Source organism: Rothia sp. 27098_8_161, from assembly GCF_041432905.1.
In the GTDB taxonomy this organism is placed as follows: domain Bacteria; phylum Actinomycetota; class Actinomycetes; order Actinomycetales; family Micrococcaceae; genus Rothia.
Map to the genome: position 1 here is coordinate 1 of NZ_JAPWAL010000009.1, position 57,671 is coordinate 57,671.

Genomic DNA, 57,671 nt, shown 5'->3' on the forward strand with positions numbered 1-57,671 from the left:
CTTCGCACACACCCGGGTGCATCCGCACAAACTGCGGGCACGAAAAAACCGGCTGAGCACCCCGTGTGGGGTCTCAAGCCGGTTCATCAACTATGAAATACGCTCGGTCGATATGCACCGAATCATTCCGCGTATTCTTTATGCCTCATCCTCGTAGGACGCGTACTTTTCTGCGTATGCCGAGTAGTCGTCCTCGTCGTCATAGCGACGGCGGGACGAATCGGAGGACTTCGTTTTCTTCGCGCTGCTGAGCTCGCGCTCGAGTGCGCTGTAGTCGGTCTCGGGGCTGAAGTACTTCATCTCCCGAGCCTGCCTTGTTGCTTTAGCCTTCTGACGGCCGCGCCCCATGGCGTGACCCCCTCTTTCATCCTGTCCGAGGCGAACAGCACGTGCAGCGCATCGCTCTCGGATCGTTCAACAGTCTTTACTACACTATAGAGTACCCTGTTTCAGCCCTGAATGTCTCGCTCAGCGGCACCTATTTTGCGTATCAGAGCACTTCTTCGCACCGGAACAACCGTTTTATTTTGCACCCGCGGCTTTTTACCCCAGACGCCGCAGAGCCCCGCACCGGGCGTATCGCTACAACCAATGCGGGGCGAGTGCCTATCCTACCGGCTCACTCACAAAACCGGGTTCAGAGAAGGTACCGTGCCGGTCATGACATCCAGCACGGGGATTGAGGGGCACTCCTGCCGTTTAGTTTGCGGTGAAGGAGCCCAGCAAGGTGGCGTTAGAAGCCAGGGTGGTGCTGGAGACATCCACGCTATCGGTGGTGGTGTACACGGTGTAGCTCTCGCCCTTAGTGATCTTGGAGCTGGAGACCACGATCAGTGCGGTGCTGGAGTTAGTCACCTTGTAGTTCGCCACCACGTTACCGGAGGAGTCGGTCACCTGTACGGTGGTGCCGGCGCTCAGGTTCGATACATTGCTAATCTTCAGGTAGCCGCTGGTGGAGTTGGTCGAGGGCGCCTCGAACATGTCACCGGAGTTAGCCGCGGTCACGGTCGCGCCGTTGAGCAGCAGGTCGCCATTGGTATCCAGGGAGGTGTTACCACCGGTGAAGGGGCCGTCGACAATCACGGTACCACCGGAGAGGTTTGCCGTACCGTTGGAGTCGATGCCGTCGCCCTTCGCGTTCACGGTGACCGTACCGCCGGAGATGTTGATGGTTGCATCAACCACCTCGAAGGTGCCGCCACCCATGCCGCCGCCTGCGCCACCGCCAGCCGGGGGCTGACCACCCTGTGCCGCATTACCCTGTCCCGTATTTCCCTGTGCAGCCTGGTTACGCTGGGCGGTCTGCGTGGTGGAGGTCGAAGCCGACTCGGTGCTGGTCGAGGTGGTACTGTACGAGGCATTGATACCGTCATCGGAGCTGGTCACGTTCACGGTGCCGTCCAGGATGTTGATGTACTGCCCCTCAATACCCTCGTTCGCCTGGTTAATGTTCAGGGTCCCACCAGAGATTTCAAGCACGCGCTCAGCCTTGAAACCATCATCATCTGCAGAGATGTTCACGGTACCACCGCTCAGGCGTACCCAGCCACGGTTGCCATCGGTATTATTGGTTGCCTTGATGCCGTCCTGACTTGCGGTTACGGTGACGGTACCGTCCAGGATATCGACGTAATCCTTACCCTTGATGCCGGTGTTTGCCGCGTTCACTTCCAGGGTACCGGAGGCAATGACCAGGCCGTCAGAGGTGTGGATACCCTCTTCATACTTACCTTCAACCTTCAGGGTGCCTTCGCCCGCCAGGGTCAGGTCACTCTTGGAGTAGATAGCTGCGTCGGGGCTACCGCTGGCGGTATCCGCGTAGGAGGAGCCGTCAGAGACGGTGTTGGTGGTACCCGAGGCGGTGTAGATAACGACCTCGTCCGCCTCAACCACATTGATAGCTGCACCAGTGGAATTGGTAATCGTCGCATTCTTCAGGACCAGGCGGACCATGTCGCTGTCGGCTGCCTCAACCTTGATCTGGCCCTCGTAGGTACCGATGAGCTTGTAGTTGCCCGCCTTGGTGATGGTGATGACGCCGTCGCTTACGGTCACGCCGTCGATCGCAGTCGGGTTAGAAAGATTGATAGTAACTTCGCTGGAGGAATCCCAGGTGACGTCCTTTGCAGAGTAGTGAGTGTCCTCGGCGAGCTTCTCGCCGCTCTTCACGTCGGTAGAGAAGGAGTCCGCCACCTTCGAGGTGGTGTCCGAAGTGCTCGAAGCGGAGTTAGTGGTCGCGCTCGCTGCACTAGCGGTCGGTGCCAAGTTTGCCGAGCAGCCGCTCAACGCCAGGGCGGCCAGGAGAGTCAAGGAGGTTGCGCTCTTAATCATATTGCTCTTTTTCACGGGTTTTCCTTTGTGTTTGGGTGACTACTCATGTAGAGCCAGCGCCACAGGGGTAAGACGTATGTGAAATGTGAATATGTGTGAGAGCGGTTATTGCCTGTATGGGGTGATAAAACCGGTGTTGTGTTTGGTTCGGGGTTAGATACGCGGTTTAGAGGATTGGTGGCTGGAGGTGCGGGTAAGGTAGGTGCGCTACCCTACCCGCACCTCCCACATTGCCGTTTTAGCGAGGTTGCCGTTTTATGCGGCTGCGAAACCCTCGGTCAGCAGCTTCTGGTAATCCTCTTCGGTCATGTCATCCACGTTGAGGCGGGTACCGTTGACCGGTTCCAGGTGCATCCAATTCTTGATGGTTTCTTCCCACTTGTTGCTTACCAGCTGCGGGTTTAGCACCGCCATACCGGTTGCAAACTTGGAAATCTTCGTGGGGGTGATGCCCGCATCCCAAAGGTGCTGGTCTGCCACAGAGGGCTCCACGCCGGACTTGGTTTCAATGATGACCGCGTTCGGCAGGCCGTAGGTGGTGCCGACCAGGTTACCGTGGTAGTTGCGGTAGTTCACGCCCGCCATGAGGATGTTCTCAGACAGAGGTGTCCAGCTCAGGGCGTTATCTACCGTCATACGGGAGGCGACGGGGTTCTTCTCACTCTGCGGCAGGAAGACCGTGGTACGGCGGTAGCCGGTGGTCAGAACCGCCTCCAGCTTGTGCACGGGGCCCGCAAGGATATCGCCGAGCGCTGCGGTGATGTACTCGTGGCCTTCGGCGGTGAGCGTATCGCGGTTCTCGAAGGTATACGGGATACGCTTCTTGACGGTCATATCCTGCTCACCGTCTGTCTTGACCTCTAAGAAGGTCAGTTCCGAGTCCAGGTAGCTACGGGTACGAATCTTGAAGGTGTCCGGGCGGCTGTACGCTGCCGAATGGTAGCTCTGCATCTGCGGAGTGTCGAAGTAGACCGATTCGTAGGCGAAGTCGCGCTGGTCATCGATTTCCATGACGGAGGCTCCTGCGTCAAGCGTGGAGAGTACCTTGGCTGCGGTTTCTGCCTCGACAATGTACTTGCGGTCCACACGGGTCTGCATGGCTGCCTGCTCGTTCATGGCTTCGAGGCTAATGCTCGTCCACTCTGCGGGGATGATATTTGCGGCTGCGTTAGTCATGGGTCTTCGTCCTTCTAGGGTGCCATCCCTGCATGATGCGTTGTGCGCTGGGGGCGGCGTGTCGTGGGTATCGGAGATGTTTGTGCGGTCGGAGTGAATCAGAGACTGTTATAGCGGCTGGTCTTACTTGCCTACCGGGGTACGCTGGAGCGGAATCATCCGAGTGTCCAGCGTGGCGTGTGCCTCGGCGGTGGGAACCTGAGGTGCTGCCGGGTAAACCGCGGGAGTCTGCGATGCTACCACCTGAGCTACGACAGGCTGAGCCCCAATCGGTACTGCGTTAGCCGGTGCCGCCTCCACTGCCGCAGGGGTGCCGCCCTCGGTGGTTTCCTTAGGCTGGTAGGTGACGGTGGCGCGGGTCAGGTTGTTCACCATGTCCAGCTCGGTGATTTTCACCGAGGTGACGGTGTAACCCAGGCGAGCGCTCAGGTATGCTTTGAGCTCTTCCTCGTCGCTAATCGCACGATCGGCGGTGACAGTCTGAGTCTGGTCGGTAGAGATCGGGGTGCTACGCGAGTCGAGAATCGCAATCAGGGCGACCAGGGTAGCCATGAGACCGAAGGCGATGTACGCCGGGCTGATGTTCACACCGGCGATCATGCCGACCGAGAGGGCTACGAAGTAGTAACCCACCTCGCGCTGGCTCAGGGCGGTGGAACGCAATCGGATAATCGACAAGACACCGAAGAGACCCATGCCCATAGCGGATGCATTCGAGCCGGCAGATACCAGCGCCACCGAGACGGTGAAGATGCCGGCGTTGATGACCGCGTAAGAAATCATTAGTTCGCGGTTGCGGTGCCGCGCCATGTAGAGGGTGCAGAGGGCTGCGATGGCTATGGCATCGGCAATCGCCATGGTCAAAATAGTCATTGGACGCTCCAGACGTCGTGTCGTGATGTTTGCGGCGCTTTTTGCTGTCTGTTCTTCAGCTCCAAGCTGTGCGTTCTTTGTAGTATCTAGATTCCCGTGCAAGTCTGTGTTTACCCTGTGCTCACCTTAACTTATAGATAAGTGTTATATGTCTCTAATAAATACCCTTATCGTGGCGCTATTCAATCGTAATTTTTCTCTTTTCTCGCGCCCTTGATGGAGCATCCCACAGCTTCAAAAAGCACAAAAAATGGGCTCCCTCCGATATGGAGGGAGCCCATAAAAGTAGCTAAAAACTTAGCGACTAGGCGCTATTAAGCCTTCTTGCGAATGCGGGTTGCCACGATGGTCGCGCCACCAGCACCCAGAGCAATCAGACCCAGACCAGCAGCGGTCATCGCGTCGGATACACCGGTCTTAGCCAGGGAAGAAGAGCTCTTAGAGGATGCGTTGGAGGAACCGGAGCCCAGGTTGTCGTTCGAGCCGGAGCTCAGCGAAACGCTGTCAGACTTCTTGGAGTTCTCGTAGTCAACGGGCTGCTCGCAACCAACGCCGTCGCCGTCAGCGTCAAACTTCTCGCGGAAGTCCGGGTGACCCTTGCGAATCGGTGCTTCGCCTGCAGCCTCAACGTCGGCGCAGTTCTGGAAGCGGAAGCTCTCGGAAGGCTGGGGAGCCGGAGCCATGTTCTCGTCAGCGGGCTTGGAGGAATCCTCGACGGGTGCGGAGGTCTCTTCAGCAGGCTTGGGAGCCTCGGTGGTCGGGTCCTGAGTGGGAGCCGGGGTCGAGTCCTCAGAGGGAGCCGGGGTCGAGTCCTCAGAGGGAGCCGGGGTCGAGTCCTCAGAGGGAGCCGGGGTCGGATTCTCGGAAGGAGCCGGAGCGGGCTGCTCTGCAACCTTAATGGTCACGGTAGCTGCCTTACCGCCGCGGGGAACGTCGCCGTCCTTCAGGGAGCCGGACAGCAGGTAAATGTCGACAGAAACGCTACCGTGCAGCTCTGCCTGCCAGGGAATGGTAACGGAGAAGTTACCATTGCTATCAGCGTGGATTTCCAGGTAGTCCTGGCCGTTAATCTTAATGGCGCCCTTGTTCAGCTTTAGTGCCAGAACGGAACCGGAGGTGCCGTCAGCGGTCTTGAAGCCTTCGCCACCAATGTTTAGATCCTGACCCTCAACCCATACGTTGGGGGCGATGAACTGTGCAGAGTCTGCGTAGGTGTGGACGACCTGAGGCTTGCCTTCAACAGCGAAGGTTGCGGGGACGGAAGTAGCAACGAGGCCACAGCCGATGAGTGCGGTGGCGCCGATGCGTGCGATGTTGTTTCGAATGCTCATGCCCCCATTCTAACGAGCGAAGCTTAGGATACCGGCCCCCAAGAAGCCAATTTGTCATGACCTAACTCACAAAACATATTTTTTGAAGGTTTCTTAAAGGCATGGTTGAACTATATAAGCCTTTTACACCGTCGTACACCCCTAAAGTCTCAACCTAACATTGAAGAGAATAACAAGTACATACCCCACCCCATCAGCACAACCCAATAGCAAAAACCACCCCGTTAAACGCGAAAATCCCTTCCACCCAAACACTCAAGCATTCGGGGGGGGAAGGGACCCTCACACACCACCGGGCAGCGGCAATAGTTTTAGGAGTTCTTGCGGTTACGGACAGCAGACACGCCAGCAACACCCAGACCCAGAGCTACCAGGCCCATACCAGCAATGGTAAAGGCGTTGGAAGCACCGGTATTAGCAAGGGAAGAGCGCTGAGCGCGGCTAGAAGTGTAGTTAGTCGAAGCGGAGGAAGAACCCAAGTTGTCCAGACCGCCAGAGTTGCGGGAAGAAGAACCCGAAGAAATATTGGAGGAGGAACCGCCGTCAGTGACCTCACTGTTAATAACCTCGCAGCCCAGACCGTTGTTATCAGTATCGAACTGCTTGCGGAAGTCCGGGTGGCTCGAAGAGATAGGAGCCAGACCAGTAGCCGCCACCTCAGAGCAGTTCGCGAAGCGAGTGCTCTCAGCCGAAGCGGTCACCTGTTCAGTAGCGGAAGTGGAATCACCCGACTGATCCTTTGCATCATTCGCAACGGATGCGTTCTTATCAGCAGCAGCCGAGGCAGAAGCCGACTCAGTAGCCGAGGCAGAAGCCGACTCAGTAGCCGAAGCAGAAGCAGATGCCCAAGCGAAGGGGGTAGCCACCACAGAAGCGGAAGCCGATGCGGTAGCCGAGGGGCTCGCTGAAGCAGTCGCAGAAGCCTTCCCATCCACGCGGTCCTTGATCTCTGCATCCACGGAGGCAATGACCTCATCAGCACCAGAAGCCGAGGCGGTAGCAGATGCGGAAGGCGCCACAGAAGCGGAGGGGGTATCCACCACGGAAGCGGTTGCCGAAGCAGAAGCGCTCGCAGACGCGGTAGCGGAGGGGGTTGCTTCCTGAACGGAACGAGCCTCAATCTTCACGGTGGCTGCCTTGCCGCCGCGAGCGGTGTCGTTATCCTTCAAGGATCCGGAGAGCAGGTAGACGTCCACGGAGATACGCTCATCCAGGTCGTCCTGCCAGGGAATGGAGACGGAGAAGTTGCCCTTCTCATCAGCCTGAACTTCCAGGTAGTCCTTGCCGTCAATCTTGACGGTACCCTTGTTCAGCTTGATAGCGATGGTGGAGCCGGAGGTACCGTCCTGGGTCAGGAAGCCTTCGCCGGTAATCTTCAGGGCTTCGCCCTTGTACCAGACCTCAGAAATATGGGAGGCCGCCTTGTCGGCGTAGACGTAGGTGACGGACTCTTCACCGTTCTGAGCGAAAGTTGCGGGGATTGCGGTGACTACCAGACCGCAACCGATCAGGGCGGTGGCACCGAAGCGAGTGATAGTGTGTCGAATGTCCATCCCATCATTTTATCCCCGCGTGGTGGGTTTAGCCGCTTGTCTAGAGGCTATGTGCAATTACTTGCAACACAAAATAGCATTTTCATGCACTTAACCTTGGGTCGTTGCACGTGCAGTAATATTCGCTGGAGAAACAGCATTCACTATAGAAACAGCGCTGCCTAAACCTCGGCAACCTTAAACATCAACGGCGTCGAGCATGAGTTCCAGCGCCTCGCCCACGCCGGTACGCCACAGGTAGGTAGCCTTCGCATCTGCACGACCGGGGCCGCCGTTAACGACAGCGACCGGCTTGCCGGCGCTCAGAGCCTCCAGCACAATCTTGTAGCTGCTCATGACCGCCACCGAGGAGCCCACCACCAGCAACGCCGAACATTCAGCGAGCATGGCATCCTTGCGTACCTTACGTTCGGCGGGCACAGACTCACCAAAGTACACCACATCCGGCTTGAGGCGGGTCGAACTGCAGCCGAGGCAGGGCACCATCTGAAAATCGCGGATATAGAGGTCGTCCAGCTCCACATCACCGTCAGGGTTCACGCGTAGCTCTTCATCTTCAAGGCGCGCTAGGTAGCCGGGGTTCGCCGCGTCCAGGCGTGTATCCAGGCTTTCGCGACTCTCGTCCTGCCCGCAGTCCAGGCACACAATACGGGAGAGGTCGCCGTGCAATGCCAGCAGGCGAGAGCTTCCAGCACGGGCGTGCAGCCCATCCACGTTCTGCGTAATCACACCGCTCACAGCACCCAGCTGTTCCAGCTCGGCGAGCGCATAGTGAGCGCGGTTCGGTTCGGCGCGGCGCATACGGCGCCAGCCCACGTAGGAGCGCGCCCAGTAGCGTTGGCGGGCGGCGTCATCGTAGCGGAATTCCTGGTAGGTCATGGGGCGGTGGTCGTGCAGGGAGCCGCCGGGTCCGCGGTAGTCGGGGATGCCGGATTCGGTGCTCACTCCCGCGCCGGTGAGCACGAGAACCTTGCCCGCCTTGAGTAGCTCGGCAATACCCGCAGATACGTATTCTTCGTCGTGCGGGGTCGCGTTCTCAGAGACAACGCGCTGAATCGAGCGGATTGCGGCACGGTGCACGGAGGCAATTTCTTCGCGTTGCTCACCGGCGGCGGCGAAGTTCTGGTGGTCAGTCCAGCGGTCCATTCTTCTCCTCAATGCTCTGTGTATTAGTGCGGTTCAGCGCGGTTCTAGTGCGTTAAACGGCTGTGGGGCACCCCCTTTGAGGGTACCCCACAGCCTATTTTTTATGGTTTCGAATGTGCAAAACTCAGCCACAGGCTAAGTCCACCCAGCCGGTTGAGCTTAGTTCTCAGCCTTCTGCTCACGCTCGGAGGTCACCGACAAGCCGTCGCTGGCAACGTCCGGGTTCACATCCACAGTCACAGTGTCACCGTCGTGAATAGCGCCGGAGAGGATGCCGCGAGCCAGGCGGTCGCCAATCTCGCGCTGTACCAGGCGGCGCAGCGGGCGGGCACCGAACGCCGGGTCGTAGCCGGTCTTACCCAGCCACTCCAGGGCGGCGGGGGTGACGTTCAGGCTCAGGCGGCGGTCCTCCAGACGCTTAGCCATGCTCTTGATCTGCAGGCCTACGATCTGACCCAGGTTCTCAGCCGACAGCGGCTGGAACATGATGATGTCGTCCAGTCGGTTGAGGAACTCGGGGCGGAATGCTTGGTGCACAACCTCCAGCGCCTTCTCGGAGCGCTCTTCGAAGGGCAGGTCTTGGTTGACCAGGTACTGAGAACCGAGGTTCGAGGTCAGAATGAGGATGACGTTGCGGAAGTCCACGGTGCGGCCCTGGCCATCGGTCAGGCGGCCGTCATCGAGCACCTGCAGCAGGATATCGAAGACCTCGGGGTGTGCCTTTTCAACCTCGTCGAGCAGGACCACCGAGTAGGGGCGACGGCGTACAGCCTCGGTCAGCTGACCGCCCTCTTCGTGGCCAACGTATCCGGGAGGGGCGCCGACCAAGCGAGAAACAGTGTGCTTCTCAGAGTATTCACTCATGTCGATGCGTACCAGGGCACGCTCGTCATCGAACTGAAACTCAGCCAGTGCCTTAGCCAGCTCAGTCTTACCGACACCGGTCGGGCCAAGGAACAGGAAGGAACCAATCGGGCGATCCGGGTCGGAGATGCCAGCACGGGCGCGGCGGACAGCGTCAGAGACAGCTACCACTGCGTCTTCCTGACCAATCAGGCGGGTACCGATGCGCTTCTCCATTTCGAGCAGCTTCTCAGATTCGCCCTGCATCATGCGACCTGCAGGAATACCGGTCCAGGAGGAGATAACCTCAGCGATATCGTCTGCGGTGACCTCTTCGGAGACCATGGATTCGTTCTTAGCGCGGTCCTCGGCACGCTGTGCTTCCTCCAGTTCGGCTTGCTTTGCGGGAATCTCGCCGTAGAGCAGGCGGGATGCCTCAGCAAGGTTACCTTCACGCTGTGCCACCTCGGCGCGGGAGCGCAGCTCGTCAATCTCAGTCTTGAGGTCACCCACGCGGTTCAGGTTCGTCTTCTCGGCTTCCCAACGGGCGTTGAGGGAGTCGAGTTGTTCTTTCTTGTCTGCCATGTCCTTGCGCAACGCTTCCAGACGCTCCACGGATGCGGGATCGGTTTCGCCGGCAAGCGCGAGTTCCTCCATGGTGAGGCGGTCCACGGCGCGGCGCAACTGGTCGATTTCCTCCGGTGCGGAGTCAATTTCCATGCGCAGGCGGGATGCTGCCTCGTCGATCAGGTCAATTGCCTTGTCCGGCAGCTGACGGGAGGGAATGTAACGGTTGGACAAGGTTGCTGCGGCAACCAGCGCGGAGTCAGCAATCTGCACCTTGTGGTGTGCCTCGTAGCGTTCTTTCAAGCCACGCAGAATACCGATGGTGTCCTCGACGCTGGGCTCGCCCACGTACACCTGCTGGAAGCGGCGCTCCAGTGCGGGGTCCTTCTCGATGTTCTCGCGGTACTCATCCAGGGTAGTGGCACCGATCAGGCGCAGCTCACCACGGGCAAGCATGGGCTTGAGCATGTTGCCTGCATCCATGGAGCCTTCGGATGCGCCAGCACCGACGACGGTGTGAATCTCGTCGATGAAGGTCACGATCTGACCTTCGGACTTCTTGATTTCTTCGAGGACTGCCTTCAGGCGTTCCTCGAATTCACCGCGGTACTTTGCGCCTGCGACCATGGAGCCCAGGTCCAGACTGATGAGGGTCTTGCCGCGCAGAGATTCGGGCACGTCGCCGGAAACCATGCGCTGCGCCAGGCCTTCCACGACGGCGGTCTTACCGACACCGGGCTCACCAATCAAAACGGGGTTGTTCTTGGTGCGGCGGGAGAGCACCTGCACGACGCGGCGAATCTCAGAGTCGCGGCCGATGACTGGGTCTAGCTTGCCTGCGCGGGCAATGGCGGTCAGGTCGGTGCCGTATTTTTCGAGCGCCTGGAAGGTGCCTTCGGGGTCGGGGGTGTCCACGGTGCGGTCTCCTCGGACGTTGGGGATGGTCTGTGCGATGAGCTCTGCGGTAGCGCCGAGCTTGTGCATTGCGGTTGCGGTGCTATCGGTGCCGCTGGCAATGCCCAGCAGAATCATTTCGGTAGAAACGTAGGTATCTCCAAAGCCCTGGGCACGGGTCTGTGCCGCCTGCAGAGCAGAGAGCGCTGCACGGCTAAGGGAAGCATTCTGCACGGAGGCACCGGATGCCTTCGGCAACTTCTTGATTTCAGCGGATGCCGCCTCGGAGATAGCGTCCACATCCAGGCCTGCAGCCTTGAGGACTGCTACGGCGACGCCTTCGCGCTGGTCCATGAGGGCCTTGAGGATGTGCGCAGTTTCAATAGTGGGGTTGCCGGCGGTTTGAGCGTTAGTATTTGCCGCCGAGATGACTTCTTGACTCTTGGTGGTGAACTTGTTGTCCATGGTGTTCCTTTCGTATTTCGAGGGGCTTATCCTATGCGCCACTGCATTATATAACTTGAGTCTACTCCACTCAACTATGTTTCGCAAGCCTCCTGCAAAAAAAATTTTCGTATTTTTCGCCCCACCTCACACCCCCTGACCCCGAACAAAAGCCCCAGTCAAAACTGCATTGTTATGCGGAGCAGACTCTCGCTGGATTTGCTTGGGAGCCGCTCCCAAGTTGTTAGATGATTATGTTCCATTCATTGACTGAAGAAGGAGAGTGTCATGCTTGACGCGTTGACCATGTCTAATGGTCGTTCCATCCCCGCTCAGGGTTTCGGAGTTTTCCAGATTCCAGCCGAGCAGACTGCTGACGCGGTGGCTCAGGCTATTGAAGTCGGCTACCGCCATATCGATACCGCACAGTCTTACTTCAACGAGGAGACCGTAGGTGAGGGTATCCGTCGCAGCGGGATCGACCGCAGTGAACTGTTCGTCACCACGAAGGTCTGGTTGGACAACTATGGTGAGGATGCCACCTATGCCAGTGTGAAGGCTTCTCTGGAGAAGCTGGGGCTTGAATATGTGGATTTGATGCTGTTGCATCAGCCGTTCAATGATGTTTACGGTTCCTGGCGGGCCCTGGAGCAAGCCCAGGCGGATGGGCTGATTCACTCCATCGGGGTCGCTAACTTTACTCCAGCTCGCCTGCACGATCTGGGTTCGTTCAACGCCGTCTATCCGGTGGTTAACCAGATTGAGATTAACCCCTTCCATCAGCAGGTAGAGCGGGTTGCTGAGCTGCAAAAGCTCGGAGTTACCGTTGAAGCGTGGGCACCCTTTGGTGAAGGCCGCTCAGGCTTGTTCGACAATCCAGTGTTGACTGGTATTGGCCAGCAGTACGGTAAGTCAGTGGCACAAGTGGTGTTGCGCTGGCTGTATCAGCGTGGGATTGTGGCACTGTCCAAGTCAGTACACCCGGAGCGGATGCAGCAGAACTTCGCGATTGATGATTTCGCTCTGACTGAGGCGGATATGGCCACTATCGCAGGTTTGGACGCCGGGGCGTCATTGTTCTTTGATCACGAGGCAACCGGCACGGTGGATTACTTCACCAATCTGATTGCTCAGCGACGTAACAACAACTAAGGCACTCATGAGTAGATTGTATTCAACGAAGGAGGCAGCTGAGGTCAGTGGTATCGCGGTTGAAACCGTGCGCTACTACTGCAAAATCGGTCTAGTCCCCCGAGTAGTGCGAGATGAGAACAACTACCGTGTCTTTGACGACCACGACATCGCCTGGCTCAAGGGCCTGCACTGCCTGCGCGAATGCGGCATGGGTATCGAGCAAATGCGCAATTACATGGAACTTTGTCTCCAGGGAGAAGAGAGTATCCCGGAGCGCGAAGTCATGCTGATTGCGCAACGCCAAGTTGTTGAGGACAAAATCGCACTACTTAAGGAGATGCTGGGGTTTATTGATTCGAAGATGGAGTTCTATGCCGGAGTGCGTTCCGGCGAGATTGAATACCAATCGAATCTGTTGCCCCCAGCGTCATCTGAGACTGCCTGATTAGCCTTCTTCAGAACACTAACCGCAGGTAGGCGGGATGATTCCTAGCATACCTGGATTTCGTGAGCCCAAAAACGACCCCACATTCTACGCAAAGGAAGAACGTTCTTATGTCAATAAACGACAGTGTTCGGTTCACACCCCAGGAAAAGCCGGTCCTCATTCTGATTCTATTAACGTATTTCATGATCCTGCTGGATTCTTCCATTGTCTTTACTTCCGTACCGGTGATGAAGGCAGATCTTGGTCTTAGTGCTACCGAAATGTCCTGGGTGCAAGATGCTTACACTCTGGCCTTTGGCGGGGCACTCTTACTGGGCGCACAATTGGGTGAAGTGTGGGGCCGTACCCGTGTTTTCTTGGGCGGTTTGATCGTCTTCGCGGTGGCTTCCCTGATCGTGGGAATGGCCTCAACCGCTCATATCCTAATCGCTGCACGTGCCCTGCAGGGCCTTGGCGCTGCTGTAGTTGCGCCCACGTCCCTGACGCTCATTACGGCCGTCTTTCATGACACGGTCAAACGGACCCGAGCCACAGCTGCCTACGGCACAATGGCCGGTCTGGGATCCTCTGGCGGCATGCTGATCGGCGGATTAATCACTACTTTCTTATCTTGGCGGTTCGGGTTCTGGATTAATGTCCCCATCGCGGTGGTAGTACTCGTGCTTGCCGTGCGGTTTTTACCTGCTTTACCTTCACGGCCGGGCCGGTTCGACGTGCTGGGTGCGGTCCTGCTGACCGGTTCCATGTTTCTAATCACCCTAGCCCTAGTGGAACGCAGTGTTCTGCCAGGAATAATTGGGGCGATCGTTCTTGTCATGGCAGTCGCATGGGAGCGTAAAGCTTCTGCGCCAATTCTTCCCGAGCACCTGTGGCGCCACCGGGTTCGTGGCCTGACACTAATTGCCCGGCTCCTGTTTGCCGCGTCCCTTTTCGGCATGTACTTCATGACCACCCAATACTTTGAGCTCACCCTGGGATACTCTGCCCTGACCGCCGGTTTGCTCATGCTCGTCAATTGCGTCCCGCAAGGTGCCATCGGGATTATGGTCAGTTCCCTTGTCACTCGTTTCGGGCTCCGGCGCCTCCTCCTAACTGGACTTGCGAGCACTGCCGCGGGGCTCGGCTTGATCGCCTGGGGCATGCACGGCTCCCTCCCAATTCTCCTACTTGGCATGATCCTCACTGGACTTGGGCAGGGTGCATCCTTTGGCCCAATCACCTCCGTGGGAATCTGGCACAGCAGCCCCAGCGAGGCGGGAGCTGCTTCCGGCATCGTCAACACCGGCCACCAAATGGGTGCTACCACGGGAGTTGCCGGACTTACCAGTCTTCTCGCGTTTAGTCCGCACTATTCGACGCCATTGGCTGTTTCGGCCATCCTCATGGTCGTAGCACTGCTCGTCATGCTCGCCGCAACACGCAAGCTCGAGAACTAATATGGCTCTTCCGAGTTGAGTGTGGGTGACCGGGTGTTGCGGGTAAAGGTCGAGGTCCTTATAAAAGTAAAATGTTTGGAAGAAGGTGTCACACAGGCACAGATGGCGCAGATGGTTGGCACCTCCGCACCGTATATTAGTAGGCCGATAAACAAGAAAGAGGGCATCATCAATAAGGTCTTTGTTGATATGCTCGATAAGCTACGCTACGACTTGTCTATGCGAAGAAGAAAGGGGCTCCTGAAAAATGAGCAAAGAAAGACTCACCGCATTTACGGATGCGATATTGGCGATCATCATGACAATATTGGTGCTGGAACTTGAGAAACCAGCGACAGCTGACTGGGCATCGTTTTGGGCACTCAGGGCGCATTTCTTCTCCTATGCGATTTCCTTCTTCTGGCTTGGCGCCATGTGGGTAAATCTGCATAACCATTGGCACAGGATCGAGAAGATAGACAACAAGGTGATCTGGTGGAGCATCATCATGCTGTTTTTCGCCTCTTTCTTCCCGTATGTGACAGACTTTGTGAGCGACCACTTCACAAGCCTTTTTGCACAGATGCTTTACAGCGCGGTGGTGATTTGTGTTTCACTATCCAACATGGCGCTTGCGCGAGCGGTCGAAAGGGCTAATGGCTCGACGAGCGCATTGGACTATAATAACCGGAAAATCGTTGCGGGTGACCTGAGCATTAAGGCAATCGGAATTATTCTGGCAATCTTTGTTTATCCGCCGATTAACATGTTTGCAGTTATTCTGGCAGGATGTGAGGTGACCTTCCTACCACATATTGTGAATCGAAAAAACAAGAAACCAAGCGAGATCGATGCCGTATGATCCACACCGCCGTGGCTCGCCGCAACACGCAAGCTCAAGAACTAACATGGCTCTTCCGAGTTGAGTGTGGGTGACCACCGGGTGTTGAGCGGGGGTTGCGAGTAGAGCACGAATCCGGCGCACATCGCCGACGACGCCGCCATCTTCGACTTCGTCCTTACGGACGAGGAGGATAGATTGCATCGCCAAGCTCAACGGCACGAAGCGCTACTACGAGCCTTCCCAGGAGAAGCTCGAGCCCTACGCTGCCGCCAAGCTCGACTACGACTCACCGAAGTAAGCCAGCGTTCATGGCAAGTTGAAGGATAGGAACTATCATGATTGCAACTACAAAGAACAATCTATGAGTAAACCATCGATCTTTGCATCGTTCAAGGAAAGGAATGAGAGCATGGACTTTCAGAAGGTATCTTTCAAGAACAAGGAGCTGGACCTCAATCTGGCAGGCATCCTCTATACCCCCGACAACCTCGACGTGTCGAAGTCGTACCCGGCCGTCGTGGTGACCGGCCCAATGCTGTCGATCAAGGAGCAGGCTCAAAGCGTGTACGCGAAGCGCCTCGCCGAGCTCGGGTACGTGACGCTCGTGTTCGACGGGTCTTACTTCGGCGAGAGCGCGGGGACGCCGCGCTACCAGGAGCTTCCCGACGTGAAGGAGACAGACATCGAGGGGGCCGCGGACTTCCTGGCCTCCATTCCCTATGTCGACGAGAACCGCATCGGCGGCCTCGGCATCTGCGGATCCGGCTCTTACATGTCCGTGGCGGGAGTGAAGGCGCCCCGCCTCAAGACCGTCGCGGCGATCGTGCCCGCCATCGCAGACATCTCCAAGTCCGCCATGGCAGGATTCTTCAAGCCCGCGGACGAGGTAGAGGCAGCCAAGGCCGCCTATGAGGCCGGGACCGGCCCCATCGAATACCTGAACTTCATGCCCCGCGCGTTCGACGAGGGCGCGGCGTATTATTACACTTCCCGCGGGAACAAGCGCGGCTGGACGAACCAGGTTGTCGCCTGGAGCCAGCTGGAGCTCGTGAAGTACAACGTCGTCGACATCATGAAGGACATGAAGAAGCCCTATCTCGTCATCACGGGAGAGAACGCATGGAGCCGCGAGGCGTCCACCGAGGTGTTCGATGCCGTGCCCGGAGTCGACAAGGAGATGCACGTCATCCCGGAGGCGGGGCACTTCGACATGTACGACCTGTATCCCTACGTCGATGAGGTGTTCAAGTTCATCGCGCCGTTCTTCGCGAAGAACCTCTAATCGAACTGAGGCATGCGGTTGGGGCGAGCGATAAGGTGCTACTTGTATAACGTGATGGCGCTCCTCTGGCACAACTCATGACTTCTTGCCAACGGCACGTCGACAATTCCGAGCCAGGGCAAGCAGGTCTGTGAATTTATTCAAGTGAAAGGACGAATCATGTCAGACAAGGCATTCACGGAGCGCGAGTTCATTCCCGTGGCGGGCAACCCCTTCGGGCTCGTCTACAGCGGCGCCATTACCGAGAACGTCGAGGGCGAGGTTAACATCCACGCCATCAAGTACCCCTACCGCGACTTCTTTTCGGTGGCCAACGTCTACACCCCGGCTGGCTACGACCCGAACGGGAGCTATCCGGCAGTGGTGGTGGCGCATCCCAACGGCGGCATGAAGGACCAGGTGGCGGGCAACTACGCCCAGAAGCTGGCCGAGAACGGTTATATCGCGCTCGCTTTCGATGCGGCCTACCAGGGCGAGAGCGGAGGCAAGCCGAGGAGCACCGACTGGCCCGAGAACCGCGTGGAGGACATCTTCCGCGCCACCGACATCATCATGCAGTTCCCGGGAGTCGACCGCGAGCGCGTGGCGGCGCTCGGCATCTGCGGAGGCGGAGGATACACCTTCAAGGCAGCGCAGACCGACAAGCGCCTCAAGGCCGTGGCGACGTTGTCGCTGTTCAATTCCGGCGAGGTGCGCCGCGAGGGCTTTCGTGGAAGCCAGGCCGACTCCATCCAGGAGCGTCTGGCCGCCGCAAGCAAGGCTCGCCAGGACGAGGCCGACGGCAAGAACGCCACGCTCACTCCCAACATGTGCGAGACCGCAACACCCGAGCAGGCAGACGCCATGCCATACGACCTCTACCGCGAGGGCTACTACTATTACGGTCGCGACGCGGCGCATGAGGGCAGCACCTTCAGCTACACGGCGTCGAGCCTCATGAAACTCGCCGCATGGGATGCGCGCCAAGGGGCCGAGCTCATCAACGTGCCGCTGCTCATGATGATGGGAAGTCATGCCGATACGGGGTACATGACCATCGACTGCTACGAGGCGGCCGTGAACGCTCCCGTGCGCGAGATCTTCGAGATCCCGGGCGCGACCCACATCCAGACCTATTGGAAGCCGGATTATGTTTCCCAGGCTGTGGGCAAGCTCGTCGAGTTTTTCGGAAGCAACCTCTAAGGAATGAGTGACATGAGCATCCTTTTCATCAACGGCGGCGAGAAGGGCGGGAACACCTCCGCCCTTGGGCAAAGGCTCCTCGCCGGTCATGATTTCGACCAGATAGATCTCGCAGACCACAAGGTCTACGACCACGGGCAGCACTTCGACGACGACGAGTTCGATCAGGTGCTGGCCCGCTTGAAGCAGGCCGACACCATCGTGCTCGGCTCGCCCGTCTACTGGCATGACCTCTCGGGCATGATCCGCAACCTACTCAACCGCTTCTACGGCCCCGTGGCCGGGGGCAGCATGGCGGGGAAGCGGCTCTTCTTCATCTTCCAGGGAGCAGCTCCAACACCCGCGATGCTGGAACGCGCCGAGTCCACCGTGAGCCGCTTCGCCGGGCTCTACGGCATGGAGTATATGGGCATGGCAACCAATGCGAGAGAGGCTGCCGATCTGGCTAGTAAGATCTAGTCAGAGTGTTTTCGTACTCGGCATGCACGTGATAATTTCTCATTTTTTGAAAAGTGTTCCCAGTGCAGAGCTACTGTGACAATTTGTCACAGTTGATTGCGGAGGTCGTTTCGACCTCAATGCTAGGGTTTGTGATGTCAAGATTTACTCCCGGGATTTCTGTAAGTAGAGGTCTGTTTTGCGTGAGTACAAAGCAATGCTGTTCTATTGTTGTACTGGGAAGATAGGAGCGAAAACGGTGGTACGATGCGGACGAGAAGGGACGTATTTGACACCATAAATCCTGTGAATAACAGGAGTAGGAATAGCGGGAACTGGCTTCTGAACTCCCGTTTTGGTGCCGCCGATTACCGCCTGGCGCTGTTTCGGCATCGCTATAGAGCAAAGCCACCAGCAAAATAACGAAAAAGAAAGCCTCCGAACCTTCCGGTTCGGAGGCTTTCTTTTTCGTTCTGCCCGGAAAGAGCTCCTTGCCGGAGTACCATGGGTAGCGAACGGCTTTATCGAGCGTGTGCGTTTTCGTAGGCGTCCTTGATTTCTTCTGTCAGATCGTCGGGAATCAGCGTCTACCAGCCTGTCCCATCCTCGAAATCGCTCGCCTGGGCCGAACCCTACGCAAATGGAAGGACCCGCTCGACGCCTACTTCGACACCGACGGAGCAAGCAACGCACCGCATGGAAGCCATCAACGGACATTATTGAGCTAGGCAGACGCACCGCCAGAGGCTACCGCAACCCCACCAACTACCAACCCCGAATGCTCCTCATCGCAGGAGGCCTAGATGCCTCCACCCACACTCAACTCTGAAGAGCCACTAATATTGCTTGCTTCGTAAGATGTGACGCCGCATTCACCTAGGTTGAGCATTCAAGGTATTCACCCACTGGTTAACAATTTGGCTTGTTTCGGGGGTTACTTCAGGTTCGGCCGCATCCGGGTCAATCGCTACATCTTCGCCACGCACCGCAAGCCCCTGATCCCGAACAAAAGCCCGAGTCAAAACTGCTTTGTTATACTGACCGGACTGGGCACTTGCGAGTTCCCGCAACAATCACAGTCACGAATGGGGACCCACATGAAAATACTGGTTCTAGGCGCAACCGGCCGCACCGGCTATCTCTTTACCCGCAAAGCTCTGAAGGACGGGCACACCGTCACCGCCTACGTACGCAACCCCAACAAGGCCCTAGCGCTTTTGGGGGCGCACCACAATCTCACTATCGTTCCGGGAGCCCTGAACAATGCCGAACAGCTCGCTGCAGCATCCTCCGGGCAGGACGTGATGGTCAGTATCTTGGGTCAGAAAGCCACGGTACGAGAATTTCTCTCCTCCACATTCATGCAGGAGCGTCTGCCTCTCATCATGGAGGTGGTCACGGGCGAAGGCGTAAAGCACTGCGTTCTGATGAGTGCCTACGGTGTGGGCGATACGCTACGGACCGCATCCCTGCCCATGCGTCTGGTGTGCAAGGTCATCATGCGCGGCATTTTTACCGACAAGGTTAAGGCGGACGCCTTAGTCGCCGAATATCAGCCGTATATTTCGCGTGCCCATCCGGGTAGACTGACCGATAAGCCCAGTAAGGGCGGGGTGAAGGTATCTGACATGTCGAGCGTCGAGCGAACTTCGGGTATCCCGACGATTTCCCGTGAGGACGTTGCCGATGCGCTGCTCACTATCGCCAAGAATCCCCAGAACGCGGGCACAGATTTTTTGGTAACCATTGAGGATGCTACTCTACGCTCACCCCAGAAATAAACCGGTAGGCTTAATGGCATGACGACTACAAATACCTTCCCCGCCGCCATTCTCTTCGACCACGACGGAACTCTCGTCGATACCGAACCCGTATGGGCTGCCGCAAAAGTTGCTCTCACCGCAGAATTTGGCGGCGCCTGGACTGAGCAGGACACCCTCGACTGCCTGGGCCTATCCATGCAGTTCACCCTGGACCGCCTACGTAAGCGCGGTGTAAACCTACCGGATGAAGAAATCAACGAGCGACTCGTCACAAAGGTGCACGATGCCCTGGCACACCAGCCGGTCGAGTTCCTGCCCGGTCTTGAGCGTTTCCTCTGGGAGGTTCGCGAGGCGCAGATTCCGGCGGCAGTCGTCACGAATGCAGCCACCTCCGTGGCTCGCCGCACCGCAAATGCGGCACCTGAGGGTACGTTCTCAGCGGTTATTGGTAATGATGAAACCACCCGCCCCAAGCCGGACCCGCAGCCTTATCTTTTGGCGGCCGAGCGCCTGGGTGTTAATCCGACTCAGTGCGTGGCTCTTGAGGATTCGCCTTCGGGTGTGCGCAGCGCGGCCGCGGCGGGTATGTATGTCATTGTTGTGCCGGGTGAACTGGAGGTTCCAGCAGAGCTGGGCACCGTGCACCTCAAACATGAGGAACTGACCCTAGAGGCGGTGCGCGCGCTGGCGTAGCCGCTTGGTTCGCAGATTGGAAGCTCTGCAGAAAACTGAATAGGCTTCACCATAAAGGGTGGGATGCGCGATACGAGATACTGTGCATCCTACCCTTTGCGCATGCCTGGGTGGTGAGCCGTGGGGGGGGTTGAGCAGGGGCTTTTGAGCAGGGGCTTTTGAGCGAGGGCTTGAGGTCGGCGCAACACACAGATGACGATTTATTACGAATTAATCAAAATAACCTTGACAGTAGTTCCTTAAAATGATTTACTCAATAATAATGATTCGGCGGGGTACAAACCCCACCGAAGCACAAGCATCACAGCATCATGAAGGAGACCATCATGGCATTCGCAAACTACACCGCACCCGGCCTGACCATTGAAGAAGGCAAGGGCATTTCCGAGGTTCTCCAGGCACGTCTGCACGACCTGAACGACCTGCACCTGCTGCTGAAGCACGCTCACTGGAACGTGACCGGCCCCGGCTTCATCGCCGTTCACGAAATGATTGACCCCCAGGTCGATACTGTCCGCGATTTTGTCGACGCCATCGCAGAGCGTATGGCAACCCTGGGCGCAACCCCCAACGGCCTGGCTGGCGCACTGGTCGCACAGCGTACCGTTGAAGACTACGCAGTTGGCCGCGCACCCGTCCCCGCTCACCTGCGCGCCCTGAACGACGTCTACACCCGCGTGATTGAAGCTCACCGCAAGGCGATTGCATTCGCAGGCGAGTCCGACCCCGTCACCGAGGATCTGCTGATTGGCCAGACCGCTGAGCTGGAGAAGTTCCAGTGGTTCATCCGCGCATTCCTGGAAAACGGCGAAGGCAGCATCTAAGCTACAACCATCTAAGTCGTAGCGTCTAAACCACAGCCTACTTATGGCGGCAAGGTATATAGGCGCCAGCTTTTAGAGTCACAAAACCGGGCGGGTGCGCTCTCCTTATGGAGGGTGCACCCGCCCGGTTTTTCACATGAAATATACACCGAGTTCACTCATCGTTCCTCGTCCACGTAGTACGGCAAAGTACGTTGAGGCGAACATGTTTATCGGGTTAGGCCGTCCTAGATTTTCTGTTCAGAGTGCTCTAGAGTGGTTCACTGTTCATGACAGAGCACACAGACTTGAAGGCGTAACGGGTTGCTAACCGGCAAACCCGACACGTACCGCATGAGTAGCGGAAAGGGAACTATGAGCACGCACGCCCAGCACGAGCACGTCGAAGAAACCGAAAAGCTTCAGCCGGAAAACGCCACCACTGAAGCTTCGCGAACCACCCGCCATAGCGCCGTCACCTCCCCCTCCCCCGCGCAGATTAAGCGTTGGCGCCGCTACCTTGCCGATGAGGAGTCGGAGGCGCGCATCTACCGCTACCTGGCTCGCCGTACAGAGGGTACCGATCGCGAAATCCTTCTGCAGGTTGCTAAGGCTGAGAAGCGTCACCAGCAGCATTGGCGTGACATGCTCGGTGAGCACGCAAATGTGCACGTGCGCCCGTCCATTCAGTCTCTGGTGTTGCAGTTCCTGGCAAAGAACTTTGGTTCGGTGTTTATTCTGGCGATGGCTCAGCGCGCCGAGTCCCGATCCCCCTACGCTGAGGACCCAGACGCTACCGAGGAAATGGCGGCTGACGAGGCGATTCACGAGGAGATTATTCGCGCCCTGGCGACCAGCGGCAGGGAGAAGCTTTCGGGTAATTTCCGTGCGGCGGTCTTTGGCGCTAATGACGGTTTGGTGTCGAATCTGGCGCTGATTATGGGTATTACCGCCTCGGGCGCATCCAGCTCAATGGTTCTGCTCTCGGGTATTGCGGGCCTGCTGGCGGGTGCACTGTCCATGGCGGCGGGTGAGTTCGTGTCAGTGCGTTCTCAGCGTGAGCTACTGGATGCATCCCAGCCAACCCAGGTAACCCTGCGTGTTGCGCACGATTTGGATTTGGATTCGAACGAGCTGGAGCTTATTTACCGTGCCCGCGGTATGGAGCCGGAGGCGGCGCATCACCGCGCGATGGAGCGTTTCGGCTACCTGGATTGTGATTGCGACCCGTCACTGTCTCATCGCGAGGATGAGGATCGTGAGGAGAACGTGGCTTTGGGCACCGATATTGGTGCCGCCGCTGCGTCATTTGCGTTCTTCGCTTCGGGTGCGTTGATCCCGATTCTGCCCTATATTTTCGGTTTCTCGGGTGTGTTCGCGATGGTGCTGTCTCTGCTGTTTGTGGGTGCGGCTCTGGGCTTCACCGGCGGCGTGGTGGGTCTGCTGTCAGGTGCTTCCCCGCTCAAGCGCGGTATCCGTCAGATTCTAATTGGTTTCGGCGCGGCGTTTGTCACCTACCTGCTGGGTTTGGCATTTGGTACAACGGTTGCCTAGTCGCAACTCCCCCAATAAGCTTTCAACAAGTGTATATAGCCGCTCATGCATGTGTTGCATTCCCCTGCAAGTGCCACAGCCTAAGCGCAAAGAAACCCCGGCGCACCCCCTGCAACTCCAGTATTTTTCGGCGCGCTGTCCCTGTTTAGTTCACTGTTAAAGCACAGATGCCGGTAGCCTCACGGGCTACCGGCATCTGCCGCATTATTTATGCCGTTTACTTCGCTGCGAAGATTTCGCGCATCAGGTTTGCAGCCTCGGAGGGGGTCTTACCGACCTTCACGCCTGCTGCTTCCAGAGCTTCCTTCTTCGCCTGAGCGGTACCGGAGGAACCGGAGACAATAGCGCCTGCGTGGCCCATAGTCTTACCCTCAGGAGCGGTGAAGCCTGCGATGTAACCAACGACGGGCTTGGTCACGTTTGCCTTGATGTACTCTGCAGCACGCTCCTCAGCGTCACCACCAATCTCACCAATCATGACGATTGCTTCGGTCTCGGGGTCAGCTTCGAAAGCTTCCAGCGCGTCGATGTGGGTGGTGCCGATAATCGGGTCGCCACCAATACCGATAGCGGTGGTGAAACCAATATCGGACAGTTCGTACATCAGCTGGTAGGTCAGGGTACCGGACTTGGAGACCAGACCAATCTTACCCTTGCCGGTGATGTTCGCCGGGATAATACCGACCAGGCACTCCTCGGGGGAGATGATGCCGGGGCAGTTGGGGCCGATGATGCGGGTAATCTGCTTGCCGTTCTCGTCCACGGATGCCTTAGCAGCTGCCCAGAACTCTGCGGAGTCCTGAACCGGGACGCCCTCGGTGATAACGACGACGAGGCCGATCTTAGCTTCGATAGCCTCGAGAACTGCTGCCTTGGTGAAGGCCGGGGGAACGAAGACGATGGAGACGTTCGCGCCAGTCTTCTCCATAGCCTCAGCTACGGAACCGTACACGTTCAGCTCGATGTCGGAGCCGTCCTTCGCCTTGTGGGTGACGGTGGTGCCAGCCTTGCGAGCGTTCACGCCGCCCACAATGTTGGTGCCTGCTGCGAGCATGCGTGCGGTGTGCTTGGTACCCTCGCCACCGGTGATGCCCTGAACGATGACCTTGGAGTCCTTGTTCACAAAGATAGACATATTACTTCCTTGAAATCCTTTGCTGGCGATTACGCCTTGTGAGCGAGCTCTGCTGCCTTGTCAGCGCCGGAGTCCATGGTCTCAGCCAGAACAACCAGCGGGTGGTTCGCCTCGGAGAGGATGCGGCGACCCTCAGCAACGTTGTTGCCGTCCAGGCGCACAACCAGGGGCTTGGTTGCTGCGTCGCCCAGAATCTCCAGAGCCTTCACAATGCCGTCTGCCACTGCGTCACATGCGGTGATGCCGCCGAAGACGTTCACGAAAACGCTCTTGACCTGCTCGTCGCCCAGAATGATTTCCAGGCCGGCAGCCATAACCTCAGCGGACGCGCCGCCACCAATATCAAGGAAGTTTGCGGGCTTGACGTTGCCGTGGTTCTCACCAGCATATGCAACAACGTCCAGGGTGGACATAACCAGACCTGCACCGTTACCAACGATGCCGACCTCGCCGTCCAGCTTCACGTAGTTCAGGTCGAACTGCTTTGCCTTAGCTTCCAGCGGGTTCTCAGCGGACTTGTCCACGAGAGCCTCGTGCTCGGGCTGACGGAATTCTGCGTTGTCGTCCAGGGAGACCTTGCCGTCCAGGGCGAGGATGGTGCCCTCGGGGGTCAGAACGAGGGGGTTAACCTCAACCAGGGTTGCGTCTTCCTTGGTGTAGACTTCGCCCAGCTTGACGAGAACGGGAACAACCTTCTCCTGCAGTTCTGCGGAGAAACCTGCTGCCTTAGCAATTTCCTCAGCCTTAGCCTGGTCCAGGCCGACCAGCGGGTCAACCTCGATCTTTGCCAGCGCCTCGGGGCGCTCAGCAGCAAGCTGCTCAATTTCCATACCGCCTTCTACCGAGCACATTGCCAGGTAGGAGCGGTTTGCACGGTCCAGCAGGAGGGAGAAGTAGTATTCTTCGGCGATGTCTGCGCCGTCAGCGACCAGCACGCGGTGAACGGTGTGGCCCTTGATGTCCATGCCGAGAATTGCCTTAGCGTGCTGGTAAGCTTCTTCGGGGGACTTTGCGAGCTTAACGCCGCCAGCCTTACCACGGCCGCCGGTCTTAACCTGAGCCTTAATAACGGTCAGGCCGCCAATTTCCTCAGCTGCTGCCTTTGCTTCTTCAGGGGTGGTCGCAACAATGCCCTTGAGCACGGGTACACCGTGCTTTGCGAAGAGCTCGCGCGCCTGGTATTCGAAAAGGTCCACAGGTGTCCTTCTTCTTCGAAGTGGTGCCGAGCACTGGTGCACTCGGCCTGGTCTCATTAGAGGAGGATCCCCCGTGTAGTCGGTACGGGGCTATAGGGGTCTCTCGCACCCGGCGCACACGCATCATTGACGCGGGGAATTTCTCTCGTCTCTACTCTATCGGATTCGGCGTGAGCTCGCACTCACAGAGCCCCAAATCTGAGATTTTAGCGACTCAGCTCACAAATATTTTGGGTACATTTCACCCAAAGGCTGCGTACCGGGTAACTAACCCAAACTAACGCTCCCCCATCTGCCGCGAAATGCCAGCGAAAATGCGGCGTTTACCGCCCTACTCTGCAAAGCCCCGGCCACCTTCTCAGCAGGCGAACAACACGCCCGGCACAGCACACAAAAGAGGGGCGGGCACCCTCAGGTGCCCTCCCCTCCATCGGCATTGTTAGGTTCGCACGCCTGACGCGTTAGCTCACCTTCTCCAGCGGCGCGTAACGCAGTAGCAAGCGCTTCTCTTCCGAACCGAAGCGAACTTTCGCCACAGTCTTATCGCCGCTACCCTCAACGGCGAGCACGCGACCCTCACCGAACTTGGTGTGGCGCACGGTATCACCGACCGCCAGACTCGGAATTTCCTTGCTCTGGTGCACGCGGGAACGCTTCGTCACCTTCGAGGAGGCAGCCGCCGCCAGCCCGTAGCTTGCCGAGCCGTTAATATCCGCGGTAGACGGCTCAGAGCGGCGTGCGGGGCGAGAATCGTAGGGGTCGTAGGAGCCACGCGAACTACCGGAGCTGTAACCACCGGAACCGTAGCCGGAACGAGAACCACCCGAATAGCCGCCACCATACGAGCTACCGTAGGAGCTGCCGCCGTAGGAACCGCCACCGCGAGCGCCATACGCGCCCATACCGGAGGCACCAAAGCCCGAGAAACCGGCGGTACGCTTCCATTCGATGAGCTCCTCCGGAATTTCCTCCAGGAAGGGTGAAGGCGGGTTAAACTGGCTCTTACCCCACATGGTGCGGGTCTCAGAGCGGGTCAGGTACAGGCGCTCCATGGCGCGGGTCAGACCCACGTATGCCAGGCGGCGCTCCTCGCTCATTTCCTTCTCGTCGGTCAGGGCACGCTGATGCGGGAACAGGCCGTGCTCCATTCCGGTCAGGAACACCACCGGGAACTCCAGACCCTTGGCGGTGTGCAGGGTCATGAGGGTGACCATACCCTGTGCCTTCGCCTCAGCTGCCTCGGCAGCAATCTGCGCGGCGGAAGCGTTCTCACCCTCCACACTGGCGGGGCGGTTCGGGATCGAGTCGGCATCGGCGACCAGAGCCACGTGTTCAAGGAACTGCTCCAGGTCAGCGCCGGGGTTCTCGGTCTCGAACTCGACCATGGCGTCAAGCAGCTCGGAGAGGTTCTCCACGCGCGATTCGTCCTGAATGTCCTTGGAGGCACGCAAAGCTGCAAGGTACCCGGTCTGCTCCAGAACCGCTTCCAGGCAGGTTGCGGCGGGCTCGGTACGGGCAATCTGCGCCAAATCGTCCATGAGACGCACGAATTCGGCGTACTTCTTAATCGCGGCGGGGCCAAGGCCGGGGATTTCGGCTGCCTGGTGTGCGGCGGTGTAGAAGGAGATGCGGTTTGCACTCGCGTACTCCGCCACCACGGACTCAGACTTGGCACCGATACCGCGCTTGGGCTCGTTCAGGATGCGGCGTACGTTCACGTCGTCATCGGGGTTGCTCAGGGCGCGCAGGTACGCCAGGGCGTCCTTGATTTCCTTACGCTCGTAGAAGCGGGTACCACCGACCACGCGGTAGGGCAGGCCGGCACGCATGAGCATGTCCTCGAGGGTTCGGGACTGCGCGTTGGTGCGGTAAAAGATAGCGACGTCACCTGGCTGCACGCCGTGCTCATCGGCAAGGCGGTCAATTTCGCGGGTGATGTAGCGTGCCTCGGCGTGCTCGGATTCGGCGACGTAACCGATGATCTTCGCACCCGCGCCGGAGGCGGTCCACAGCTTCTTGGGGCGACGGTCGGGGTTGCGTTCGATGACCGCGTTCGCCGCGGAGAGGATGTTCTGCGTGGAACGGTAGTTCTGTTCCAGCAGAATCGTGTGGGCGTTCGGGTAGTCCTTCTCAAAGTCCGTGATATTGCGGATATCCGCACCACGGAAGGCGTAGATGGACTGGTCGGAGTCACCCACCACGGTCAGCTCGGCAGGGGGCACGGCGTCCGGGTAGGGGCCGCGGTCAGCCGGTGCCTTCGCATGGGCGCCAACCAGTTCACGCACCAGCTGGTACTGGGCGTGGTTGGTGTCCTGGTACTCATCTACGAGGACGTGGCGGAACTTGCGGCGATAGTAGTTCGCGATTTCGGGGAACTTCTTGAGCAAAAAGACGGTGCGGCCAATCAGGTCGTCAAAGTCGAGGGAATTGGCGGCACGCAGACGTTGCGTGTAGACGGTATAAATCTGCGAGATAGTCTTCTCGTATGGGTTATCGCTAGCCACGCGGGAGGCATACACTTCGGCGCTGACCAGCTCGTTCTTCAGCGCGGAGATGCGGTTGCCCACGGCCTTGGCGGTGAACTTCTTGGTGTCCAGGTTGAGCTCTTTAATGATCAGGCTCAGCAGGCGCTGCGAGTCGGTCGAATCGTAGATGGTGAAGGTGGACTTCAGACCCAGGGCGGCGGCCTCACGGCGCAGCACGCGCACGCAGAAGCTGTGGAAAGTAGAAATCCACATGTGCTTGGCGCGCGGGCCGACCAGCGCCTCAATACGTTCACGCATTTCGGCGGCAGCCTTGTTGGTGAATGTGATAGCGAGGATCTGGCCGGGGGTCGCGCGGTGGGTTGCGAGCAGGTAAGCGATGCGGTGGGTGAGCACGCGGGTCTTGCCGGAGCCGGCGCCCGCGACGATGAGCAGGGGCGAGCCAGAGTGCATCACGGCTTCTTCCTGCCGTTCATTGAGCCCGGCGGTGAGGGAGGCGGGGTCCACAGCGTTGAGGCTGTGGGTGCGTTCGTTATAGGGGTCAGCGGGGTCGAAGTCCTCGCCGTAGCCGCCGACACGGTAGGCGGGCGGCATGAAGTCACCGAGCGGATCTGCGGCGGTGAAGGCTGCGGGTGCGACGGGTACGTCCTGGGCGTGTGCCTCCATCATCGGAGCATCCATGGCAGGGGCGTGGTAGTCATCCTCGGCAGGAGGTACATCGTAGTAGGGGTCGAAGGGCGGCTCATCATCCACTACCGGTGCTGCGGGGATGACGAGTTCGGCGTCGAACAGACCGTCCTGTTCGGTGAAGGGCTGCTTCTGCTGCTCAGACTTGTCCCTCATCATCTACCTCACTGCATAGAATACACGTTCGATATTCCATGCTACCGCATTTGCTCCGCAGCTCCCACCCGTCTGCTTATTCGCCTCTCATCATTCGATCCATGATAAGAAAACCGCCCGCGCCTGCTAACGCAAGCGACGGGCGGTTTCTCGTACCGGCGCGATTGCCGGTTCTGTGTGCCCCCGAGACGATTCGAACGTCCGACACCTTCTTTAGGAGAGAAGTGCTCTATCCCCTGAGCTACGAGGGCGTACCAATCCAGTATAAAACACTCCACCCGCAGGTTGGCACAGTCTACCCAAGCCGTCAGCATCCACCGGTTGTCACGCCGCGCTATTCCCCTGTCCCAACCCGTGTTCGCCACCCGAAGACACCCGCTTCCGGCGGCAGAACCACTCCTACAATGTACAAATGAGCATCTACATTGACCCGCCCACCTGGCCCGCACACGGCACCGTCTTCTCACACCTCATCTCCGATGTCTCACTGACGGAACTGCACAAATTCGCCGCAGCTGGTGACATCAGTGAGCGCGCCTTCGACCGCGACCACTATGATGTTCCAGCACACCTCTACAAGGATCTAGTACGGGCAGGTGCGAAGGAACTCAGTGGCGCGCAGCTGACTCGCACGCTCATTGCGAGCGGTCTGCGGATTCCCCTGAAGGAGCGCCCCGAGAAGATTCGCCCACGTCTGCTTCGCGCCTGGGAGGCAGCATTTACTCCCCGCCTCACGCGCATGGAGGTTCCTGCCGAGCTGCGAGCTCAACTCATGGCGCAGGTGGTGGAACTGGGTGAGAGCATGCTTCATGCGTGGGAACAGCCGCACCGAGCCTACCACCACAGCGGGCACCTTTCACAGATGCTCACCGATCTGGACCGCCTCCACGCACATCGCGCCCAGGCAGGTTCTACCCCCCTGGCATTGATTCTGGCGGCGTGGTTCCACGACGCGGTCTATGAGGGCACACCGGGTGAGGATGAGCGCCGCAGCGAGCAGCTGGCGAGCGCCTCCCTGAAGCCGCTAGTTACCGCGGGTCTACTCACCGAGCACGAGCTGCAGATGGTAAGCCTTCTGGTGCGCGCCACGGCAACCCACAAGCTTCCCAAGTCTGCCGATCTACCGGCGGGCTATGAACCGGCCGATATTGAGCTCTTCCTCGATGCCGATATGGCTATCCTGGCAGCTGATTCGGCACGCTACCGCCGTTACCTGCGCGGAGTGCGTAGCGAGTACTCCCATTTTGACGATGAGGCGTTCCGTACCGGTCGTACGACCTTCCTGCGTTCCATCCTGGGCCGCGAGCGCATCTTCCTCTCCGAACAGGCTCTACAGCTCTGGGAGGAGCCCGCGCAGGCTAATCTGCGTGCTGAGCTCAGCGAGTGGGAGCAGGAGCCGCAGAGGCTTCTGCAAGCTCTGATATCCTAGCCGCATACAGCTGAGAATGCACCCACGTTAAGATGCACTCTCGACGGTATTGTCACGGAATCTCTCGGGTATGCAAATGGCGCCCACCCCATATGGGGTGGGCGCCATTTTGAAGTATGTTGGGCTAGACCCAGCTCTTATGCGCTAAGGCTTAGAGAGCGGTGTAGTAGCCGTCAACGGACATCCAGGAGGTGGGGTGTACCAGGGTACCGTTGGTGGGGTTCAGAGCGGAAATCATCTTGCCGTTGCCCAGGTAGATACCAACGTGGCTGTAGCCGTTCTGGAAGACGATGTCGCCGGGCTGGGGGTTAGCGGTCGGGCGCAGCTCGTTCTTCATTGCGTAGGTGAAAGCGGTCAGCTTGATGCCGTGCTGAGCAAAAACCCAGGAGGTGAAGCCGGAGCAGTCCCATGCACCGAAGGTCTTGCCGCCCCAAACGTATGCGCCACCCAGTCCGCTCATTGCGGTTGCAACGATTGCATCGCGAGATGCGTTACCGGTGGAAGCGGAGGAAGCTGCGGGTGCCGGAGCTGCAGCGGGTGCAACGTAAGCCTGCTGGTTCTCAGCCTGGGGTGCAACATAGGTGGTTGCGGGGGTGTTGTAGCTGGTGTAATCAAACTCGTAGTTGGTGTAGTCGTAGGACAGATCAGCAGCAGCCGGAATCTGTGCGAATGCGTTCGCGGGAACGGTTGCGCCGAGCAGGAGTGCGCCTGCAGCAATGGTTGCACCTGCGGTACGTACGATCTTCTTAGCCATTGGTAATTCCTCCATTGCCTGACGAGGTGAGCTGTCGGACTCGAGCATGGATTCGCTCGGCCACCGAAGTGACTTAGCCCCGAGGCTTCTCGATTGAGAAGCCGTATCCCAGCTTGGGGATTGGGTCCCCCGCTTCTGCCATATTGGGTAGACGTTACATCGAAGCGTTGGCAGAACTCAGCGGAACCGCTTCGGCGGTGCCCTCTTACGATGAGGATTTTGGCACAAATCGAGAATACACAGAAAACTCCCAGTTGTCACCTCATTTGGACTTAAATTTTGAGCTTTCTCCCCCGGTGGAACGGAGCGAGTTTGGGCGGTCAGAACCCCGCTTATTTGCGGGCAATTAATTAATTTAAGGCATTTGACTAGGTATTTCACAAGGATACACATTCGCTTTTAACGCACCACCGCACCTTAAGGACGTGGTTCAAAACTCATAAAAATGAACCTCGTCTCTTAAGGTTTTACCCCCCATTACCCACCCAGAAACCGGCTTGTCCCTCAGTTTCAACTTCAGATTTAAGCGAAAACTACGAAAAATGCACTCAAGCACAGCTGCCAAAGAGTTATGAGAGGAGTATATGCTCGCTCACGCGAGAGTGGTCTGCACCACTGATACACGCCGTTTAATTCACCTTTTGTAGCCCGAATACGCCGCATTCCTCCGCTTTTGCCCATTTCTTCCCGTATATACGGCGTTTTGCGCCAATTATTGAGCTAAATCGTCACTATCTAGACAAAGTCAGTTCTCGGGAAGCAACGGCACAAAAAACGATGGTACCGCCTCCTCAAGTAAGAAGGCGATACCACCGTTTAAAGCGTGAAGCGGGTTAGTAGACTCTCAAAACTGGAGCTTAGAGGCTGCCACCGCGCTTGACCACAATTGCGTTTGCCACGTCCATATCCAGGGAGAGGGTGTCCTCTTCACCATCGGCGTGAACAATCACATCATTGTTCTGGCCAGCAACCACGGACACCGAAGCGCCGTAGACAATACCTGCGTCAGCCAGCAGTTTCAGCAGCTCAACGTCAGTCTGAATGGACTCGGGGAAGCGAGAAACGGTGAAACGATCCTCGGGACCGGAGTCACGTGCAGCCAGGGACATGGGTACGGTGCGCTCGTCATTCTTCTCGCTAGTATGACCCAAATACTCCAGGCCGGGGATAGCGTTACCGTACGGGGAGAACTTGGGGTCCTTGAGCATCTCCAGGATGCGCTTCTCCACCTTGTCACTCATGACATGCTCCCAGCGGCATGCCTCTTCGTGCACGTACTCAAGTTCCAGACCAATAATATCGGAGAGCAGGCGCTCAGCTAGGCGGTGCTTACGCATCACCTCAACAGCCTTGTGGCGACCTTCCTCAGTCAGTTCGAGGTGGCGATCCGGCTCAACTGTGAGCAGGCCGTGCTTCTCCATACGCGCCACAGTCTGGGAAACGGTCGGGCCGGAGTGCTCGAGTCGTTCAGCGATGCGCGCACGCATGGGGACAATGCCCTCTTCCTCCAGTTCGAGGATGGTGCGCAAATACATCTCTGTAGTATCGATGAGGTCTGTCATATATCTCTCCCAGCTATCACCACAACAGTGCTTAGATAGCACTGCCTAAGTCGTTACTTATTCAATAATCTATTATGTACTTTTTCAGCGGCTTTTGCCACGGCTTAAGTCATTGAGTCGCCCAACAATAACCATTGGACGACTCAATACAACACCTTATATATACATTTTGTTATCCCACCCTTTATTAAGAGGAGTGGATCGTAGGCTCTACTCTGCGGACTCAGCCTCGGCAATTTCCTCCGCAGCAGAAGCGTTCTGCGTGGTTTCCTTCTCCGCCGAGTTGTTCTCTACGGGCTCACCGGACTCAGCAGATTCCTCAGTAGTTGCATCAGATTCTGCGTTCTCCTGCGCGGCGTTCTCCTCCAGGTCTTCCGGGCGAACGCGGTCAGCCCACGGAACCCAATCTGGCGCGATGAGCGCATCATCACCGGGCAGCAGGCCTACCTCACAGATCGTTGCCACGCGGGAGCGAGGCGCACGCGAGAGGGTCGCAAACCAGAACCAGCCACGGTAACCGGGCAGGGTGCACTCAAACAGGTGAGTGCTCAAGCGCTCTTCCTCGGCGCGCACATGGTGAACCAGACCGATAGCGTGTGCAGGGGCGATTTCTCGCACACCCTGCAGTGCTACATCCTTAGCGGCGGCAAGAATCTCATCCACCTTAGAGGTGCGGCGCAGCTTGTGCGGAACACCCAGGGAGGGGGCCCCTACCTCTTCATCCAGCGGGGTGAAGGGGTCGGGGGTGGAATCTTCGTCCTGTTCAGTTTCTTCGGCAGCGGATTCCTCGGAAGTAGATTCTTTCGCAGGCGTCCCAGCCACCTCAGGCTCCTCAGCGTTCACGGAGGGCTGAGTCTCAGCAGGTACAGCGCTACCCTCGTCAGTACTCTCAGACGCGGCAGAAGGCACAGCGGACTCTGCGGGCGCGTTAGTAGCGGGTGTAGTTTCGGGGAGCAGTTCAATAACCTGTTCAGACATACCCCTATTAAAGCATCTCGGGTGCACAAACAGTGTGGCCGCTCCCCCAAGCTTCACATACACTGTGAATTTGGGTGAATTTGGGTCTCAAACCGCTAAATCTGGGGATTCGCCCACGAACAGCTATGTGTGAGCTGATACCGTTAAATCCATGAGTAATGAACCCGCACAGGACAAGCACAACACTGCAGAGCAGACCCCTATATCCCTGCCCTATGCCGGAGCCATCCGCTGGCTCGGTGCAGGCGGCGCGATTCTCGCCCTGCTTTGTCTGCTCACCGGAGTTGCCATGCTCGTGATGAAGTGGGTTGGGGCAACGCCGCCCGCCCTCATGAGCCAGATTCCGCTGGTCCTCCTACCCGTCGCTTTTATTGCACTCATGGCTGCACTGTTCTTGTCGGTCATGCGCCGCAACAAGGCATAGAGATTCGAGCCTCAAGCTCACACGCATCATTCACTTATCAAGTACAGCCTGCCATTCAGAGAGAAAGATAGAGTATGTCTGCTGAAGCAAAACTCCTAGTCGTCGATGACGAGTTCAACATTCTTGAATTGCTCGCCACCTCCCTGCGTTTTGCCGGTTTTGAAGTAGTTACCGCCGGTAACGGCCGCGAAGCCCTCGAAAAGGCACACGCCGAAAACCCCGACCTCATTGTCCTGGACGTCATGATGCCCGGCATGGACGGTTTCGAGGTGACCCGCCGCCTACGCGAAAACGGCACCACCACCCCCGTACTCTTCTTGACGGCGAAGGACGCCACCGAAGACAAGGTAACCGGTCTGGGTGTCGGCGGCGACGACTACGTCACCAAGCCCTTCTCTCTCGACGAGGTGATTGCCCGCATCCACGCCATTCTACGCCGTAGCCGCAGTATCCAGGATGAGGATGATGCTGTACTGCGCGTTGATGCCCTCAGCCTGAACGTGGACACCCACGAAGTGTTCCTCGATGACGAAGAGATTGACCTCTCCCCCACCGAGTTCAACCTGCTACACTACCTGATGCTCAACGCCAACCGCGTACTGTCCAAGGCGCAGATTCTCGAACACGTGTGGGAGTACGACTTCAATGGCGACTCCTCCATCGTTGAGTCCTATATTTCCTACCTACGCCGCAAGATTGACAACAACCGTGAAAACCACGAGCCGCTCATCCACACCAAGCGCGGTGTGGGCTATATGATTCGCGGTTCTCGAGGCTAACGTGGCGCTCAAACCCCTCGACCGGATTCCCCAGTCTCTCTCCCTTCGCACCCAGCTGGTGCTCATCACTTCCATGCTCATCGCCCTCTCCATTGCGGTGACGAGCCTGGTTGCGATTTCCGCTCTGCGCGCCCAGATGGTGCATCAGTTGGACGAAGAGATGAAAAGCAGCGCCCCTTCACTCGTGCAGCTGGCGACCGTACGCCCCTCCGGCAATCAGGAACAATCCCTGAGCACCTACCGCCTGTACCTGCTCGATAAGGATGGCAACGTACTGTACTCGCTCAAATCTGAGGACAGCGAACAGTTCAGCGAGCCGGTGCTGCAGGGCTGGACCGAAGAGAAGGTTCGCAAGCAAAACGAGGAGGCGGTCACCGTCAACTCGATGGGCAGCTCCTCCGATTGGCGTGTGCTCGCCGTGCCCATTGTAGCCAACGACACGTCAGGTCTGTCGGAGGAGGCCTCCCTCATCATTGCCATGCCGCTGAAGCAAACGAACCAGGTGGTCGCCCTCGTGGGTGTGCTGACCTTTGCATTTGGTTTGGCAACTCTCGCCTCCGCAATTGCGATGACCTGGGTAATTGTGACCCGCACCTTCGAGCCGCTGGCTCGCGTGGAGCAGACCGCCGCCAAGATTGCTGCCGGTGACCTCTCTCAGCGTATTGAGGACTACAACCCCAGCAATGAGATTGGTAACCTCGCGGTTTCACTGAACACGATGCTCACCCAGATTGAAATGCTCTTCAAAGCCCGCGAGAAGAGCGAAGCCAAAATGCGCCGGTTCGTGGGTGACGCTTCGCATGAGCTACGCACCCCGCTGGTCAGTATTCGAGGCTACTCAGAGCTGTACCGTCAGGGCGCGCTACCGACCGATGAAGCTGTCGCTACCGCGATGAGCCGCATCGAATCGGAGTCCAAGCGTATGGGCCAGCTCGTAGAAGACCTACTGACCCTGGCACGTATTGATGAGCGCCGCGAATCCAAACTGGCGCCCTTCGACCTGTTCAATCTTGCGGTGGACGCTAGTAACGACGCCTACGCTACGGCACCCGATCGTGTAGTGTCCCTGGTGGGCCTGAACGAAGAGGTTGCGCCGACCTCCGCAACCGTGCTCGGTGACGAATCACGTCTGCGTCAGGTGGTGGCGAACCTACTGACCAATGCCATGCGCTACACCCCCAACGGTTCTCCCCTGGAGATTGCGGTGGGCGTGCGCGAAGAGGTTCCCGGTTTCCCACTGTCCGTGATGGAGGTGCGCGACCACGGCCCCGGTATTCACGGCGAGGACCGTGAGCGCGTCTTCGAGCGTTTCTACCGCACCGATACTTCACGTTCGCGTGAGACCGGTGGTACGGGTCTGGGCCTGTCCATTGTGGCTGCGATTATTGAGCAGCATGAGGGCAGGATTCATATTGAAGAGACCGATGGTGGCGGTGCTACCTTCGTGATTTCTTTGCAGTTCTATCCGCCGCCTGTCTCGGACGATCAGCTGATGAAGTAACACTGACGCATAAACCCCCGGATTGTAGACCTTGAGTGTTCTACGATTCGGGGGTTTTGGTGTGCCCTGCAGGTGGGACTATATCGCGGCGAGGCGATAACTCTCGGTGGTGTGAGTGAGGAGAAGATACGAGGCTCAAGAACAGCAGGTCAATCTAGCGTACGTCATGGCGGCGTCATTTTCAGGAGGGTTTTCGATTTTTTCGAGATACTGGAGTGAATCTGGCGGGTTTATCCACAGATTTATCGAAACATCATTTTTCATATCATTTGATACATTTTGAAGGATATATTGATAACAAGCTTCCGGTCAGGAACTCAACTCTTCCAGAGATCCAAAGCCCAAGCACCATCACGGGGCAACCGCCCCACCCATCTCACATATCTCAAAGGAGAAAAACCATGGCACAGTTCAATGTCGATTCCGAAGTCATCGCAGCCAAGAGCGCACAGGCACGATCCTACGTCGCATCCATCACCGCAGACGTCAACGGTATGACCTCATCCCTACACGACCTGCAGAGCTCCTGGACCGGCTCTGCATCCGCTAACTTCCAGGGTGTTCTGGACCAGTGGCACGCAACCCAGCGCCAAGTCGAAGCGTCCATCACCCAGATCAACGAGGCACTTACCCGCGCAGGTATGAACTACGCAGACACCGAGCAGGCTAACGCCTCCATGTTCGTCGGCTAAGAGGTCAGGGCAATAAGCCCAGAAGCCCACCCGCAGGCAGGCGGGTAGATCGGGCGGCTAAAAGGTCCCGACCGCACGGCACACCGCCCGCCAGACTCACTAGAAGTCGGCGAACATTGAGAAAAGCCCCACCGCATCCTCGCAAGTGAGGATGCGGTGGGGCTTTATTGCACGAAAATCTTTGGATCCAAGAGCCCAATCCTTAGGAGCCGAGCGTTAGGAGTTCAGCTTTAGGAGGCGGGGGTCTCCTGGCGGAAACGCAGACGCCACAGGCCGCGCTCAGCGTCGTAATGCCAGATGCTCGAACGGCTCACGCGGCCGCGTGCGGTGGCAACCGCCGCCATGACCAGCACACTAGAAGTATCCAACACCTGCACACCTTGCTTGAGCGGGGCACCCTGCTGGGTGAAGGCGCGTTCGCGGTACTGCAGCACCGAGGAGCGGGACACCGACTTGCCGGTGGCGGTCACCCATACCAGACGCTCGTGCAGCATAGACTCCAGCTGCGCCGCCTCCATAACGGAGCCGCGGCTTTCGAGTAGCTGTTCTGTGGTGGCGGCCTCCTCAGGGTTCAACGCAAGCGCGGCGGGAGCAGGATCAGCGGGCGCGGGTGCAGATGGATGGGTACGCGCAACAGGCTGAGCGGACTCTACGGTCTGTGCGGGTATCGCGGCTGGCTCTATGGCAGGCTCTGCCGCCTGATTTTCTGCGTGTTCTTCCGTCTCACCTAGAAGTTCCGCCGGGTCAACATCATTCGGGTCCAAGCCCGCGAACTCTTCCAGGCCGGTCAGGTCATCCTCTTCTTCCATCTGCGCGCCATTGGATGCCTGCTGAGCGGTCTCCTGTTGGTGCGCCAGTGCCTTTGCATCACGCTCAGCGGCACGCTCTGCCGCGAGCGCCAACTGTTCCTTACGGGCGCGGACCGCTTCCGGATCGGGGGCATTCATCGCGGATGCAGGGCGCAGCAGACCGGACAGGCGCAGGCTCTCCATACCGCGCTGGGCGTTCTCAATCTCGGCTGCGGTGAATTCCTGTACAGGCAGGTGGGCATTCGCAGAAGACTCAGAGGGTGCCGAATCAGAGAGAGCAATGTCAGAAAGTGCAGGTTCCGCAGTCGGAGCATTCACAATCGGGGCTTCAACAGCCGGAACATCAACAGCCGGAGCCTCTACAGGCTTAGCCGCAGTAGCGGGTTCAGCAGAGGCTCCAAAGCCGGGACCGTGCGCGGGCTCGCGGCCCTCCTGGTAGGCGCGGGCAGCACCATTTGCCAGGGAGTCCGCCTTCTCGTTGAGCTCGTGACCCGCATGGCCCTTCACCCAAATAAACTCGTAATCGCGGCCGGTCAGCGCCTGATCTAGCGCCTCCAGAAGCTCGCGGTTGAGTACGGGCTTGCCGTCAGACTTCTTCCAGCCCTTCTTCTTCCAGCCGGGCATCCACTTGGTCAGCGAGTTAATGACGTACTGGCTATCGCAGTACACGCGCAGCTTCGCCTCCGGGCGGGATGCGGTTGCCTCGAACAGGTCCAGAACAGCCTTGAGCTCACCCATGTTGTTGGTGCCGTGCGTCCAGCCGCCGCTCGCCCAGTGGTCGTTATCGATATACCATGCCCAGCCCGCCGGTCCGGGGTTGCCCAGCGCCGAGCCGTCTGCGGCGGCAATAATCTCTTGCGTGCTGTTCACGGTACCTTCTTTCTGCGCCGCTGCTCTATCGTGCGGGCGGCTGTCCGTAATGATGTCTGAGATGACTTTACCGCACCGGCGGCGAGGGTGCGTAGCGCGCAGTTACAGCTGTGGACAACCTCATGCTACCTCGTAGCGCCATTTGCCGTAATGCCGGGCGGGTACACTAAACCTATGAGCTATTCTGCCCCCAAAACACCCAGCGCACAGCACCCGGAGCTCCCTACCGCCCGTCCGAGCGAGCGTGTGCAGATTTTCGCTCTTCTCACCCGCACGATGTACGGTTCCCTGCGTTTTAGCTGGTTGAGCTACCTGGGTCTTGCTGAGCAACAGCATGCGGCGCAGTTGCCGACCTCCACGGCGGCAGTTAGCTATCTGAGCACTCAGGCGCTCATGCGCGCTATGGCGGCGGCTCGTCTGGATGTGCCTTCGAGTGCCGCCTCTGAGATCGAGGTGGATCGTTCCTGTGCCCTGTGCACCAGCGGCAAGAAGCACGGTAAGCCGCGTATTGCGGGCGTGAATTTCAATATGTCGCAGGTGAATCCGCTGGTGGTTGGTGCGTTTAGCCGTAACACCTCGGCAGTACTTGGCGTGGATGTTGAGACCCTGGATGCGCGCCTGTTCTCCGGTTTTGCGCGTCTGGCACTCTCAAATGAAGAACGTGCGTTCTATGAGCGGGTGGCGCAGGAACGCCCAGCACCCGTACTGCATCTGCTTTCTGTGGCGCTGTGGACCGCTAAGGAGGCGGTGCTCAAGGCAACCGGTCACGGCCTGAGCGTGGTGCCCTCCCTGGTTCGAGTGCAGCTCACCGATGAGCTGCTGGATGCGCTCGAGCTTGCCATGAACGAGGAGGTTCCGGGGGATCTTCTGGACAGTGACGTTCCCGAGCCGGCTGCCCTGCGTGTGCTGACCCAGGACAGGTTTGCCACCCAAGCGACCTTTAGCGCCCCCCAGGGCGGCAATCAGGGCGGCAAAGCTATCGAGCGAAACTTTAGCCTGCAGTGGGTTCCCGTGGCACTGCCCGACGCGGAGAACCCCGAGCACACGCAGAAGATGCTCATCGCCCTGGCGGTGGAGAGCCCGACCGAGGGTGAGCCCGCGCAGGTTGAGGCTCAGCTTCTGCCGGTGGCTACTCCCCTGGAACTCAAGCGCCTGCTCACCGATTAGCCACGCTCATTCCCCTAACAATTTATACAACGACTGAACGCGCCCGCCATGCCAGCGAGCGCGTTCAGTCGTTGTATTCTGCTGTTTTCTTCAGCCGTTGTATTCTGCCTCGTCAAGGCGTTCAAGGCAGACCCTACGGGGTATCTTCACCCAGGGTATCCACGCCCAGGGCGCAGCCGAAGCTACCGAGCTTCGTGCCGGTCTCCGTATGTTCCAGCTCCGGATCGGACTCAGCCACAATACCCGCGCCGGCGTACAGCACCACCTCATCTGGGCTGACCTGGGCGCAGCGCAACACCAGCGCCCACTCGCCATTGCCCTCAGCATCCATGTAGCCGACCAGACCGCCAAAGTAGCGGCGATCAAAAGACTCCAGCTCACGAATCATCTGCAGAGCCTTCTGAGTGGGTGCGCCACAAATCGCGGGAGTCGGGTGAATCGCGCGGGCACCGTCCAGGCAGGTCAACCCCTCCTTCAGCACGCCGTCAATGGGGGTTGCCAGGTGCCAAAGCTGAGGGGTCTGCAGCAGCGAGGGCACCTGCGGCACGTTCAGCTCCTCGGCGATGGGTGCCAGGCGTTCGGCAATATCGTTGATGACGTAGGCATGCTCGTCGCGGTCCTTCGGCGAGGCAAACAGGCGGTCACGAATCGCCTCATCCTCGGTGCTACCGGGCTCGGCAATGCGCGGGGCGCTACCGGCAAGCGGGTGGGTCTTGAAGGCGCGACCCTCGGTGCGGAACACCAGCTCCGGGGAGGCGCCCATCAGGTAGCTTCCGCTCATGCCACGCTCGCCCTCGGGCAGGCGCACCGCAAAGTTGAATGCGGAACGCTGCTGGGCGCGCAGGTTGTTATACAGCGCCTCCAGGTTGAGGGCACCGGGTGCGTAGCGGGCACGCAGAATACGAGAAAGCACAATCTTGCTCAGCTCACCCGTCTTCATGCGCTCCACGGCGGTCGCCACGGCGGCACGGAACCGGTCGTTCTGCCGGCCGGTGACAGATACCGGCTCGGCAAGCGCCACAGTCTGCTCGGGGACCGGTACCTGCTGCTCCTCCAAGCGTTCGGGCACGAAGAGGTAGGCGGGCATATCCGGGTCAAAAGGAATCAGGCCCACGACGGCACTACCGGCGCGTTTCGCCTCGTCCAGGGCATTATCGAAGGTGACAGGGGTCATCGCACCGGATGCGCGCAAGATGCGGGTGCCGGTGGCAAAGATAAAGTCGGGAAGGTTCGTCATCGTACTTCTATCAGTGGTGTGTGAGTTCGCGCCGGAAGCACATAGAGTACAGTGCAGGCGCGGGTATATTGCGGTCACATCAGTGCCGCTAGAGGGTCGCACCGCCGTCGGCGACAATCTCCTGCATGGTGATGTGGCGTGATGCCTCAGAAATGAGGAAAGCATTCACCGAGGCAATATCCGTTGGATCAGCAATACGGCGCAGCGGAATGCCCAGGCGGAAGGTCTCCGGGTTGCCGGCAACCGGTAGAGCAGAACGGTCCTCCCCCTCCCAGGCGTCAGTCACCATGGGGGTTCGGGTGGTGCCGGGGCAGACCGAGTTCACACGAATACCGTGCGCGGCAAGTTGCAGACCGAAGCTGGAACTCACGCGTGCCGCCGACGCCTTGGACGCACCGTAGGCGCCAAACTCCGCACGGGGTACACGCGCCGCATTGGAGGCGACCGTCACCAGGGAGCGGCTATTCGCCGGGTCGCTCTCCTGCTGGTCAATCATGATGCGTGCGAATTCGCGCAGGCACAGGAACACGCCGTCGGAGTTGACCGCGTGCAGGCGCTTCCAGGTGTCAAAACTGGTTTCCAGCAGTGGCTGGCTGTGGGCGATACCCGCGGCGAGCACCGCACCGGTGATGGGTTCGTCGAGTGCCGCCACGGCTTCTGCGAGGGTGGTAACGGACTCTTCGCTGGTAACGTCTACGGCACGGTAGCGGAAGATAGCGTCCCCGTAGGTAGCGAAAGAGGCAATGGGTTGCTGTGCAAGGTCCGCCGCAAATACCGAATAACCGTTCTTAATGAGCTGGTGGACAGTTGCCTCACCAATACCGCCGTTTGCACCGGTCACAATAACCCAGCTCATGCGTGCGCCTCCTCAGCGGTCTGTAGGTCGGCGAGTACATCGGCGGTATTCAGCACCCGGGCGCAACGGCCCGAAGCGTACTCGCACGCCATGCGGTGCTCACCTTCCGAGAAGTCAGCGAGCGCATCGGCAACCATAAACGGCTGAATATCACGCATGAACGCTTCCAGCGCGGTGGTCAGGCAGCCAATGTGTGCATACACGCCGCCGATAATGAGCTGGTCGCGACCGGACTCCTTGAGCATGTCCTCGAAGGGGCTGCGCACGAATGCGGAGTAGCGCCACTTGGTCAGCATGGTGTCGCGGCCGGTAGGTGCAAGTGCGTCGAGCACGCGGGCGGACTCGTCATTCTGCAGGCCGTCGCCCCAGAAGTCGATGAGCAGGCGGCGGTCTTCGGGGTTTTGGCGCGGCGGCTGCGCGGTGTAGTAGACGGGGATTCCAGTAGCGTGGGCGGCGTCAATGAGACTGCGCAGATTCCGAATAGCAACGTTGATTTGGGCGTCCGGGTTAGCGTTGCCCTCACCCAGATCAGCTCCTTCGAAGGCTTGCACGAAGTGTACCTGCATGTCGTGCACAAGCAGTACAGCGCGGCTGGGGTCTACAGTCCAGCTCACGCGGTTGCTGTGTTCACGGTCAACGTAGGTGTAGGGCTTGATTTTGGGCAGTGCCATGATTCTCCCGGTTCGTGCCTATGGTTTTCGGTTGTATGCGCGGCGCAGGCGGTGCACTGTGGCGGGCGTAGTAGCGAGTGGGAGTCTCCTCCGATCCCTCTCACATCCCCCAAATCAGTGAGCTTGCGCTTATCTCATAACCATCTTAGGGCATGCTTAGCTACAAGGTATATCTGAGCCTTAACAAAAATGCTTCCCCACCCGCACCCCCGTTGACAGCACAACGGGTGGAACGGGCAGGGAAGCACTCAGACAAGCAGAAACACTATACGAACCGCGAATCCAGACGCGATTCTAGTTCAACTAGTTCACGGGCACCGCGACGGCAAGAACCTCATTCAGGCCCTCAGTGATTGAGGGATGAGTGTAAATCTCATCGCGCAGCTGCGAAGCAGTAATGCCGTGGCGCATCGCCAGAGCCACCAGGTTAATAACCTCCATGGACTCAATGACCAACAGCTGGGCACCCAGAATCTGGTCGCTCTGCGCGTCAATCACAAGCTTCATGATGCCGCGCGGGTTCTCCTGGGTCTTCGCACGCGGCATCGCAGCAATTGCAGCAACCGGCTTCGAAGCGACCTTCACCTTGTGGCCAGCCTCGATTGCCTCACGCTCAGTCAGACCCACGGAGGACAGCGGCGGGTTCATGTAGATGGTTGCAGCCACTGCCTTACGGTCCTTAGTGGAGCGGGAACCGTCACCAACCAGCTGGGAAAGCACCACGCGGTAGTCATCCATGGAGATGTAGGTGAACTGCGGGCCGCCGTTCACGTCACCGAGCGCGAAAATGTTCGGCACGGTGGTTCGCAGGTGTTCATCCACGACGATTGCGCCGCGGTCGTTGGTTTCGATGCTGGTGTTCTCCAGCCCCAGACCCTCGGTGGCGGGTTTGCGGCCGGTCGCGACCATCACGTAGTCCACCTCCAGCTCCTGAGTAGCACCCTCGGAGTCGAGGTAGGTCACGGTCACCGAGTCAGCGCCGTCTTTGAAGGACTGCACACGTACGCCGGTGTGAGCGGTAATATCCTGATCTGCAATAATCTCGCGGGCAACCTGGGCAACGTCCTCATCGTAGCGGCCGAAGAGGGCGGGTACGCCGTCAAGAATGGTCACCTCAGTGCCGTAGGAGGAGAAAATACCGGCGAATTCAACACCGATGGGGCCGCCACCGATAATGCCCAGGCGCTTGGGGCGCGGGGTGAGCTTCTGCAGCTCGGTGGAGGTGAGCACACGCTCAGATTCGCGGATACCCTCAATCGGCGGGATAACCGACACGGCACCGGTGTTGATGATGAAATAGTCGGCGGTAACACGCAGGGTGTCCTCGCCCGCAGTGACCTCAACCTCGGTGTCGGAGATGAAATGTGCGTGACCGTCAATGAGCTTAGCGGTCTCGTTGGAGAGCAGGATCTCGCGGTTCTTGGCGCGCATCATGCCGGTCAGCTTGTCGCGGAAGACCACGGCGGATTCGTAAGCGGCGTCTGCTTCTTCAAGGGTGTGGTCACCGCTGGCGCGGAACTCGTCGGCGCGGTGCACGAGCGCCTTGGTGGGTACGCAACCGATGTTGATGCAGGTGCCGCCGTACATGCCGGTGGACTGTTCGATGAGGGCAACGTTCTTGCCGGTCTTGGCGTATGCGCCGGCGAGGGTCTTGCCGCCCTTGCCGAAGCCGATGACGACCATGTCAAAGTGCAACTGAGCGGGGGTGGTCATGATATTCTCCTGTGAAATTTAGATGATGATGTCTTCACAAAGTTCAACAGGAAGAAATGAGTATTATTCCCGCGCTCCATATTTTTCTCCCCCCTCAACCACCGCTAGGACATAAATAAAGCCCCCATCGCACTGCACAGGACGCACCGCACAGGACGGTAGGGGCTTCACAGGAGGTGGCTAGCTCAGGAAGTTCAGCAGGTCCTCAGCGAACTCATCTGCGTACTGGAAGAGTGCGCCGTGACCGGAACGGCGGTACATCTTCAGCTCGCTCTGCGCAACCTTGCGGTGCATATCGTAGGAGTTGACGCTGGGCACCATCATGTCGGTTTCACCGTTGACGATGAGGGTGGGCTGGGCAATGTATGCCATATCGTCCTGCTGCTGCTTGCCCCAGCGGCGGATAGCCACCAGCTGACGCAGGAATCCGATAACCTTCATCGGGGTACCGCGGTGCGCCTCGGTGCGGGCACCCATACGGTCCAGTACTCGCTGCGCCTCAATACCGCCCTGTGCGTCGTGGGTGTAGAAAATGTAGCGCTTCGGGTTGATCTTCTCGCGGGCTGCACGCGCCATGTAGCCGAAGGTAGTTCCGGTGACGGCATCAATTCCAGCGCCACCGCGCGGGCCGGTGCCAACCAGCACCAGGCGGTTGACGAGGGCGGGGTAGGCGCGTACAACTTCCTGAACGATCATGCCGCCCATGGACAGGCCCAGCAGGTTGACCTTCTGGTAGCCGAGGGCCTGAATAATTTCTGCTGCCTGATGAGCCATACCGGGGATAGTGGTCGCAACAGAACCTTCGCTAGAACCCACGCCGGGCAGATCCATCACGATTACGTGCTGGCGCTCAGCGAGCAGGTCAAGTAGTTTGGGGTCCCAGTCGTCCATAGTGGCGGCGAGGTGCACGAGCATAACCAACGGAATGTCTGAGTTGCCTTCTCCGAGTTCTCGGTAGGCAATCTCCTGGTTATTAACGGTGGTGTAGCGGGTGGGAGTTTCGAGGTAAGACATGATTCTTCTTTTCGTTGAGTGGGGCGCTTAGGAGGCGAAGGAGATAACGGTCTTGCCGTTGGAGCGGTCGTTAGCGACCTTGTCCAGGGCCGCATTGACGTCTTCGAAGGGGAAGACAGTATCGATGGAGGGCTTAATCTGACGCTCAGCGAAGATGTCAGCAACCTGCTGCAGCTGCGCGCCGTTAGATTCGACGAAGATGAAGTGGTAGGTCACGCCGTACTTCTGCGCCTTGCGGTCCATGGTGCGACCTGCCGCACCGAAGAGCAGCTGCTTCCAGAAGGGCATGCCCATGCGCTGTGCGAATGCCTTGTTGGGCATGCCGCGCAGGGAGACGAGCTGACCGCCGGGCGCCATGATGCTCATCTGCTTTTCAGTCTCGTCGCCGCCGAGGGTGTCGAGCACGTAGTCGATACCGCTGAGGGTTTCAGCGTAGTTTTCGGTCTTGTAGTCGATGAAGCGGTCAGCGCCAAGACCCAGCACGCGCTCCTTACCGGAGGCGCTACCGTTAGTGATGACGGTCAGGCCCTTTGCCTTTGCCAGGGGAATTGCCATGGCACCCACGCCGCCGGTACCGCCGGAGATGAAGATGGTCTTGCCGGGCTGGGCACCCATCAGGTCGAATGCCTGCATGACGGTCAGGGCGGTCAGGGGAACGCCTGCCGCTTCTTCGTCGCTGAGGTATTCGGGTACGCGTGCCAGGGCGGCCGCATCCACGGCTACGTATTCTGCGAAAGCGCCGATGCTGTTCAGCGGCAGGCGGGCGAAGACGCGCTCGCCGACCTTGAAGGAGGTGACGCCTTCACCGAGGGCTTCTACGCGGCCGACGATTTCGTTGCCTGCAATCTGAGGCAGTGTGTAGGGGGTGATGAGCTTGACTTCACCGCGGGAAATCATGTTGTCGAGGGGGTTGACGCCTGCGGTGCTGATCTTGACGAGTACCTGCTGTGCGCCGGGGCGGGGTGCGGGTACATCGGTGACGGTGAGGGCGATGTTGTTCTTGTTGTAAGAAACGATCTGTGCTGCCTTCATGGGGTGTCCTTTCGGGTGTGGTGTTATTCGGTAAGTTCTAGTGCCGGGTTTAGCCGTGTTTGAGCCGGTTATGCGGGAGGGGTTTTTCCTGCCGCGGTGTAGAGGTTTGTGATGACGTTGCGCAGGCTTCGCTGCGCAAGGTCTTGAGCCAGCTTAGTTTGGGTTTCCTCGAAGATGGGGTTGACCGCCTGGAGGATGTGGGCGCCGACCGGGCATTCTTCGTTCGCGTTGTGGTGCGTGTGGAAGAGGTTGATGCTGCTGCTTTCCTGGACGGCGAGGTAGATGTCGAGGAGGCTAATGTTCTCTGCCGAGCGGGTGAGCTGGTAGCCGGGTTTGCCGCGCTGGGAGCTGAGGATGTCTGCCTTTTTGAGAAGGGTGATGATTTTGCGAATGTAACTGGCGTTGGTGCCGACGCTACGCGCGAGGTCTTCAGAGCTGAGCGTTTTTTCGCTTTCGCTGATCATCGTTAGGACGTGTAGTGCTACCGAGAATTTGGTGTCCATGTCCCCTCCTGGGTTGTGTGCCGCATACCTTAGTTGTATCCGTATCGGATACAAGTACAACTATGGCAGTAAAAGCTTACATCGTCAAGTTTTATATCTACGACGTGCGCCATAAACACAAAGACGGCTCTCTCCTTCCACAGCCACCCCTCAGAGCCCGCGCGGGCGTAGACTGAAACTACCCGGTTCCTTATGAGAAGCCGTCATCTTCAGGAGGATTCCATGAAAACCCACGAGATTCTGCGCGACGCCGCCAGCCGCCCCGGTATCGAAGCCGCCGTAGCCGTCAAGGGGCTATCCCCCGAGGCGCTCAACGCCCACCCGGGCGGGCACCCGAACTCTATCGCCTGGCTCCTCTGGCACGCCGGACGACAAATGGATATGCAGCTTTCTGCTCTGAATGGTCAGCCGCAGGTCTGGAAGACTCAGGGTTTCAGGGAGCGTTTCAACCTGGGCGAGCTCGGCGACACCATGGGCTACGGCCACACCGCCGAGCAGGCACGCTCCATCGTGGTTGAAAATTCTACGCTGATGGTGGAATACCTTGTGGCAACCGGCGAAGCGCTCGCCGACTACGCACATAGGCTGAGCGAGGCTGATTTGAGCGAGATTATTGACCTTTCGTGGACTCCGCCGGTAACTCGCGGTGTGCGCCTGGTCAGCCTGATTGACGACGCGGCCCAGCACGTAGGCCAGGCAGCCTACGCGGCGGGTATTCTTGCCGCGCAGAATTAAGAGCGGAGAGCTAAACCTCGCCCCAACAGCAGGCACGAAAAGGCGGTGGTGCCTCGGACACAACCATCCGAGACGCCACCGCCTACACGTCTATAAGCCGCTACTGCTTCTGTAGCAGCACCATTACCTCATAGTGGTCCGTATGCGGGAACATATCCAACACACGGCCCTGCACCGGCGCATACGAGGGCATACACTCCAGATCCTTCGCCAAAGTCACCGCGTTACAGCTCGAATACACCACACGGTCAATACCCGAACCCTCAACCCAAGCGCACAAGCTCTCACCAATACCGCGACGCGGCGGGTTCACCACCAGCATCTGCGGCACCGTGCCCGAAGACACCGCGAACTCCGGCGCATCCTGAGCCGAAAAACTCACGCCCTCCAGACCGTACTCAGCCACCGTGCGCTGCGCCGAAGCAACCGCCTCCGCACTAATCTCAATACCCGTCACCGAGCCGCCATCCATCACCGAAGCGGCATGTAGGGCAAAACCGCCCACACCACAGTACAGGTCCCACAGCGAGCGCGGAGCAACCTCACGCACCCACTCGCGGCCCTGCGCATACATCGCCTCAGCAACCTTCGTGTTTGTCTGGAAGAAGCTCTGCGGGCGCAGATGCAGAGTCAGGTCATTCACCTGCATTGGCAGAGTCTGACGCTCCGAAAGAATAATCTCCTCATCACCCTCAACACGCGCCACCGGTTCACGCAGCAGGTTCACCGACAGCACCGCCAAGTTCGGCAGCTGCTCCTGCAGCCAGTCCATCTGGCGGCGAATCGGCACCATCAGCTTCTTTGAACGCAGCACGAAACGCACCATCAGCTCACCCACAGCCGAAGCAGTCACCAGAATATTCTTCAGCTCACCACGACGGTTCGGAATGTCATAGGGGGTCAGGTCCGCACGCTGAATCAGCTCACGCAGCACCGGAATAGCCGCCTGAATCGGCTCCATATAGAGCGGGCATTCTCCAAGATCAGTGGAGGTGCCCGTACGGTAATCCACGATGCCCAGGGTCGGGTTCTTCGCCGAACCACCCACCACGAGCTTCGCCTTGTTGCGGAAGCCCGCCTCCGCGCTGGTCACCGGGTCCAGCCACTGCAACTGCGGGTAGTTAGCGAGCAGGGCGCGGGCGTGCTCCTGCTTCACCTGCACCTGCGCGGGGTACAGGGTTTCGATGTTGGTGCAGGAGCGGCAAAGACTCTCACGGTAATAGACGCATTCCATAAGGAGCCATTCTACCGCCTCCGTCGCCGGGACAGGACGCATGGGCACACAAAAGCGGGGGCGGCCACCCCTCATGGGTAGCCACCCCCGCCTCGTACGGATGCGTGGACCTGTGCCGGCTAAAGTACCAGCGTTAGGTCACCGCCGAAGGCCACTTCGGGCCCTTCGGATTCCATAACTTTTTGCCCCATCAGGGACAAAAAGTTATTACATCATGCCGCCCATTGCGTCCGCACCGGGAGCAGCAGCACCAGCGGGCTCCGGCTTGTTCGCAACAACAGCCTCAGTGGTCAGGAACAGACCAGCAATCGACGCAGCGTTCTGCAGAGCCGAACGGGTCACCTTCACCGGGTCAGCAATACCAGCAGCCATCAGGTCCTCGTACTCGCCGGTCGCAGCGTTCAGGCCGGTACCAGCAGGCAGGGAACGAACGCGGTCAACCACAACGCCCGGCTCCAGGCCAGCGTTAGCAGCAATCTGCTTCAGCGGTGCGTCGATAGCCACGCGCACAATGTTCGCGCCGGTAGCCTCGTCACCGGTTAGCTCCAGCTTGTCGAAGACCTTCACGCCAGCCTGAATCAGAGCAACGCCACCACCGGGGACGATACCCTCCTCAACAGCAGCCTTAGCGTTACGCACAGCATCCTCAATGCGGTGCTTGCGCTCCTTCAGCTCAACCTCAGTTGCGGCACCAGCCTTCAGCACAGCAACGCCACCGGCGAGCTTAGCCAGGCGCTCCTGCAGCTTCTCACGGTCGTAGTCGGAGTCGGAGTTAGCGATCTCTGCGCGAATCTGAGCAACGCGACCCTCGATAGCTGCTGCGTCGCCTGCACCCTCAATGATGGTGGTCTCGTCCTTGGTCACAACGACCTTGCGAGCGGAACCGAGCATATCCAGGGTTGCTGCGTCCAGGGACAGACCAACCTCTTCGGTAATGACCTGGCCGCCGGTCAGGATAGCGATATCAGCCATCTGAGCCTTACGGCGGTCACCGAAGCCCGGAGCCTTCACAGCAACAGACTTGATGGAGCCCCGCATCTTGTTCAGCACCAGCAGAGCCAGAGCCTCACCCTCAACGTCCTCAGCAACGATCAGCAGCGGCTTGCCGGACTGCATGACCTTCTCCAGGACGGGGACGAGGTCCTTAACGTTCGAAATCTTCTGGTTCACAACCAGGATGTAGGGGTCCTCCAGGACTGCTTCCTGACGCTCCGGGTCGGTCACAAAGTAACCGGACAGGAAGCCCTTGTCGAAGCGCATACCCTCAGTCAGTTCGAGGTGCAGACCGAAAGTGTTGGAGTCCTCAACGGTGATGACGCCTTCCTTGCCGACCTTCTCCATTGCCTCAGCAATGAGCTTGCCAATCTCAGCGTCGCCAGCGGAAATAGATGCGGTTGCAGCGATCTCTTCCTCAGTCTCAACTTCCTTCGCGGAGGAGAGCAGAGCCTCGGTCACAGCCTCAACAGCCTTCTCAATGCCGCGCTTGAGGCTCAGCGGGTCAGCGCCAGCAGCCACGTTGCGCAGGCCCTCGCGAACCAGTGCCTGAGCCAGAACGGTAGCGGTGGTGGTACCGTCACCTGCGATGTCGTCAGTCTTCTTAGCAACTTCCTTAACGAGCTCCGCACCAATCTTCTCGTACGGATCCTCCAGCTCGATTTCCTTCGCGATCGAGACACCGTCGTTGGTGATGGTGGGGGCGCCCCACGCCTTCTCCAGCACAACGTTGCGGCCGCGGGGGCCAAGGGTCACCTTCACTGCATCGGCGAGGGTGTTCAAACCGCGCTCAAGGCCGCGGCGTGCCTCTTCGTCAAAAGCAATGAGCTTTGCCATAAGTGTCCTCCTGGACGATCGGATTTTTCCTTCACCCCTGCGGGTGCGGTACATCTAAATCGGGTGGTTTCCCCTCCACAACGCCCGCGTTACGGAAGCGCGGGCAAAGTAGGGCATAAAGCACCCGAATGCTACATCAATTGTGGCACCCGCGCCGGCATGGAGCAAACGTTTAAGCCCAAGGTTGCAGGGTTAATCGCCCAGTGCTTAATCTGCGCTCATCAAGCCCACCTACAGGGGCGTTAATGGCGTGCCCGCCGGGAGTACGTGAGGGGCGTTAAAAGCATCAACCCCACCCGACGCATCAATGGAATTGCGCGGATGGGGTTGAGCAGAAGTCGTTATGACAGAAACAGTGGGCGCGGGCTTAGACTCACCCGGGTAACCGCCTGAACCTATTCCGATGCAGTAGCGGAGCCGGTGTAGTCCGACGACAGAATTACAATGACCTCGTGGTTGCCCATCTGGACATCGGAGGTTGCCTGACGCACCTGAGTAATGCCCAGCTTCGAGGCGATACTCTGCGCCTGCGACTGGTATCCCTCAGCGTAGTAGACCACGCTGGTTGCCGGTGCCACACCCGTGTAGTTTGCCGTCTCGCTGATGGTGTAACCGGTCAGCAGAGCCGCCGCACCAGATGCGCTACCCGCCGGAGCCGCCGCATTGTAGACTGCCACAGAGATGGACTCAGCCAGACCGGTCTTCGTAGCGCTTGCCGATGCGGAAGCGTTAGCCGGCGCGGAGGACGCCGATGCTATTGCGGAGGCGGAGCTACTCTTCGCTGCGGATGCCGAGTACTGCGGGGAGGCGGTGCGCGGCGCGTACACGTACATCGCGCCGCCGATGAGCAGACCAACTGCACCTGCAGCTACCAGGGGGATAGCGCCCTTGAGGCTCTTTGCCGGGTCAGCATTGACCGCGCGGTAGGTTCCGCGGCGGGCGGTATTTTCGTCTACCTCATCAAATTCGTCGCGGGGGTAGCTCATTTATCCTCATTTCACGGGTCTCTGTTTACCGGCTGGTACCGTACCGCCCTACCGCGCGCGCAGTCGCAGCTGCAGAAGGTACGGTCTTGGTGTTCTAGTACCTAGAGTACCGGCTCAACTAGCGAGAACCAACGTGAAGGCCTCGCAACCGGCTGTGAAAGAGGCAGACACCGCACAGTGTTTAATCTCTGGTTGAACTTAAGGTGTACGGTATCTGAAAGCAGGAGGTGGAAAGCTCTCACAGCTCCCCCAATTCAAACCCCTAGTCAGCGTCTCGGCGGGCACGCAGAACATCGATAATCTGCGGCGCTGCGGTGCATACCCGCTCATCATCGAGCATCACGTTCAGGCGCTGATAGTAGGCAATCGGGGTAAATCCGGCGGCGATAATCGCCTTCTCTTTGGAGCCCTGGTGCTTGAAGCGGCGGCGCTCCACATCAAGGATGCGGCGCTCCACCGGGGTCAGGCCACCGGGTTGGCTCCCTATCTCCGGCTGGTTCTGTGCTTCCGGCTGGGCCTCAGCGGTTTCAGCTCGTTCCTGTTCTGACACGTTCCCTCCTGTCTGCAGCTCGTCTGCCGCGGTTGGCGTCACCTACCGCAAGTATTCGTCATCCCCTAGTCTAGAAGAGAAGTAACCGTAGCGCGCCCGGCACCGTGACCGCCGGAGCCGCATCAGCCCGAGGAGATTTATGAACCAGCCCCTCAGCAGCATTATGAGCGAGGATTGGGCGGCAGCACTCGCCCCCGTCCAAGAGCAGATTCACGCCATGGGCGCTTTCCTGCGTGAGGAGCACGCGGCGGGATACCGTACTTTCCCACCTGCTACCGATATTTTCAATGCGTTCCGCCGCCCAATGAGCCAGGTAAAGGTCCTTATTATTGGTCAGGACCCCTACCCCACTCCGGGCAATGCGATGGGTCTGTCGTTCTCTGTGCACCGTGGTATGCCTCTGCCTCGTTCGCTGAATAATATTTACAAGGAGCTGCAGGATGATTTGGGTATCGCCCCGGCTGATCACGGTGACCTGTCCTGCTGGGCCGATGAGGGCGTCATGCTGCTCAACAGGGTTTTGACGGTGCGCGAGTCTGATGCGGGTTCGCACCGCGGCAAGGGTTGGGAGGAGATCACCGAGTGCGCTATCAGCGCGTTGGTGGCGCGTAACCAGCCACTGGTGGGTCTACTGTGGGGCGCGGATGCGCGCAAGTGCGCACCCATGCTGCAGCCGTACCCGAGCGTGGAGTCGACGCATCCTTCGCCGCTGTCTGCTCATCGTGGTTTCTTTGGTTCGCGCCCGTTTTCAACCGTAAATTCTTTGCTGGTGCAGCAGGGTGCGGAGCCGGTGGATTGGACAGTCCACTAGGACGGCTCGCTAGGCACAGTAAAAGATCCAGCGTAAGAACTGACGCAATGGATGTAGCGAAGGGGCGGTAGCATGTGAGTTGAACTCGTATGTTACCGCCCCTTCGCTACATCCAATATATGCAATATTGACTATATACCCTTGAAAATAAGGTTAAGAATTTGCCGGCTCCACATTCCGCGGAGTCATAAAATGCTGTAGCGCGTACTGCATCGTGTAATTGCCCAAGGCAACACCCGAAGCCATCGCCACAACAATTGAAACCGCCGTAATCATATTCTGTAGACCCAGAATCACATCCGTCTCAACCGTCAATAAATACATACCACGGAAGAACGACAGACCCGGCAGCAAGAACGTAATCGCCGGAATCGAGAAAATTGCCTGAGGCACATGCAGACGGTAGGCAAAATACGTGCTCAACGCACCAATCACAACCGCCGCACACGCCGTCGGACCACGACCAGTACTCGGACCGGCAAATATCTCGTAGCCGTAATACGCCGCCAAACCGCAACCCGTAATGACCATCAGCCAACCGACCTTCACCAGTTTCGTCTGCAAGGTAATTGCAAAAGTTGCAATCGCTACCAGGAAGAAGAAAGACGCCACCAGCGGGGTCGTCGGCTCAAAACGCAGCTGCTCAATATCCAGGGTCGGTCCGTTGAAAATATTAATCGCACTCACCGCGGTGGCAATACCAACCACCAGGCCCAAGAAGCTCATACCCGTCGATACAAAACGGCCCGCAGCCGTCACCGGGAAGCCATTGATCGCATCCTGCACGGCACCCACCAGACGAGGAGTCGGCAAGAACATAATCATGCCCGCAGCCACCACCAGAGGTGCCGAAATCGCCTCTCCTTGACGCTGAAGCACCGAAAGAATGGACCCTTCACCGCCCAGCCAAATCGCCAAGAAAGTCATCAGACCTGCACTAGCGGCCATGCGGAAGAAGACCGGAATACCAATCGAACTCAACCACTGAATCAGCAGATACACGGGAATAAAGATAATCGCAGCGCTCAACGCCGTCGCAAAACTCGCCCCCAGCGCCGCTGTCAGGGTTCCAGCACACGCTAGATTCGCCAGCCACACCACCAGAGGCGGGAACGGCTTAGGGCGGTGCGTAATCTGGTTCAGCTTCAAATCAGCCATTTCCAGGGTCATACCGCCGCGAGTGATCTTGTAAATCAGCCCGTACACCTCAGAAAGTGCCTCATAGTTCTCCGTAGAGGAACGCACCACACGCACCAAAGTGTGGGTGAAGCGCTCCTCAGCGTTCACATTGCGCTTAGCGATGCGGGACTCCATGTAAATATCGGGGTCCGACGTATAGTTGATGGTCACCGACTGGTTTGTAATATCCACTTCAACCGAGTCCAAACCATACGCCGAAGAAACCGCAATAATCGCCGAGTCAACATCCATAGCATCCGCGCCATAGTGGAACATCGCCTCTGCCAGGCGCAAGGTGAAGTTCAGCGTGTCACGAGCGTATTCCTTCTCGCGGCGGAATGCCTCACGACGCTCATGGTCTTCGGTACGAATAGTCGGCACAAACTGACGCTGAGCAATCCGCTGGGCACCGCGCGGGGCAGCCGGTGCAGCCTCCTCAGCGCGCACGAAGGAGCGGAGGCGACGCGAACCCCAACGGCCACCACTACCGCGCCCAAACAGGCCGCGAGAGCCACCGTTGACCAGCGGTACGGAGGTGGTGGACATTGAGACAGGTCCAGTTTTCGGCACGGCGGTAGGTTCCGCACCGTAGCGTCGGGCTGCGTGAGAGTTCGGCACCTGCGGAATCATACCAGTCATAGGTACCGGTTGGGAGGGCCGAGTCAGCGCCGCCTCAGTCACCATATTGCTTGAAGTGATGGGGTGCGGGTCCTCACGGTATGCGTCCAGGTCGTCCACAGGTATGAGGGAGGGATCAATAACGGTGCGTGCACCGTGACTGTTAGAGCTCGGCTCGGGGTCGCTGGCGGGCTCTACCTCCTGCGCGGGGATGCCCATGTCCGCAGCTACTTCTTGGAGTACTTCGCTGACAGCTTCTGCTGCGACGGTACCCTCCTGAGTTTTCGCAGAGGGGGTCTGCCGAGCCAATACACGGCGTAATTTCTCGTCGGTGACCTGGTCTAGTGAAACCAGGGGAAAACCGCGCTTACCGGCAATGTAGCCTTCGGTAGTATTCTGCTCGCTTCCTTCCGTCGCGGCAGTGTTTGCTTCGCCTGCATGCGAAGCTTCCCGCGATGTGGAGTTCGCGGGGGTGTTCCTCGATTCTGCCAATGTCCCTCCCAGATAGACAGTGCCTATTTAGTCTAACAAGGGCAGGATTCTGTGGTAGCACTGGCAAACAGAAATATCGCTTTTCTATCCAGCGGTTATATGAGCAAAAAAGCGCTCTACGATATCTACAATAGATAGCTTCGTTGCACTGGAGAGAAATATAGGTTTCTAGTATACAGAAAATATTTTGGGAGATATTTTCAAGGAAAAATAAATATTATATGTACATTAAGATTTATACAAAGAAATATCTTCCATGTACCTTCACTCATAACTCAATAAAACACGAATTATTCATAATAAAATAAAGAAATATCCCGCCACCGAAGTGACGGGATATTCACGCTTTAAGGCTGTAGCCTTCACAGCCTCCGAAGTGCACCGCTTAGGGTTGACCTCAGAGGCGAGAGTCAATTACTCAGCGTCGTGGTCGGTCTCGAGGATCTTAACCAGCGAGTCCAGAGCCTCTTCAGCACCTTCGCCCTCAGCGCGCAGGACAACAACGTCGCCGTGCTTTGCGCCCAGGGACATCAGGGACAGAATCGATGCAGCGTCCATAGCCTCATCTGCGGGCTCACCCTTAGCAGCAATGGTCACCTCAACGGGGAGGTCGCCAGCTGCCTCAGCGAAGATAGCTGCCGGACGTGCGTGCAGGCCAACACGGCTTGCAATAGTGGCTTCGCGCTCTGCCATTATGTTTCTCCTTTGATTAAGGAACTGAAAATATATCAGTACCTATTCTAAATGAACGGGGCGCTTCAGGACCCGCCCTTACTCTATAAATTGTACCGTTCAGCCATACGCTAACAAGTACAAAAATGCCGGATGCAAAAATAAGACCCTGCACCCGGCATTTTTACGGATCCGGACACTACCTCCACACCCCGTCGAGGGGCGGTAGGCAGAACACGGAATCGTTTTAAGGCTTAGAGGCCCAGCTCGTCCAGAATCGGCAGAGCCTTACGTGCGCTCTCCTTCGCCTCAGCAGAAGAAATCTGCTGCAGAGCGATAGCCGCAATCTGCTGTGCCTTCTCCTTGGTCACAGACTTCAGAACCGCAGCCACAGCGGGGATAGCGCCAGCATTCATGGACAGAGTGTCAACACCCAAACCAATCAGAACAACAGCCAGAGCCGGGTCAGCCGCAGCCTCACCACAGACGCTCACGTACTTCTTCTTACCCGCGGTGACCGATGCACGCTGAGCACCCTCAACGGTCATCTTAATCATCTTCAGCACTGCAGGCTGCCAGGGGTTGTTCAGGTGCGCCAGGTCGCCCAGCAGACGGTCAGCCGCCATGGTGTACTGGGTCAGGTCGTTGGTACCGATGGACACGAAGTCGACCTCGCCCAGGATAGCCTCAGCGTTCATCACAGCTGCGGGGGTCTCAACCATCACACCGTGAACGGGCAGGCCAATCTCCTTGAGCATGTTCGCGAAGTTTCGCGCCTCCGAAGTGGTCGAAATCATCGGAGCCATAACCCAGATATCAGCGTCGGAGTTCTCCGAAGCAGCCTTAATAGCCTCCAGCTGGCGGGTCAGAACGCCCGGAACGGTCCAGTCGGTACGGAAACCACGAACACCCAGTGCGGGGTTCTCTTCGGGGTTCACGTTCAGGAACGGTAGGGGCTTGTCAGCGCCAGCGTCCAGGGTACGAACCACAATGTGCTTGCCGGGGAATGCGTCAAACACGGACTTGTAGGTCTTAGCCTGAGTCTCGATGGAAGGCTCAGCGTCGTGGCCCAGGAAGCCAAACTCGGTGCGGAGCAGGCCAACTCCCTCAGCCTTCAGGCTTGCAGCCTTCTCAGCGGACTTGCCGTCACCAACGTTTGCGTAGAGCTCAACGCGGGTGCCGTCAGCCAGCACACCCTGACCGTCGAAGTCAGCGACGGGCTTGCGGTTTGCGTACTTGATTGCTGCTTCGCGGTCAGCGTCGGTGGGCTCGGTGTCAACGATGCCTTCGTTGGAGTCCACGTAGACGATGGTGCCGTCAGCAATGTCGGTCACGCCCTTAGCAGCCACAATAGCGGGCAGGCCCAAGCCGCGAGCCAGAATAGCGGTGTGTGCCTGCGGTCCACCGTCAGAGGTAATCAGTGCAATAACCTTCTCGGGGTCCAGAGTCGCGGTATCAGCCGGTGCCAGGTCAATAGCAGCCAGGATGAACGGCTCGTCAGAAACGGGGATGCCGGGAGCCTGCTGGCCGGTCAGCTCAGCAACGATGCGGGCACGCACGTCGTGGATGTCGGTGACGCGCTCAGCCATGTAGCCGCCCAGGGCAGCCATCTGGTCTGCGAAGGAGGTTGCGGCCTCCCAGATTGCGCGCTCGGGAGCCATCTCCTGAGCCTCAACTAGCTTGATAGCGCTCTTGATGAGTGCACGGTCGGTAGCCATCTGAGAGGTGGACTTCAGAACAGCCTTACCGTCACGGCCTGCATTCTCTGCGCGAGCCAGCAGGTCTTCCTTGACGCGGACCGATGCGTCCTTGATGCGCTGTGCCGCAGCCTCAGCGGTCTCACCGCTCAGACGCAGACCATCCTTGGGTTCCTCGATGGGCTTAGGCATCTGAAGAACGGGGCCAATAACGCGGCCGGCATATACGCCGACGCCCTTGTAGGTAGTCATAGAGTTCATGTCCTATCTGTGGTTTGTCTACAGTGTAACGTGTTTTTTCACACTCACGCCCGCAAACAGACGATCAAATGCAAGGTGAGGTTATACGGCCTTTACACGGATGCCTTAGAGCGGGCACCCAGGGACTTCAATACCACGTACAGCAACGCCGAAACAATGGTACCGGCAGCAACAGCCACCAGGAACATCAGCGGGTTCTGCGCCAGACCAATAACCCAAATACCACCGTGCGGAGCCGGAGAAG

Annotated in this window: 49 protein-coding genes, 1 tRNA gene and 1 riboswitch (1 of these 51 running past the window's edge); of the genes, 19 read left to right on the forward strand and 31 right to left on the reverse strand. The window is 58.4% G+C overall.

Annotated elements, in window-relative coordinates; all coding sequences use genetic code 11:
* Positions 1-138: 138 nt before the first annotated feature.
* From O3648_RS04590 to clpB, 8 genes are all read right to left on the reverse strand, one after another.
* The gene (locus tag O3648_RS04590) at positions 139-348 is read right to left on the reverse strand and encodes a DUF3073 domain-containing protein (protein ID WP_005504588.1); all 210 of its coding nucleotides are present in this window, start codon (positions 346-348) and stop codon (positions 139-141) included.
* Positions 349-699: 351 nt separating this feature from the next.
* Positions 700-2,346 carry a carbohydrate-binding domain-containing protein gene (locus O3648_RS04595; RefSeq protein ID WP_371568749.1) on the reverse strand — a complete coding sequence of 549 codons (1,647 nt, stop codon included), beginning with the start codon at positions 2,344-2,346 and terminating at the stop codon, positions 700-702.
* Positions 2,347-2,586: 240 nt separating this feature from the next.
* On the reverse strand, positions 2,587-3,507 hold the full coding sequence (locus tag O3648_RS04600) for a polyphosphate polymerase domain-containing protein (RefSeq protein ID WP_371568751.1): 921 nt from the start codon (positions 3,505-3,507) through the stop codon (positions 2,587-2,589).
* 123 nt (positions 3,508-3,630) lie between these two features.
* The gene (locus O3648_RS04605) at positions 3,631-4,380 is read right to left on the reverse strand and encodes a DUF4956 domain-containing protein (RefSeq protein ID WP_371568754.1); all 750 of its coding nucleotides are present in this window, start codon (positions 4,378-4,380) and stop codon (positions 3,631-3,633) included.
* A gap of 314 nt (positions 4,381-4,694) precedes the next feature.
* Entirely contained in the window at positions 4,695-5,711 is a 1,017-nt protein-coding gene (locus tag O3648_RS04610; protein WP_371568756.1) for an excalibur calcium-binding domain-containing protein, read from the reverse strand.
* Positions 5,712-6,022: 311 nt separating this feature from the next.
* Positions 6,023-7,264: an excalibur calcium-binding domain-containing protein gene (locus O3648_RS04615; protein WP_371568759.1), complete on the reverse strand. Its 1,242-nt coding sequence runs from the start codon at positions 7,262-7,264 to the stop codon at positions 6,023-6,025.
* 177 nt (positions 7,265-7,441) lie between these two features.
* Positions 7,442-8,410, reverse strand: coding sequence for a Sir2 family NAD-dependent protein deacetylase (locus O3648_RS04620; RefSeq protein ID WP_279788423.1), 969 nt, complete (start codon positions 8,408-8,410; stop codon positions 7,442-7,444).
* Between the two features lie 159 nt (positions 8,411-8,569).
* Positions 8,570-11,179, reverse strand: a complete 2,610-nt coding sequence (gene clpB, locus O3648_RS04625; RefSeq protein ID WP_314079719.1) for an ATP-dependent chaperone ClpB — start codon at positions 11,177-11,179, stop codon at positions 8,570-8,572.
* Positions 11,180-11,446: 267 nt separating this feature from the next.
* Between clpB and O3648_RS04630 the strand changes: the two genes are divergently transcribed.
* The 11 genes from O3648_RS04630 to O3648_RS04680 all read left to right on the forward strand — a co-directional run bounded on the left by O3648_RS04630 (position 11,447) and on the right by O3648_RS04680 (position 22,714).
* On the forward strand, positions 11,447-12,310 hold the full coding sequence (locus O3648_RS04630) for an aldo/keto reductase (RefSeq protein ID WP_371568762.1): 864 nt from the start codon (positions 11,447-11,449) through the stop codon (positions 12,308-12,310).
* Positions 12,311-12,326: 16 nt separating this feature from the next.
* Complete coding sequence (locus tag O3648_RS04635; RefSeq protein ID WP_371568764.1) at positions 12,327-12,737, forward strand: MerR family transcriptional regulator; 411 nt, start codon at positions 12,327-12,329, stop codon at positions 12,735-12,737.
* 110 nt (positions 12,738-12,847) lie between these two features.
* Entirely contained in the window at positions 12,848-14,176 is a 1,329-nt protein-coding gene (locus tag O3648_RS04640) for an MFS transporter (RefSeq protein ID WP_371568766.1), read from the forward strand.
* Positions 14,177-14,423: 247 nt separating this feature from the next.
* Positions 14,424-15,017 (forward strand): TMEM175 family protein, encoded by a 594-nt coding sequence (locus tag O3648_RS04645; RefSeq protein WP_371568768.1) that lies wholly within the window; start codon positions 14,424-14,426, stop codon positions 15,015-15,017.
* 391 nt (positions 15,018-15,408) lie between these two features.
* Entirely contained in the window at positions 15,409-16,281 is an 873-nt protein-coding gene (locus tag O3648_RS04650; RefSeq protein WP_371568770.1) for an alpha/beta hydrolase, read from the forward strand.
* Positions 16,282-16,440: 159 nt separating this feature from the next.
* Positions 16,441-17,463, forward strand: coding sequence for an alpha/beta hydrolase (locus O3648_RS04655; protein ID WP_371568772.1), 1,023 nt, complete (start codon positions 16,441-16,443; stop codon positions 17,461-17,463).
* A 12-nt stretch (positions 17,464-17,475) separates the two neighbouring features.
* The gene (locus O3648_RS04660) at positions 17,476-17,922 is read left to right on the forward strand and encodes a flavodoxin family protein (RefSeq protein ID WP_371568774.1); all 447 of its coding nucleotides are present in this window, start codon (positions 17,476-17,478) and stop codon (positions 17,920-17,922) included.
* Positions 17,923-18,998: 1,076 nt separating this feature from the next.
* Positions 18,999-19,682 (forward strand): NAD(P)-dependent oxidoreductase, encoded by a 684-nt coding sequence (locus O3648_RS04665; protein ID WP_371568776.1) that lies wholly within the window; start codon positions 18,999-19,001, stop codon positions 19,680-19,682.
* 18 nt (positions 19,683-19,700) lie between these two features.
* Entirely contained in the window at positions 19,701-20,357 is a 657-nt protein-coding gene (locus O3648_RS04670) for an HAD family hydrolase (protein ID WP_371568778.1), read from the forward strand.
* A 326-nt stretch (positions 20,358-20,683) separates the two neighbouring features.
* Positions 20,684-21,181 (forward strand): DNA starvation/stationary phase protection protein, encoded by a 498-nt coding sequence (locus tag O3648_RS04675; RefSeq protein ID WP_279788417.1) that lies wholly within the window; start codon positions 20,684-20,686, stop codon positions 21,179-21,181.
* Between the two features lie 354 nt (positions 21,182-21,535).
* The gene (locus O3648_RS04680) at positions 21,536-22,714 is read left to right on the forward strand and encodes a VIT1/CCC1 family protein (RefSeq protein ID WP_371568780.1); all 1,179 of its coding nucleotides are present in this window, start codon (positions 21,536-21,538) and stop codon (positions 22,712-22,714) included.
* 217 nt (positions 22,715-22,931) lie between these two features.
* Here the strand turns inward: O3648_RS04680 and sucD are convergent, their stop codons facing one another.
* From sucD to O3648_RS04700, 4 genes are all read right to left on the reverse strand, one after another.
* Positions 22,932-23,849, reverse strand: a complete 918-nt coding sequence (gene sucD / locus O3648_RS04685) for a succinate--CoA ligase subunit alpha (protein ID WP_005508195.1) — start codon at positions 23,847-23,849, stop codon at positions 22,932-22,934.
* Positions 23,850-23,878: 29 nt separating this feature from the next.
* Positions 23,879-25,045 (reverse strand): ADP-forming succinate--CoA ligase subunit beta, encoded by a 1,167-nt coding sequence (sucC, locus tag O3648_RS04690; RefSeq protein ID WP_279754747.1) that lies wholly within the window; start codon positions 25,043-25,045, stop codon positions 23,879-23,881.
* A 461-nt stretch (positions 25,046-25,506) separates the two neighbouring features.
* Positions 25,507-28,374, reverse strand: coding sequence for a UvrD-helicase domain-containing protein (locus O3648_RS04695; RefSeq protein ID WP_371568783.1), 2,868 nt, complete (start codon positions 28,372-28,374; stop codon positions 25,507-25,509).
* Between the two features lie 175 nt (positions 28,375-28,549).
* Positions 28,550-28,622 (reverse strand) — tRNA-Arg (locus O3648_RS04700).
* A 161-nt stretch (positions 28,623-28,783) separates the two neighbouring features.
* Here O3648_RS04700 and O3648_RS04705 point away from each other — a divergent pair.
* Positions 28,784-29,800: a DUF4031 domain-containing protein gene (locus O3648_RS04705; RefSeq protein WP_314078532.1), complete on the forward strand. Its 1,017-nt coding sequence runs from the start codon at positions 28,784-28,786 to the stop codon at positions 29,798-29,800.
* 151 nt (positions 29,801-29,951) lie between these two features.
* Here the strand turns inward: O3648_RS04705 and O3648_RS04710 are convergent, their stop codons facing one another.
* From O3648_RS04710 to O3648_RS04720, 3 genes are all read right to left on the reverse strand, one after another.
* Complete coding sequence (locus O3648_RS04710; protein ID WP_279740939.1) at positions 29,952-30,554, reverse strand: C40 family peptidase; 603 nt, start codon at positions 30,552-30,554, stop codon at positions 29,952-29,954.
* Positions 30,555-30,714: riboswitch (cyclic di-AMP (ydaO/yuaA leader) on the reverse strand.
* A gap of 697 nt (positions 30,715-31,411) precedes the next feature.
* The gene (locus tag O3648_RS04715; protein ID WP_279740940.1) at positions 31,412-32,116 is read right to left on the reverse strand and encodes a metal-dependent transcriptional regulator; all 705 of its coding nucleotides are present in this window, start codon (positions 32,114-32,116) and stop codon (positions 31,412-31,414) included.
* 210 nt (positions 32,117-32,326) lie between these two features.
* Positions 32,327-33,094, reverse strand: coding sequence for a DUF3027 domain-containing protein (locus O3648_RS04720; RefSeq protein WP_371568785.1), 768 nt, complete (start codon positions 33,092-33,094; stop codon positions 32,327-32,329).
* Positions 33,095-33,245: 151 nt separating this feature from the next.
* Here O3648_RS04720 and O3648_RS04725 point away from each other — a divergent pair, with 151 nt between their 5' ends.
* The 4 genes from O3648_RS04725 to O3648_RS04740 all read left to right on the forward strand — a co-directional run bounded on the left by O3648_RS04725 (position 33,246) and on the right by O3648_RS04740 (position 36,490).
* Positions 33,246-33,518: a hypothetical protein gene (locus tag O3648_RS04725; protein ID WP_279788404.1), complete on the forward strand. Its 273-nt coding sequence runs from the start codon at positions 33,246-33,248 to the stop codon at positions 33,516-33,518.
* A 74-nt stretch (positions 33,519-33,592) separates the two neighbouring features.
* Entirely contained in the window at positions 33,593-34,297 is a 705-nt protein-coding gene (locus O3648_RS04730; protein WP_371568788.1) for a response regulator transcription factor, read from the forward strand.
* A gap of 1 nt (position 34,298) precedes the next feature.
* Positions 34,299-35,798 carry an ATP-binding protein gene (locus O3648_RS04735; protein ID WP_314078539.1) on the forward strand — a complete coding sequence of 500 codons (1,500 nt, stop codon included), beginning with the start codon at positions 34,299-34,301 and terminating at the stop codon, positions 35,796-35,798.
* A gap of 401 nt (positions 35,799-36,199) precedes the next feature.
* The gene (locus O3648_RS04740) at positions 36,200-36,490 is read left to right on the forward strand and encodes a WXG100 family type VII secretion target (protein ID WP_279754740.1); all 291 of its coding nucleotides are present in this window, start codon (positions 36,200-36,202) and stop codon (positions 36,488-36,490) included.
* A 230-nt stretch (positions 36,491-36,720) separates the two neighbouring features.
* On the opposite strand, the gene O3648_RS04745 is transcribed toward O3648_RS04740, so the two are convergent.
* A complete protein-coding gene (locus O3648_RS04745) occupies positions 36,721-38,169 on the reverse strand; it encodes an RNase H family protein (RefSeq protein WP_314078543.1) in 1,449 nt (482 codons plus the stop codon).
* Between the two features lie 174 nt (positions 38,170-38,343).
* Here O3648_RS04745 and O3648_RS04750 point away from each other — a divergent pair, with 174 nt between their 5' ends.
* Positions 38,344-39,336: a 4'-phosphopantetheinyl transferase superfamily protein gene (locus O3648_RS04750; RefSeq protein ID WP_279788398.1), complete on the forward strand. Its 993-nt coding sequence runs from the start codon at positions 38,344-38,346 to the stop codon at positions 39,334-39,336.
* Positions 39,337-39,469: 133 nt separating this feature from the next.
* On the opposite strand, the gene O3648_RS04755 is transcribed toward O3648_RS04750, so the two are convergent.
* From O3648_RS04755 to O3648_RS04785, 7 genes are all read right to left on the reverse strand, one after another.
* Positions 39,470-40,573 carry an isochorismate synthase MenF gene (locus tag O3648_RS04755; RefSeq protein WP_371568793.1) on the reverse strand — a complete coding sequence of 368 codons (1,104 nt, stop codon included), beginning with the start codon at positions 40,571-40,573 and terminating at the stop codon, positions 39,470-39,472.
* A gap of 88 nt (positions 40,574-40,661) precedes the next feature.
* The gene (locus O3648_RS04760) at positions 40,662-41,429 is read right to left on the reverse strand and encodes an SDR family oxidoreductase (protein ID WP_279788394.1); all 768 of its coding nucleotides are present in this window, start codon (positions 41,427-41,429) and stop codon (positions 40,662-40,664) included.
* Positions 41,426-42,100: an isochorismatase family protein gene (locus tag O3648_RS04765; protein ID WP_371568796.1), complete on the reverse strand. Its 675-nt coding sequence runs from the start codon at positions 42,098-42,100 to the stop codon at positions 41,426-41,428. The genes O3648_RS04760 and O3648_RS04765 overlap by 4 nt, the downstream gene beginning before the upstream one ends.
* A 303-nt stretch (positions 42,101-42,403) precedes the next feature.
* Positions 42,404-43,813, reverse strand: a complete 1,410-nt coding sequence (locus O3648_RS04770; protein ID WP_371568797.1) for an FAD-dependent oxidoreductase — start codon at positions 43,811-43,813, stop codon at positions 42,404-42,406.
* Positions 43,814-43,993: 180 nt separating this feature from the next.
* The gene (locus O3648_RS04775) at positions 43,994-44,827 is read right to left on the reverse strand and encodes an alpha/beta fold hydrolase (RefSeq protein ID WP_371568799.1); all 834 of its coding nucleotides are present in this window, start codon (positions 44,825-44,827) and stop codon (positions 43,994-43,996) included.
* A 27-nt stretch (positions 44,828-44,854) separates the two neighbouring features.
* Entirely contained in the window at positions 44,855-45,859 is a 1,005-nt protein-coding gene (locus O3648_RS04780; RefSeq protein WP_371568801.1) for an NADP-dependent oxidoreductase, read from the reverse strand.
* A 68-nt stretch (positions 45,860-45,927) separates the two neighbouring features.
* A complete protein-coding gene (locus tag O3648_RS04785) occupies positions 45,928-46,362 on the reverse strand; it encodes an Rrf2 family transcriptional regulator (RefSeq protein ID WP_279740961.1) in 435 nt (144 codons plus the stop codon).
* A gap of 222 nt (positions 46,363-46,584) precedes the next feature.
* On the opposite strand from O3648_RS04785, the gene O3648_RS04790 reads away from it, so the two are divergent.
* Entirely contained in the window at positions 46,585-47,097 is a 513-nt protein-coding gene (locus O3648_RS04790) for a DinB family protein (protein ID WP_279740963.1), read from the forward strand.
* A 100-nt stretch (positions 47,098-47,197) separates the two neighbouring features.
* Here the strand turns inward: O3648_RS04790 and rlmC are convergent, their stop codons facing one another.
* The 4 genes from rlmC to O3648_RS04810 all read right to left on the reverse strand — a co-directional run bounded on the left by rlmC (position 47,198) and on the right by O3648_RS04810 (position 51,697).
* On the reverse strand, positions 47,198-48,331 hold the full coding sequence (gene rlmC / locus O3648_RS04795) for a 23S rRNA (uracil(747)-C(5))-methyltransferase RlmC (protein ID WP_279741068.1): 1,134 nt from the start codon (positions 48,329-48,331) through the stop codon (positions 47,198-47,200).
* Positions 48,332-48,538: 207 nt separating this feature from the next.
* Positions 48,539-50,161 (reverse strand): chaperonin GroEL, encoded by a 1,623-nt coding sequence (groL, locus tag O3648_RS04800; RefSeq protein WP_049346117.1) that lies wholly within the window; start codon positions 50,159-50,161, stop codon positions 48,539-48,541.
* Positions 50,162-50,556: 395 nt separating this feature from the next.
* Positions 50,557-51,147 (reverse strand): LytR C-terminal domain-containing protein, encoded by a 591-nt coding sequence (locus tag O3648_RS04805; RefSeq protein ID WP_371568804.1) that lies wholly within the window; start codon positions 51,145-51,147, stop codon positions 50,557-50,559.
* A gap of 262 nt (positions 51,148-51,409) precedes the next feature.
* Positions 51,410-51,697, reverse strand: coding sequence for a DUF3263 domain-containing protein (locus O3648_RS04810; protein WP_371568805.1), 288 nt, complete (start codon positions 51,695-51,697; stop codon positions 51,410-51,412).
* A 139-nt stretch (positions 51,698-51,836) separates the two neighbouring features.
* Between O3648_RS04810 and O3648_RS04815 the strand changes: the two genes are divergently transcribed.
* Positions 51,837-52,508, forward strand: coding sequence for a uracil-DNA glycosylase (locus O3648_RS04815; protein WP_371568807.1), 672 nt, complete (start codon positions 51,837-51,839; stop codon positions 52,506-52,508).
* A 153-nt stretch (positions 52,509-52,661) separates the two neighbouring features.
* Here the strand turns inward: O3648_RS04815 and O3648_RS04820 are convergent, their stop codons facing one another.
* The 4 genes from O3648_RS04820 to O3648_RS04835 form a co-directional block, all read right to left on the reverse strand.
* Positions 52,662-54,797 carry a threonine/serine exporter ThrE family protein gene (locus O3648_RS04820; protein WP_371568809.1) on the reverse strand — a complete coding sequence of 712 codons (2,136 nt, stop codon included), beginning with the start codon at positions 54,795-54,797 and terminating at the stop codon, positions 52,662-52,664.
* Positions 54,798-55,211: 414 nt separating this feature from the next.
* Positions 55,212-55,490 carry an HPr family phosphocarrier protein gene (locus O3648_RS04825; protein WP_005504506.1) on the reverse strand — a complete coding sequence of 93 codons (279 nt, stop codon included), beginning with the start codon at positions 55,488-55,490 and terminating at the stop codon, positions 55,212-55,214.
* A gap of 233 nt (positions 55,491-55,723) precedes the next feature.
* A complete protein-coding gene (gene ptsP, locus O3648_RS04830; protein WP_279741072.1) occupies positions 55,724-57,418 on the reverse strand; it encodes a phosphoenolpyruvate--protein phosphotransferase in 1,695 nt (564 codons plus the stop codon).
* Between the two features lie 101 nt (positions 57,419-57,519).
* A protein-coding gene (locus tag O3648_RS04835; RefSeq protein ID WP_371568812.1) for a fructose-specific PTS transporter subunit EIIC crosses the window boundary here: on the reverse strand, positions 57,520-57,671 show its end. It continues 1,846 nt past the right edge of the window; 152 of the gene's 1,998 nt are visible here — the last part of the coding sequence; its start codon lies beyond the right edge, outside the window — the gene reads right to left on this strand; the stop codon is at positions 57,520-57,522.

Coding starts and splice junctions, on each gene's coding strand:
- O3648_RS04655 (WP_371568772.1), top strand. CDS start 16,441: ATGTCAGACAAGGCATTCACGGAGCGCGAGTTCATTCCCGTGGCGGGC.
- groL (WP_049346117.1), bottom strand. CDS start 50,161: ATGGCAAAGCTCATTGCTTTTGACGAAGAGGCACGCCGCGGCCTTGAG.
- ptsP (WP_279741072.1), bottom strand. CDS start 57,418: ATGACTACCTACAAGGGCGTCGGCGTATATGCCGGCCGCGTTATTGGC.
- O3648_RS04805 (WP_371568804.1), bottom strand. CDS start 51,147: ATGAGCTACCCCCGCGACGAATTTGATGAGGTAGACGAAAATACCGCC.
- O3648_RS04660 (WP_371568774.1), top strand. CDS start 17,476: ATGAGCATCCTTTTCATCAACGGCGGCGAGAAGGGCGGGAACACCTCC.
- O3648_RS04705 (WP_314078532.1), top strand. CDS start 28,784: ATGAGCATCTACATTGACCCGCCCACCTGGCCCGCACACGGCACCGTC.
- O3648_RS04775 (WP_371568799.1), bottom strand. CDS start 44,827: ATGTCTTACCTCGAAACTCCCACCCGCTACACCACCGTTAATAACCAG.
- O3648_RS04825 (WP_005504506.1), bottom strand. CDS start 55,490: ATGGCAGAGCGCGAAGCCACTATTGCAAGCCGTGTTGGCCTGCACGCA.
- rlmC (WP_279741068.1), bottom strand. CDS start 48,331: ATGGAATGCGTCTATTACCGTGAGAGTCTTTGCCGCTCCTGCACCAAC.
- clpB (WP_314079719.1), bottom strand. CDS start 11,179: ATGGACAACAAGTTCACCACCAAGAGTCAAGAAGTCATCTCGGCGGCA.
- O3648_RS04755 (WP_371568793.1), bottom strand. CDS start 40,573: ATGACGAACCTTCCCGACTTTATCTTTGCCACCGGCACCCGCATCTTG.
- O3648_RS04615 (WP_371568759.1), bottom strand. CDS start 7,264: ATGGACATTCGACACACTATCACTCGCTTCGGTGCCACCGCCCTGATC.
- O3648_RS04610 (WP_371568756.1), bottom strand. CDS start 5,711: ATGAGCATTCGAAACAACATCGCACGCATCGGCGCCACCGCACTCATC.
- O3648_RS04730 (WP_371568788.1), top strand. CDS start 33,593: ATGTCTGCTGAAGCAAAACTCCTAGTCGTCGATGACGAGTTCAACATT.
- O3648_RS04645 (WP_371568768.1), top strand. CDS start 14,424: ATGAGCAAAGAAAGACTCACCGCATTTACGGATGCGATATTGGCGATC.
- O3648_RS04785 (WP_279740961.1), bottom strand. CDS start 46,362: ATGGACACCAAATTCTCGGTAGCACTACACGTCCTAACGATGATCAGC.
- O3648_RS04620 (WP_279788423.1), bottom strand. CDS start 8,410: ATGGACCGCTGGACTGACCACCAGAACTTCGCCGCCGCCGGTGAGCAA.
- O3648_RS04815 (WP_371568807.1), top strand. CDS start 51,837: ATGAACCAGCCCCTCAGCAGCATTATGAGCGAGGATTGGGCGGCAGCA.
- O3648_RS04710 (WP_279740939.1), bottom strand. CDS start 30,554: ATGGCTAAGAAGATCGTACGTACCGCAGGTGCAACCATTGCTGCAGGC.
- O3648_RS04765 (WP_371568796.1), bottom strand. CDS start 42,100: ATGGCACTGCCCAAAATCAAGCCCTACACCTACGTTGACCGTGAACAC.
- O3648_RS04695 (WP_371568783.1), bottom strand. CDS start 28,374: ATGATGAGGGACAAGTCTGAGCAGCAGAAGCAGCCCTTCACCGAACAG.
- O3648_RS04780 (WP_371568801.1), bottom strand. CDS start 45,859: ATGAAGGCAGCACAGATCGTTTCTTACAACAAGAACAACATCGCCCTC.
- O3648_RS04600 (WP_371568751.1), bottom strand. CDS start 3,507: ATGACTAACGCAGCCGCAAATATCATCCCCGCAGAGTGGACGAGCATT.
- O3648_RS04720 (WP_371568785.1), bottom strand. CDS start 33,094: ATGTCTGAACAGGTTATTGAACTGCTCCCCGAAACTACACCCGCTACT.
- O3648_RS04715 (WP_279740940.1), bottom strand. CDS start 32,116: ATGACAGACCTCATCGATACTACAGAGATGTATTTGCGCACCATCCTC.
- O3648_RS04650 (WP_371568770.1), top strand. CDS start 15,409: ATGGACTTTCAGAAGGTATCTTTCAAGAACAAGGAGCTGGACCTCAAT.
- O3648_RS04675 (WP_279788417.1), top strand. CDS start 20,684: ATGGCATTCGCAAACTACACCGCACCCGGCCTGACCATTGAAGAAGGC.
- O3648_RS04640 (WP_371568766.1), top strand. CDS start 12,848: ATGTCAATAAACGACAGTGTTCGGTTCACACCCCAGGAAAAGCCGGTC.
- O3648_RS04790 (WP_279740963.1), top strand. CDS start 46,585: ATGAAAACCCACGAGATTCTGCGCGACGCCGCCAGCCGCCCCGGTATC.
- O3648_RS04680 (WP_371568780.1), top strand. CDS start 21,536: ATGAGCACGCACGCCCAGCACGAGCACGTCGAAGAAACCGAAAAGCTT.
- O3648_RS04605 (WP_371568754.1), bottom strand. CDS start 4,380: ATGACTATTTTGACCATGGCGATTGCCGATGCCATAGCCATCGCAGCC.
- O3648_RS04760 (WP_279788394.1), bottom strand. CDS start 41,429: ATGAGCTGGGTTATTGTGACCGGTGCAAACGGCGGTATTGGTGAGGCA.
- O3648_RS04665 (WP_371568776.1), top strand. CDS start 18,999: ATGAAAATACTGGTTCTAGGCGCAACCGGCCGCACCGGCTATCTCTTT.
- O3648_RS04740 (WP_279754740.1), top strand. CDS start 36,200: ATGGCACAGTTCAATGTCGATTCCGAAGTCATCGCAGCCAAGAGCGCA.
- O3648_RS04590 (WP_005504588.1), bottom strand. CDS start 348: ATGGGGCGCGGCCGTCAGAAGGCTAAAGCAACAAGGCAGGCTCGGGAG.
- sucD (WP_005508195.1), bottom strand. CDS start 23,849: ATGTCTATCTTTGTGAACAAGGACTCCAAGGTCATCGTTCAGGGCATC.
- O3648_RS04670 (WP_371568778.1), top strand. CDS start 19,701: ATGACGACTACAAATACCTTCCCCGCCGCCATTCTCTTCGACCACGAC.
- O3648_RS04630 (WP_371568762.1), top strand. CDS start 11,447: ATGCTTGACGCGTTGACCATGTCTAATGGTCGTTCCATCCCCGCTCAG.
- O3648_RS04770 (WP_371568797.1), bottom strand. CDS start 43,813: ATGACCACCCCCGCTCAGTTGCACTTTGACATGGTCGTCATCGGCTTC.
- O3648_RS04725 (WP_279788404.1), top strand. CDS start 33,246: ATGAGTAATGAACCCGCACAGGACAAGCACAACACTGCAGAGCAGACC.
- O3648_RS04750 (WP_279788398.1), top strand. CDS start 38,344: ATGAGCTATTCTGCCCCCAAAACACCCAGCGCACAGCACCCGGAGCTC.